We start from the raw sequence: 57671 nt of genomic DNA on the forward strand, positions 1-57671 counted from the left end.
TTTTCTAGTCCAATCAGGGTGTTAGGTGTTGCAATATCCTTACTGATTTGGTGGTTCACATCAGCGATAAACCGTCTTTCTCTCCCAGACAGAGCGATTAATCTTCGCTTCGCTGAACGAGTGCCTTTACGCTGAAGAGTCATCCGCGCTTTATGGTAGCGGTTAGCTTTGTGTCTAACATCTGAACCTGAGTAGAATTTAGACTTACTTTGTAAGTCTGTTTCTACTGCTAAGTAGCGCATACCCACGTCAACACCAGAGACTCTGGTTATTTTTAGCGGGTTGATTTCAGGTGTTTCTACTTCAATACTTACCATCAGGTAATATATTTTGGAGGAACGCTGGTAGACAATTTTAGCTGCTCCAATCCTTGCACCATTGGCGATTAAATCTAAATGTTTATTGTAACCCTCATACAAAACTACTATTCGACCTTGAAGAGTGATAATACTCACTCGCCTTTCGGTTTTAAAAGAGTAGTCGCGCTGATAATTTAGGGTGCAAGTTCGAGAGATATATTTGGGGGCTGTGTCTAGCCCTTTATACCTTCTCTTGGTGTAGCATGAAGCGATAGCATCGTTAGATTGTTTTACCTTAGTCCACAAGGTTTTGTAAGTTCCAGACACTTGTCTGGGTACGTTGCAAGCCATTTGGGCTCCAAGTCCAAATCTCACCCGCAATTCGTTGTAGACGGCTTTTTGTAACTTAGCACCATTGCTGGTTTTGCCTGCGTCAAAAGCGACTTGTGAAGTGTAATTCAAGCCATCTCGGTAGGCTAAAGTAGTCTGAGATACCAAAGCTTTTTGCTCGGCAGTCAGGTTGAGTTTTAGCTTGGCGGTGATGAGTTGGGACATTTTCTTCACAAACTATGGTGTTATTGTATCTCGTGAAAACTAATATTTCAACAGGAATCAAAGATTTGCTTGGCAGTCAGGCCTGGCGCGCATTCCTCCGGGCACTCAACGGAGTACAGTTAGAGGGCCCGACTCCTGCTGTCTAGTTGAGAATTTTTTGCCTTCCCAACTATTTTCCTGCTGGTTCTGGTTCAGGATGCGGGCGGCTCGCCAGAGGGCAATTTGGGTGTATTTTTGCCTGGAAGCATTTGTGCTTTCATCGCCGCTAACTCGGCATCGACATCTCCGGCACCTTCGAGGGAGAGAAACTGCTTTTCTAAATCGTTAGTTCCGAGTTCTGCGATTGCTTCGGAGCGAGCTTCTAGCTGCATGACTTTCTCTTCCATTTTTTCAAAGGCGCTCAAAGCGCTGCCGGTACTGAGATTTCCCATCATTTCTTGCAGCCTTTCTGAGGCTTTTGCCGATCGCGCTCGGGCAATATACATATCTTTTTTAGATTTTGCCTCAGAAATTTTACTTTCGAGCGATCGCATATTGTCTTTAAGTTGAGTCACCACAGCGTTTTGCTGTTCGAGACTAGCTTTCATCGCCGTTGCCGTTTCTTGATAGGTTTTTTTTCGCGTCAGAGCTTCCCGCGCCAAATTTTCCTCGCCTTTTTGCAAAGCTAGCTGCGCCCGCTGGTACCATTCTGCCGCTGTAGATTCTGCTTGGGAGCATTGGCGTTCGGTACGTTTTTGAGCAGCAATCGCTCCTGCTACAGCTTGTCTGAGCTGGATTAAATCTTCCTGCATATCCATTACAGCTTGTTCCAGAATTTTTTCTGGATCTTCAGCAGCCCCTATCAAACTGTTAATGTTGGCTCGAATCACTCGCCAAAGGCGATCGAATAATCCCATGAGCTCCGTCTCCCGATTTTATTAAATTTTAGATTTAGGGGATGGGGATTGACAATTAAAAAAACAATTTTGTGTTAGACAAAACATCGATCGCTGTCGGGCTTTGTCTAACAATTTAGTTGAATTTTTTTACTTTTTGCCTAGTTTACGGCTGATAGTATTGCGCCTTCACCCCTTTGGCTTGGAGTTCTTTTACCAAACGTTCTGCTGATGCCGCATCATTCAAAGCCCCCATTTGGATCTTGACACCCTTTGAGAAATTCCGCACGTAGGCATCGGGAACTGCGGTTCTGGCTTGCTGGAGAGATTTTGGGTTGGTGTAATCGGTGACAACATAATAGAATCCGTCGGCTGCCCGTCTCGGAGTTCCGGCGGGGGCGGAGGCCTGTGGGGCGGAGGCCTGCGGGACTGCAGTCGGTGTGGGAGGCAGTTTTGGCAGTGTCGGGACTGGTTCGGCCGCGCTGGGGCTGGGACTGGGCAGCAAAGCTGTGCTGAGATTGTTTAGTCCTTGTTGGGCACCTCTAGGAGGGTTGCCATCTTCTGTAGGAATTGGGACAGCGCCGACGGGGGCTGGAGGTGCTGGTGGAGTTGGCGGGATCGATGCTTTTGGCGATGGGGAAGCAATCGGGCTGGCTGTGGGCTTGACATTGCTGAGAGTGCTCAAATCTAGATCGACAAATTCCTTGGATACCAGATTTGGAGCTTTTGGCAGTTCTTTGGCGCTGCTATTTGAGGGGGCGCTAGCGGTGGGATTTTGGTTTGTTCCGGGCGCGGAGCGATCGAGCAAACGGTTCAAACCAGTCATTTTAACAACACTTGACGGGTGCATGACTGCGTAGCCCAAAGCTGTGCAAGACAGCAGAAACAGCAGCATCGAACTCAGTCCCAAGGGAGTTAACAGACTAGCGGCCAAACTGCGTTCTGCAGGCTCGGTTTTTGCTTCGTCCAAACTTTCTATCAGTTTTTCGCTGGATTCGAGATAGTTTTGGGGTGCAAAGCCACTGCTAGATAATTTCGTGCCACCTCTGGTAGTTGCTAGCGGGGCATCGCCCTGAACGCCCGCCAGGGATAGGGGTAGCGATAGCGGCTGCTGAGTTTCCTCGGCAGCTTCCAGCCGTAGGTTTTGGGTATTCTGTTGCTCGGTTGTGGCTGTTTGCTTGCCGGTACGAACTGATGGCGACACCCACTGTTCGGCGCGCCGCCTGTGCCTTCTGTATGTTGTCAGTTCTGCTTCTAGATTTACATCCAAACATCCCAGGGCTGCTTGCAAGGCAGGCTGGATTGGGGTTGATGAGGATTGATTTGGGGATTCAACCGAAGAACGCTTACTCATTAGCAAAACTCCTATCGTGTCTGAATTGATTTTAATGTTTTGAGAATCAAAAAATAAACAAGCAGCTTTAAAACTTGCCTATTCTAGAATTAGTGGCTTTTGCCGTCAAGGTAACTGCTGCCCGATCGCCTGATTGCGATCGCCCTTTGCTATTTTTTCATTTTTATTTATATTCAAACTTCAATTGCTGTATCCCAGAGGCTGCTTACCCTAATCTGCGCCGCTTTTTGTGTTCACGATCACAGTTTCTTTGTAACATCTCATACTTGTTTTACACTTGCGGTTTTTCTTGATCCCTGACCCTTTATAAACTTTTAACCTGTATTTTTACCTACCTACTGAGTAAGAACTGAGCTAATTGTTTCTACATATAACGCAATTATAAATTAATTATAAAATTTAATTATGGATCGGGGATCGCTATAACCCATACAGCATAAAGACTGGGATGCTCTAAAACCTCCTAGCTCTACAGAGGAGAATTATATATGAAACTGATTTGTCTAAACACTTTTATGAAAACACCCTTAACTTCCGTTTGCCGTCACTGCCACCACTACACTCCTGAAGGAAGACGCGGGGGGGTTTGCGCTCTGCTGAGCGTGCCGGTGCAAAGTCAGTGGAAAGCTTGTACTTTAGCGGTTCCGTCTTTTGGAGAACCTTGGGAAAATATAGCAGAAATTGGACTGTGGCAAGAACAGACTGTGACTGTGCAAGAGGCTGTTACTGTTTCTGAGCGCAATGCCTGCCAGTTGACAGGCACAACTTTAATCGAGCAATCAGCAGCACTGTCGGTTTAGTCGAACTGCAGCAGGAATCATATCATTTTGGATAGGAGCATTGGACATTTCCGATTCGGGAATTACTGATGGCGATCGCAGTCTGGATTTAACAAAGCAGTTTCATTTTTTTGTGCTAGTAATATAAATACTTACACTTTTCGACGATCGCCTCAATTCGACTTTTGCAACTGACACAAATCAATAGCATCTGTAACTGGAATGAGGGAATCAAAAAACTTATTTGTCGATCGAGCTATGGCAGCCACGGATATTGACTAAAATCCGGTTCCCGTTTGTCCAAAAATGCTTGTTTGCCTTCCGCGCCTTCCTGGGTCATATAGTACAGCAAAGTGGCGTTGCCAGCCAGCTCTTGCAGACCGGCTTGACCGTCGCAGTCGGCATTAAAAGCCGATTTTAAACAGCGAATCGCGATCGGACTTTTTTCGAGAATTTCTCCAGCCCATTGCATCCCTTCGAGTTCGAGTTGTTCCACGGGTACGACACAGTTGACTAAACCCATTTCTAGGGCTTGCTGCGCGCTGTACTGGCGACACAAAAACCAAATTTCCCTGGCTTTTTTCTGGCCGACTACTCTGGCGAGATAGCTGGCACCGAATCCACCGTCGAAACTGCCTACTTTTGGGCCAGTTTGTCCGAAAATGGCATTGTCTGCTGCGATCGTCAAGTCGCAGATCAAGTGTAAAACATGACCGCCGCCGATCGCGTATCCGGCCACTAAAGCAATCACAACTTTGGGCATCGATCGAATCAACTTCTGCAAGTCGAGCACGTTCAGCCGAGGTATGCCACCTTCGTCTACATACCCCGCAGCACCGCGCACGCTTTGGTCGCCACCGGCACAAAAGGCATATTTGCCGTCAGTATGAGGCCCCGCACCGGTAAAGAGGACAACGCCGATTTTTGTGTCTTCGCGGGCATCAGTAAAGGCATCGCACAGTTCTTGCACGGTTTTGGGACGGAAAGCGTTCCGTTTGTGAGGTCGATTGATGGTAATTTTGGCGGTGCCGCCGCTTTTGTGATAAAGAATGTCTTCGTAGGTTTTAGCAGTTTGCCATTCAATTTGCATGATCTATCGGTCGATTTTAGATTTTAGATTTTAGATTCTTCGGCTTCGCGAGCGAACAAGTTTTAGATTTTAGATTTACTTGCTGCATTGCATTTGGGAGCAAGAACAAGCGTCTAAAATTTGGGAAGCATCCCCTCAACAGCTTCGGGGCGCTATACCCGTTGATTCGCGGTCAAGCTGAGATTTAAAACGCCCGCTGGGGCGATCGATCCAGCGATAAGTCGCTTTTAGATTTTAGAGGGCATTGGACGCATCAAGGCAAAAGAAATCGGGTTTTTTACCGTTTTGGCTGGCTGCAACCTATGTATTTATCTGAAAAAACCCGGTTTCCGACCGCTCCAAATGAGCGAACTAATAGAAAAAGCATCCAATTCTTTTCCCGGTGTCTGATTTTTGCACGGCAAAAAAACTTTAAGGCGCTGGATTACTGACGCATTAAAAGAGTCAGCAGGTGCTTTCCTGCTTTGGCAAATACTGGATCGCGGGAGGAGAATTCGCTTGGTGCGAGTAATGCTTGAACTTCGGCAAAAGCTTCTGAGTCGAGGGTTCCTTCTTTTGTAAATAAGGTGTCTATGACTGCAATGTGTCTGGAGTCGAGGCCGAGCCGGTTGGCGATCGACTGTAGGTACATTTGCTCCCGCAGGTCGATGTGTCCGTCTACGGCTGACATTTCGTAGCCGGAACCGATGAGCAACAGCTTTTCTGATTCTGAGAAGAAAGCTGTCAGGGTTAGCAATTCCGTGGGGTTGAAGTAAACTTGCTGTTTGGATACTCCTTTGACAAGGCGCTGAATTAGTTCTATTCGACTTGGATCGCCACTGGAAAAGGCTTTGAGAGTCTTTTGCAGCCGTTCTTCTTCTTCAATGGCGATCGTCCTGTCGATAATCATTACTCCGCGCAGGATGGAAATTAGAGCAGTCAGAAATACTACCAAGGGAGTGATATCTTGTTGGCGGAGTTTTTGCCGGCTAATCCGGGACAACAGCTCAACAACTTCAGTGCTAATCGTGGTGGTGTCCATAATTTAAAATTACCCTGGATGGGACTGTGATGTAACTTTATTTTTCGATCTTAAGTGTTTTCAACTAGGTAAGTATGCCATAATTTGCCATGAAAACTGGTTTTACTAGCGATCGCACTTATTCGCTCCGCAGCAAGTGTATAAGTAAGACAATGTTAAACGTTTTTAGTTACATAGGTATACCGTGAATTTGCAAACAGAGCAGTTGTTTATTGGTGATTTTAATTATGCTATTCACAAGGGCTGGATGACTAGGGCTGTGGAACTAGCACGAGCTGCCGGCGATGCGGGTGAAGTGCCGGTGGGTGCTGTCATGGTTGACGGTACTGGTAAGTTGATTGCCGAAGCGCAAAATCGGCGAGAGCGAGACTGCGATCCGACTGCTCACGCTGAAATCTTGGCTCTGCAGGCGGCGGGCAAAGTTTTGCAAGACTGGCATCTCAACCAATGCACGCTCTATGTGACTCTGGAGCCTTGCCCGATGTGCGCTGGTGCGATCGTACAAGCTCGGATCGGTTTGCTGGTATACGGAGCTGATGACCCGAAAACTGGCACGATTCGGACTGCTGCTAATATTCCAGATAGCGCGCCTTCGTGTCACCGCTTGGAGGTACTTGGCGGTATTATGGAGTCTGTTTGTCGAGATCAGTTGCTTTCTTGGTTTGAAGCCCGCCGGAAAATTTAACCTGTTAAATTTTTTACTTTCGATCGACAATGTTTAATCTAACTTGGCTATATTCACTGAAATAATAAGTAATTGCCCGATCGATCTGGCTCCTGATTGCGGTCGGGTTGACTTCGGTGAAAGCCTCTAACAGATTAAGTTTTGGGGCGCTTTCCGCCGGCGAAAAGCAAAAGGCCACTAGCAAAAGTGTCCCCATCGAAAGATTAAAAGTTTGCTCAACAACATATCCTTAAACTCGATCAGAAAACAGGGTTTAAAACCCCGTCCCTTGAGCGAGCTCATGGCAAGCCTTTTAGGACGGCTTTTAATACTGGAAAACTTTTTCAGGCTTGACAGTATTTTCCCTAAGTCTAGTACACTAGAGTATAGATACAGGTAGAATAACCGCGAGCATCGAATGGGTGAGAATCCAAAACGACTGGCTAGAAAACAATAATATCTCGTGGGTAGCGAACACCACAAAAACATAGCTAGGGTAGCCACCGCGCACTCATACCAGAAAACTCAAAAACTTAGTAGTTAGATGTACAAGGGCATAGGGGAACTTGCGAAGTGATTCCTGAACGCTTGGGGAGACAAGCCCTCTGGGGCTATTCAAATTAGACTCGCAACTTCGTTCAATCGGACGGGTTTTGGGTTTAAATATTGCCGAAAGGATGGATAGTTTAAAGGTGTGTCAGTGAACCAAGAATCCCCGCGCGTTCACGCGCCCGGAGTGTCAAATATCGAGAAAGCAAGTTAACTGCTATGCGCCATAATGCCGCGATCGCCGTTGAGTCCAGTAAATCATCTCTAGTGAAGCCCATGCTTGCCAAGGTAGCACCTAATACCTCTCGCGTTTCTCCTTGGTTAACCTCCTTGCTCTATCCGCTAGGTCACTATGTTGTCCTGCCGTTTTATTTTAGCAAGATTGAAATAACCGGACAGGAGCACTTGCCGAAGGACGGGCCTGTCATCTTGGCCCCTACGCATCGCTCCCGGTGGGATGCGTTGATGATGCCCTATTCAACGGGACAGAAGGTGACTGGACGCGATTTGCGGTTTATGGTAACTGCCGATGAGGTGCAAGGCTTGCAAGGTTGGTTCATCAGACATTTGGGAGGTTTTGCTGTCGATATCAAGCATCCAGCAATTAGTAGCCTGCGTTATGGCGTGGAATTGCTCCTCGACAAGCAAATGTTGGTGATTTTTCCCGAAGGTGGCATTTTTCAGGATGGTGAAGTTCACCCTCCCAAGCCTGGATTGGCTCGTTTGGCAATGCAGGCAGAGTTGAGCCAACCTGGTTTGGGGGTGAAAATTGTACCGATGAGTATCCGCTACCGCCCGCGCATTCCTCGACGGGGTACTCGTGTCAAAATTGCGATCGGCGAGCCGCTTTCGGTGGCAGATTATGCTAAAGGCGGCAGTAGCAAAAAAGAAGCGCGATTGTTGACTGCCGATCTTGAAATGGCTCTGAAAACTCTTGATGAATGTTGACAGTTGGCAATGGGCAGTTGGCAGTTGGCAGTTGGCAGTTGACCGAAGGAATAAGTAATTGTGATATAATGTTTTTTGGTGCTCTTGAGAGTTGCGGCACTTACTTTGCTTGGTTATTGTCTGTATTAAGAGTGAGCATTAATGGATTGTGCTTTGAACTTTAAACCGGGTCAAATTGTTAGTTTAGAATGTGGAAATGCGTGCCTGCATTCAGAGGTGATTGAAGTGGTTGAGGCACGTCAAATTTGCTGGGTGCGCCCTCTAATGTTGGTGAGATTGGTATCGGGGAAGGATTTGCCCCAAAAGTGGCCGGAAGAATACACTTTATCGGATTTGCGAGATGGTGCTGATTTGCTTTGGCCGTTGAGTTTGTTTCGGGCGGCGCTGGATACCGAGGTGATTTCGCTGTTGACTCAGTTGCAGTCTCTGGACTCCGATCGCAAGGATAGCGCGATCGCGTCTCGGCAACTTAGAGATTTTGTCGATCGAGTTTGGGCCGCTTTTCCGAGTGCTTTTCAATAGTCAGTAGTCAGTAGTCAGTAGTCAGTAGTCAGTAGTCATTAGTCATTAGTCAGTAGTCAGTAGTCAGTAGTCAGTAGTCAGTAGTCATTAGTCATTAGTCATTAGTCAGCAGTCAGTAGTCAGCAGTCAGTAGTCAGTATTCAGTAGTCAGTAGTTAACAGGTTTCCTTTCTATGCTCTAGGCTGGTAACAAGTAGAGAGCATCTGTAGGGAAGGAAACGGCACGGCGGCCTGTCTGGCGCGGGAAACTGCGACTTTTAATAATTGCTATCAGATTAAAGATTGTAGCAAAACTTTTGAAATTGGCATTAAAATACCGCGTGAGAAAGCTCTGCCGGATCGAGATTGTTATGAATAACTTGACCGTCTCGGAACCAGACAACGCGGCGAGTTTGGCGCGCTACTTCCGGTTCGTGCGTTACCATCACCACAGTCATGCCGCTTTCATTGAATTCTGTAAAAATATCCATTACTTCTTGAGTGGTTTTTGTATCCAATGCACCAGTCGGTTCATCTGCAAGCAGCAACACCGGACGGTTGACAATAGCACGGGCGATGGCTACCCGCTGCTGCTGTCCTCCTGATAGTTGATTCGGTCTATTTTGCAACCGACTTTGCAAGCCTACTTTTGTTAAAGCGTCTACACCCCGTTCGCGTCTTTCGGCTGCGGGAATGCCTGCATAAACCATCGGTAACATGACGTTTTCTAAGGCTGTTAATTGAGGTAGCAGGTGAAATTGTTGGAAGACAAAACCTAATTTTAAATTACGAATTCCGGCTAATTCTGCTTCGGGCATTTGGGCGACATTTACGCCATCTAGGTAGTAACTGCCGGTCGTAGGTCGATCGAGACAGCCGATAATATTCATGGCTGTAGATTTGCCGGATCCCGATGCGCCCATAATCGAGCAATATTCTCCTTGGGTTACTGTCAAGCTGACACCGTTTAGGGCGCGCACTTCCAAGTCGCCGATGCCGTAAACTTTTGTTACGTCTTGCAGGCCGACGATGACGGGTTTTGAGGTGTCTTGCAGGTGGAGGTCTGAGTTGGTCTGGGTTTGTAGTTCAGGCATTTGTTTTTATGTGCGATCGACACAACTAATTACTAAGTTAACACTTCTGAGAGGTTTTGGCGGGTGGAAGGGCGATGTTTGGACGCTTATAGCACTTACGCAGGGGCGGGCAAGAAACCGGGTTTTTTCACGAAAATAATTGGTTATAGCCCGCAAAAACGCTAAAAACCCGGTTTCTTTGGTCTTAATGAATAAGTCCTAAGTTAAATAATTTGTGGCTTAAATGCGATCGGGATCGATGTTCAATTCGCGCAGTTTTGCCGCTAAACGTTCGGCTCTTTGAGATTCTTGTTCGGCTCTTTGAGATTCCTGCTCGGCTCTTTGAGACGCCTGCTCGGCTCTTTGAGATGCCTGCTCGGCTCTTTGAGATTCGTGTTCAGCTCTTTGAACTGCTTGTTCTGCACGCTGGCGGTTTAATTCACCCTGTTCCTCCAATTCCGCATAAGAAAGAAACCTTTGTCCATCTGGTCGATAAATTTCCAACCCATCTTCGCCCAACTCAAATCGTACTCCCAATCTAGGACTGATCCAGCCCTCCATCGGCTCAATTATTTCTAAGTTTCCTTCAATTCTTTGCCAACCGCTCAAATCGTTGTTTTCTGGATCGTAAAGATAATATTCCTCGACTCCATAGCGATTGTAAAACGCAAGCTTTTTGTACATTTTTGCTTGTCTATCGTTATGAGAGCGAATCTCAAATGTGACTTGGGGAGCAATATTATCTTCTTGAAATTGCATATAGGAACGTCGCTCGCCCTTTGGTCTACCAAATATTACCATCGTATCCGGTGCTTGAGAAATGTCTGGTCTACCTTGAACTGGATACCAGAGTAAATCGGCTGCTATAAAGACGTTTGGGTCATTTTTGAACAACGATTCGCAACCTTCTTTGATTGTGACAATTAATTTATATTGAATTGTGCTATCTGCCATTGGTTGACCGTCGCTGGATGGATAAATAATTTGTTCGTTCGTGACTTGCATAGTGGTTGTCTCCGAGAACTATCCGATCTTAATTATACTATAGCCGAGTCTCAGTTAGCTGAGGCAAACTCCCGTAATGGGTAATCGGTAATGGGCCAGAAATCATCGCTAGTAGCTAACCCAATTCCCAATCCCCAATCCCCAATTCCCAATTCCCAATTCCCAATTCCCAATGACTGCTAACTGATGACTAATGACTAATGACTAATGACTAATGACTAATGACTAATGACTAATGACTGATGACTAATGACTAATGACTACTGACTAATGACTAATGACTAATGACTACTGACTACTGACTACTGACTACTGACTGCTCTTTGAGCGTACTTCATGTTACTGAGAACCGCTATAGTTCCGATCGCCAATCAGCAATAATTTCCTCATTGGCTGCCGCCCCAAAATAGTTACATTTATATATATTTTTTGCGATTTGCTTGTGCTATACTTTAATAATGGGAGTGGTGGCAATTTTTAAATTAATGCACAGATTTCTATTATTTAATAATACCATGTCAAGGGCAAGAAGTAAAGTAGTTGACCCAAAAAAAATGAAAAATTTTTGAGATATCATGAAAAAAAGTAAAGCGCAAAAATCGTCAAATAAAGATAGGAAACTAGCGACAATTATGACATACGACTACGACTTGTTTGTGATCGGTGCGGGTTCTGGCGGATTGGCTAGTTCCAAGCGCGCGGCATCCTACGGGGCGAAGGTGGCGATCGCCGAAAACGACTTAGTAGGTGGCACCTGCGTAATTCGCGGCTGCGTCCCCAAAAAATTGATGGTTTACGCCTCTACATTTTCGCACCTTTACGAAGATGCAGTCGGCTACGGTTGGAGTCCAGTAGAAAGCAGTTTCGATTGGGAAAAACTCGTCACCAGCGTAGACACAGAAGTGCGGCGGCTGAGCAAACTGCACATCAGCTTCCTCGAAAAAGCCGGAGTGGAATTAATCTCAGGATACGCCAAATTTATCGACGCCCACACCGTCGAAGTTGGCGATAAAAAATACACCGCTGCTAAAATCTTAATTGCAGTCGGCGGCGAAGCTCACAGAGTGGACATTCCTGGTATCGAACACGCCATTACTTCCCGCGAAATCTTCTTGATCAAAGAGCAGCCGAAACGGTTGGCAATTTGGGGAGGAGGTTACATCGGCGTTGAATTTGCCTGCATTATGAACGGTTTGGGAAGTCAAGTAACTCAAATCATCCGGCGCGATTTAATTTTGAATGACTTTGATGGAGAAATTCGCACTAACGTGCAGGAAGGAATGGTTAAGCATGGGATCAATTTTGTGACTGGAAGCTCGATCGCGCAAATTGAAAAAACCCCGGAAGGCTTAAAATTAACTTTGTCGGGAGAATCGGAAGAAACCTTGACAGTTGATGCGCTTTTGTGTGCTACTGGACGATCGCCCAACTTGGAAAAATTGGGTTTGGAGAATGCGGGAGTAGAAACCGATAAAGGTGCGATCGCAGTTACCAAAGACAGCCGCACCAGTCAACCGCACATTTTTGCCGTCGGAGATTGCACCAACCGGATTAATTTAACGCCAATTGCGATCGCCGAAGGACGCGCTTTTGCCGATACTGAATTTGGCAACAATCCGAGAGCAATCAGTTACGAAAATGTGCCGTCAGCGGTATTTTCCCAGCCGGAAGCGGCTACAGTCGGCTTAAATGAAGAGCAGGCTAGAGCAAAGTTTCCCGAATCAATTAAGTGCTACACAGCCAAGTTTCGACCGATGTTTCACTCTTTGACAGGTGCAGATGAGAAGACTTTTGTCAAGTTAGTTGTTGAGACTAATACTGACAAAGTTTTGGGCGTACACATGGTGGGGAAAGACGCGGGCGAGATTATTCAAGGTATGGCGATCGCGGTTAATATGGGCGCGACAAAGAAAGATTTCGATGTGACTATTGGCATTCACCCATCGACTGCAGAAGAGTTTGTGACTCTGCGGTAAATCTTAAATCGGGACTGCCCACAAATTACTCGTATTACTCCTTACCAGGCTCTTCCTGGTAACGCCGCTCCGTCGGCTCTGCCTCCTCTTTCCCCAGCGAGGCAGAGCCTCTAGATATAGGTTCCCCGGCAGAGCCAGGGAAACAGTCAAATCAGTTAAACCCATGCGGTAGTTGGTTTTCCCTTCTTCCGACGGACTTACATCCGTTACATCCGTTAGATCCGTTACATCCGCTACAAAATCCGCTGCCGAACTTCCTTCTTCAATAATTTGAACCTTTTTCACACCTCTCCTGTCTAAACACTTCAGATAACGAACTGGTGGGGGAGACTTCACAGGTGTTAGGTGTGTCAGCCAATGTTTTAAACGATGACTGTTCCGACTCGGACTTAGTTGCTGAGTGTCTAAAGGGCGATCGTACTTGCTTTCGCTACCTTTACAAACGCTACCAACACAAAGTCAGGTCAACCCTTTACCAACTCTGCGGCCCGTCACTTCTTGACGATCTAGCACAAGAAGTATTCCTGCGAGTCTGGAAAGGATTGCCAAAACTCAAACAACAAGACAATTTTTCTACTTGGCTTTATCGAATCACTTGGAATGTGGCTTCCGACCAAAGACAAGCATTTGCTAAACAGCATTCTTTTGACTCCAAGCTCAAAAATCAAGAAACAAAGGATCGAGTTATTGTCAACAATCACACATCCGACTTGATGCAGTTACACTATCAAGATTTAGTGCAGCGCGGCCTGGATCAATTGAGCTTTGAACACCGCAGCGTTTTGGTGTTGCACGACCTAGAAGATATCCCGCAAAAAGAAGTATCCCAAATTTTGGGACTGCCCTCAGGGACTGTCAAATCTCGCGTGTTTTATGCCAGAAATGCTATGCGGCAATTTTTGCAAAAACAGGGAGTTCACGAACTATGAAGGACGGAAAGAGTGACGAAAAATTAGTTAATTTTTTAAAGCAACATCGCCCAAATGTTCCGGAATCTGCCCCAGATTTTGAGCTAAAACTTTTAGCAGCAATAGATAGGAATGAGGCGACGGTAGAGTTGAATCACCTAGGAGAAGCGCGATCGATCCAGGCTACTAAAAAGTCAAAAATCCTCCGTTTTCCCAAAGGGGCTTTTCCTACTGCGATCGCTGCAAGTCTGCTAGTTTTTGGGTCAGGTTATCGCGTCCTAGTTACCGCCCAACATCAGAAGGATGAGGCGGCACACCTAGAAGCATTTCTGGTCAATAACTGGGAGGCTGTATTGAAGGAGCCTTCAGCGGACAACTTGCTGGAACGCTCGCCAACTGACTTGTTTAATTACGCTGTTACTCCTGACAGCGAACAACCAAAAAATAACTAATCTCAAAGAGGTAATTTTCATGTCTATTCGCCGCATTTCTGCCCTAGCAGTTTTAATGTTAACCCTCGGTACTACAGCCGCTGCGACAGCCGTTTCTGCCCCCGCCCAAGCAGAAACAATTGCCCAAAACCAGCCTTCCAATCGACCCGGTGGTCAGAAAGGCGGGCTGTTCGAGCAACTCAATTTAAGCGCCGATCAAAAGCAGAAAATGCAGGCTGTGCGCGATCGCTACAAAGACCAAGTTTCTCAGCGAATGCAAGCCGTCCGCCAAGCCAGACAAGAATTGGAAACAATGATGTCTAGTGCGACAACAAATGCCAGCCAAATGCGCGATAAAAACCGCCAAATCATGGGATTGAGACAGCAGTTAGAAGAAGCGCAATTTGAAAGTATGCTAGGAATGCGAGAAGTGCTCACGCCGGAACAGCGCACCCAACTATCTCAACTGATGCAGCAGCGCAGGGAAGCTGCTAAAAACCGGAGGCAAAACAGCCAAAAACCGCAGTAATATACAAGTAGTTTTGAGTCGATATTCTAGTATTTCAGGTGCGGGCTACTCAAGAATCAATTTGTAGCCTGCGCCTGAAGCACAGGAAAATCAACTGTCAGCCAGTACAACTCAGTCAAACTGCAAAAAGTAATTTGACCCGCTAGTTATATTGGCAAGGTGTGCAGTGTTTACCCTACAATCAAGTTGTAAGGTATGCACTGCACACCTTACTGATTAAAGTTACAATAATTACAGTTCGCGATCGCATTAATACCACATAAATCAGATTTTGATCGGGATTATATCATGTCCGATCGACTACCATAACAAAAACGGTTCGTAGTGCGTCCTGGTTTCCGCTCCGGGATTGCGGTAAAGTCCGCACGCGCGATCCTTACTTATTGCGGTCAATCTATCGGATATTATATTAAAGGTTTAGATGCAGTTTTTTTGGTGAAACGAAACGATTTTTAATCAAATAGTGCGTCCGGGACTAAATTAGTTAGTAAATCTCATCAAAATTTCGGAATGAATATACAGAATAATTCAACTTACATTTATTTACACGGATTTGCTTCAAGCCCAGATTCCGCTAAGGCTAAATATTTCCAAAATCGCTTTTCTTCCCTAGGGATTGATCTAAAAACTCCCGATCTCAATCAAAACGATTTTTCCCGTCTCACCCTCACCCGCCAATTAAACCAAATAGAAACAGAATTTTTGCCAACCCAATCTTCTCCATCTCCGGCAGAAAATGTAAACAATCTAGGGGGAGTTACAATCATTGGGTCAAGTTTTGGCGGCTTGACGGCGGCTTGGTTGGCCCAGCGACAATTATCGGTAAAACGAATAGTTTTGTTAGCGCCCGCTTTTCAATTTCTCTCTCACTGGCTGCCGCTGTTGGGACAGCAACAGTTAGAAAAGTGGCACTCCGAGGAGTATTTACCAGTTTATCATTATGGCGAACAGCGCTATCTGCCACTGAATTATCAGTTTGTGGCAGAAATGTCTCAATACCCTGACGAAAAATTAATGCGGCCAGTCCCTACGTTAATTGTTCACGGGAAGCATGATACAATCATACCGATTCAAGCTAGCAGAAATTTTTCCGAGCACCGTCCCTGGGTGCAATTAATCGAATTAGAAGACGATCATTCTTTGGGAAATGTCCTAACGGAAATTTGGGAAGCGATTCAAAAGTTTTGCCAATTTCCCCATGAAACTTAGACTTCACCAAAAAATTGGTACAAGTTTCCGACACTCCCAAAGTATCGAACATACAATTTTAGACTTTTGTTCAAACTCTCAGATTTAATGGGAGAGTTAATATAAAATCTAAAATTATTCAATCTCAAATCGACTTACCAACTTGCAAGTGTCAACAATCAAATGACTGAACAAGATTCATCGACTCGCACCTTAGCCGTTGACATTGGCGGAAGCGGCATCAAAGTTATGGTTTTGAACGCTGAAGGTGAACCTCAGACGGAACGCAGCCGTTTAGAAACGCCTCAACCACCGAAACCGGAACCGGTATTAGAGGCGATCGCCTCTTTAGCAAGCGCACAAGGAGAATTTGACCGAGTATCCGTCGGTTTTCCCGGCGTGGTTTGTCGCGGAATCACCAAAACCGCAGTAAATTTAGATCCGTCTTGGGTCGATTTTGACCTAGCAACTACCCTCAAAGACCGTTTGGGAAAACCTGTGCGAGTGGCGAATGATGCCGACATTCAAGGATTGGGATCGATCGCTGGGACGGGCGTAGAATTAGTAATTACCCTCGGCACCGGTTTCGGTTCTTCCTTATTTGTCGATGGTATTTTGGTGCCAAATCTAGAGTTAGGACATCACCCGTTTCGCAAAGGGGAAACTTACGAACAGCAATTAGGGCGATCGGCATTAGATGCAGTCGGCACCAAAAGATGGAATCGCCGTCTGGAAAAAGCGCTGGTATGTCTGCAAAATCTGTTTAACTGCGATCGGCTTTACATCGGCGGAGGCAATGCTAAAAAAATTGTTTTTGATTTACCGCCGCAGGTTAAAATAGTGCCAAATGTCAGCGGTTTGTTGGGCGGGATCGCTTTGTGGCGCGATTTAAATAATCATTAGTCATTAGTCATTAGTCATTAGTCATTAGTCATTAGTCATTAGTCATTAGTCATTGGTTATTGGTTATTGGTTATTGGTTATTGGTTATTGGTTATTGGTTATTGGTTATTGGTTATTGGTTACTGGCTACGAATTCCCAATCCCTCCGCTTCGCTCCGCCCAATTCTCAATCCCCAATAACAACTAACAAATAACAACTAACAGCTAACAGCTAACAGTCAACATTCATTAGTCATTAGTCATTAGTCATTAGTTATTGATTTGTGATAATGAAGAATTTACCAACTAGATATTAGAGACTAATAACCCTAATAGTGTAAAACTAAATCGTAATTAGACCATCTACAATCTCAGACCTGAAATCATACTATGCTGCCTTTTATCCGCCAAGACTTAGCCGAACTTACCGCCTACACTCCCCATCCGGGTGGCGCGTCAGGAGAATCAGCGTACTCGGAAAGTGCGATCGATCGCCTAGACACCAACGAATGCCCCTACGACTTACCAGAAGAATTAAAACAAAAGCTAGCTTGGACTTACCAGCAGTTAATTGAAACAAATCGCTATCCCGACGGAGGCCACGCAGCACTCAAAGAGGCGATCGCCCAATACGTCAACGAATCCCTAAATCCCCCCCCCCTTAACCAGGGTGCTCTCCTAAATGCCCCCCCCCTTAACAAGGGGGGGCTAGGGGGGGTTACATCTCCAAAAACTGCCATTACAGCCGACAATATCTCTGTCGGAAACGGTTCCGACGAACTAATTAGATCGCTTTTAATTGCAACCTGTCTGGGTGGCCAAGGCTCAATTTTAGTCGCCAATCCCACCTTTTCGATGTATGGCATTATCGCGCAAACCCTCGGTATTCCCGCTGTCAGTGTGGCGCGAAAAGAGGATAATTTTGAAATAGATATCGAGGCGGCTAAAAGAGCGATCCTCTCCGAGGGCTGCGCTAACGCCCAAAATCAAAATCCCCCCGTGCGCGCCGTCTTTGTCGTCCATCCCAATTCCCCCACAGCTAATGCTTTGACACCAGATGAGGTGGATTGGTTAGAAACATTACCGCCCAATATTTTAGTAGTAATTGACGAAGCTTATTTTGAATTCAGCCACAATACCTTAGCAGACAGATTGCACCAACACCCGAACTGGGTAATTTTGCGAACATTTTCCAAAGCATTTCGACTAGCATCAATGAGAGTCGGATATGCGATCGCCCATCCAGAGTTCACAGCCGCCTTAGAAAAAATCCGCCTCCCCTACAACCTCCCCAGTTTATCGCAAACCGCAGCCGAATTCGCCCTAGCCCAGCGACAGCTACTGCTAGCAGTAGTTCCCGAAATTATAGCCGAAAGAGCCAAATTAATTGCAGCGCTAACTCAGCAGCCAAAATTGCAAGTTTGGCCCAGTGCGGCAAACTTTGTTTACCTGCGGGTGAAAGCCAGCGACAGCGAAGCAGCGGAACAGGAACACCAAAAAATCATGCAGCAGCTAAAAATTCGAGGAACGTTAATTCGTCACACAGGCGGAGGTTTGCGAATTACGGTTGGTAGCCCGGAGGAAAATCAGCGGACAGTCGATCGAATCGCTGCGATTTTGATTTGACAACAACCCTTAAAAATGGTATGAATTGAAGCAAATTACCATGCCATTTTTAATTATCAATCTGTCGCGCCGCCCGAATAGTTTGGGGAAATACGCCTACTAAAAGTGCCAAAGCTTCATCGGGAATTTGTGCCACTGTTTCCCCATCAAAATATTGTTCAAACTGAGTTAAAATCATTTGTGCGCGTTCCAAAGCTGTCGGCTTTGCAGTTAACTGTTCCGTTAATCGCACCCAATGCCGCCGAATTCCAAAAGCTTTCTGTCTTTCTTCGGGAGATTGAGGACAAACTAAACCAAAATCTCCCACGGGAATCGCCCGCCCAGAGTCAACGTCAAAAGCACCGCCAACCGCAGCCCCCGGCCCGGCAAACTCTGCGTGGAAGCGCTTAATCAAAATTAGACCGTTCCGGCGACGGCTATCTACCATCAACAGTTGGCCGTTGTTGATTTCTGCGAGAATTTCAGAGGGGTTGGTGTACTCAGTCAAATCTGTGCCAAGGTTTCGATGTCGCAAGTCCGGGTCTGCACAAAGGCAGATGCGGACAATAGCGTTAAAGTTAAAATCAGAGCTGGATGAAATCTCAAATCTGCGATCGTCCAGCGATCGAGATTATTCATTTAAACTTATAAATCAATACTGTCACAAGGTGGTAGCTTGAGCGCGATCGAATATCAAATGCAGGTTGAACAAGTAGTAGACACCCTGAAAGCGGAGCTCCCGACGCTGTTTGAGAAAGACATCTCCTACGACATATACACAAAAGCCATCTATTTTCAAGATCCCGTCAACAAATTTAAAGGAAAAATCAACTACCGCATTATCTTTTGGACTTTGCGATTTCACGGGCAGCTATTTTTTAACGAGATTTACTTCGACCTCCACGACGTAAGTCAGACAGCCCCTGATACTATTGTGGCAAATTGGACTGTGCGCGGGACGCTGCGCGTACCCTGGAAAGCTCAAATTTTCTTTAACGGCTACTCTACCTACAAAATGGATGAGGACGGCTTGATTTACCAACATATCGACACTTGGGACAGAAAACCCGGAGAAATTTTAAAGCAGTTTTTGGGCAAGGGAACATTTTTACTCAAATAGTAGCAGGGGACTGCACGTAAACCGTAGGATTTTCCATCGTAAACACAATACCGTGGACTGCAAGAGATTTAGCAATTTGAACGCTTGCTAACTCTAGTAGGCGTTTACGCACCTCAACCGCATTATCCTGAGAGCCTAAAATTGCCAAACTAACCCTTAATCTTTTTCCCGAACCATCGGCGAGAGCAATATTTGTGCTGTTAGGATCGATTCCTGATAGGAAAACAATTTTTTCCATGATAGCTTGCTGCACTAGAGCATATTCTCGTTCTCCTAAAGCACTTGCAAAGTCCATATACAGTAACACCATAATTTTTTTGGCAAGAGTAACGTTTTCAATTTCTACACTGACTAAGATAGAATTGGGCATCACAATAATTGTACCCGTACCGAGGGAACGAATTTTTGTCGATCGCAATCCAATACTTTCTACTTTCCCCAACTCTCCAGCGGGTAGACGGATATAGTCACCAGTGACAAAAGGGCGATCTAAATACAATACTAGAGTAGCAATCAGTTGTTCGAGAATTTTTTGGGCTGCAAAGGCGACGGCTAAACCAACCAACCCCAAACTAGCAACCAAACCAATCAAGTCAAAGTTTACGCTGCGGGCAAATGTCACCAGTGCTACAATAAAGATAAAGACATTCAACACAGTTTCAAATACTAAAATTGCATCATCGCTACTGGGATTAAATTTTCCCCCAAACTTGAATCCATAGGTACGCAGGTAGCGGCTAGTAACTTTTGTAGATAACCAATAGAGACAGCCAACTACAAATAAATTAGCAATCGGTTTTAGCAGCTCATACACAACTGGTGCTAATGTTTCTAGCAAGCTCAGAGACCAACTGACACAAATAGAGAGAACTGAAAATTGCACGAGGATTTCGCTTGGTTGAATAAGTGCCAGGTAAACATTTTCTGTTGAATGAATATCTAGCTTTTTGATGGCAAATCTCAATAAGCCTGGAGCGTAGTGGCTAAATACAAAAGAGCTTCCTAATGCTCCCAAAAATATCAGCCACTGGGGCTGAGAAAATGGGGAAAAAATCTGATAGCGAATACTTCGCAATACCGGGAACCATTCCGCACACACTAGGGCGATCGCTAACCAGGCAAAACTAAAAAAAACCTTGGTAAAACTACCAGTTTCCCACTGAGCTATTTTGGCGACAATTACCAATAAAAACCGCAATAGTATAATAATTCCTATACCAATTAAAACCCACAAACTTCTCTCCACAATGTATTGTGAAGTTCGTTCTTTTTTTGCCTTGGCGACCGCCCTTTCTAGAATATCTTCCCATTGTTTAGCTTGTTGAGATAAAGAAAAGTTTGGTAAAACATCGTTAGCGGTAACTGTCAACAAGTAATTCTTGTTTAAAGAAATTGAAGTAGCGCTTGTATTAGGATCGTTACGCACATCAAAACTTATGAGTTTCTCCTTTGAAATCGCATCAGCCAGTAATTTATTGGCAAATTCGGTACGATCTAATGCTGAAGATCGATCTACAGGTTGTAAATAAAACAGCGGAATGCCATCAACTACTACAGGAGAATGAGGGCCGTCAACACTTAGAGCAAAACTCATCGGAAAAGTCGCTAAAAACAAAGCCATTACAAATAAGAATATCAGCTTCATTGGTCGTTTAAATAGGAATTGGAGCATCCACATAAATCGTTGGTTGGTTAATGGTGAAAGAAATATTATGTTTTGGGAGTTGTTTGGTGATTTGTTGGGTAGCTAGATCCAGCAATTGCCGCCTCAAGTCCATAGATAATTCATTAGAACCCAAAATGAAAAAAGAAATTTGGGCTTGGTTGTTACTGAAGGAAACCTCCGTGCTGCGCCAGTCTAAACCAAAAATGTCCATCGTGCTTTCCATCACAGTTTGACGGATTAGTGCTTCATCCTGAGCAGATACCTGTTCGGGAAACTCTAGCATCATAATCGACATGACTTTCTTAGCGCTGGTATAGTTCTCTATGGTAACTTCTGTCAGCGAATTATTAGGAATAACTGTGAGAGTACCTTTACCAGAGGTGCGAATTTTTGTTGACCTTAAACCAATACTTTCGACTCGTCCGAAAGTGCCTTGTTTTCCCAGAGGGCCGTCGGATAAACCAATATAGTCTCCAACTTGAAAAGGGCGATCGAGAGTTAATACAATTCCTCCTAAAAATTGTTCTAACGTCTTCTGAGCAGCAAAGGCAATAGCAACACCTCCAATCCCCAAGCTAGCAAGTATGCCTCCCACATTGAGATTATGGCTAATGCAAAAGACTAAAATGACTATTACAGCGATCGCAAAGTCTCCCAGATAGCGAATTAAAAAGATAGACTCGCCTCTTACTTTCGGGTTGGAGTCAAAGGTTGCGCCTAAAATTGTGCTATTAAAAACTTCTCGAAATAAACTTGACACTAGCCAACCGGCAGAGCAAGTGATGCCCGCACTCAAACCAAACTCCATCAATTTTAGCCATTTAGTGTGAGGGATTAAAACTAACATGACTTCCATCGCTGACAGAGTTAATAAAATTAAAATTAGATTTTTAGAGGCAAGCAATACACCAATATATTTTTTTTTCAAGAAGCTTGGGGCAAATAAAGCTAATATCAATCTCAAGGTTGGGAACGCTACCAGTCCAGCTAATCCCCCAATTCCTCCAGCTAGAAAAATCAGGATAACTTGCAAAAAGCGATCGCCATAATTTAAAGGCAGTTGTGTGAACATAAATAGCAAATTAATTGTTGTTGTCATGGTCAAACTAACTGTATTATAATAAATAGTTGACAGTTGACAATTGACAGTCGTCATTAGTGCGAGCTTAAAAACTCGCGAACCTAGTCATTAGTCATTAGTCATTAGTCATTAGTTGTTAGTCATTAGTCATTAGTCATTAGTCATTAGTCATTAGTTGTTAGTTGTTAGGAAGAAAAAAGAAGCAAGCAGGAAGAATTTAGTTTAAGTTATTTAGGGGTAACTGAGTTATTTTCCGATTTGAGTAAAGTTTGGCGTAATGTTGCCTCTAGTTCCGGTGACAAAGCCAAAGGAATGCTCCCAGATCGCACGTGCAAATCTCGTTGAGGAAACGGAATTTGGATTTCATGCTCTCGAAAAAGTTCTTCAATACGGAAAAATAAATCACTCTTGACGCGATACTGTGCGATGGGTTCAACAATCCAAACCCGCAGCTCAAAATTCAAGGAACTATCACCAAAACCCAAGAAAAAAACAATCGGTTCTGGAGTCTTCAAGACATCAGAATGTCCCCTACCAGCTTTTAGCAATGCCTCCTTAACTTGATTGATATCACAGCCGTAGGCAACACCAACTGGAATTCTGATTCGCGACACAGAATTCTCATAGTTCCAGTTAGTTACATCATCCTCTAAGAAACGGGAATTGGGTAAAATAATCGAAACTTGATCTAGGTTGCGAAGCACTGTACTGCGAGCGCCAATACGGATCACAGTGCCTTCAATTTTACCGACATTCACAAAGTCGCCTACCCGAATCGGACGTTCAAAGAGCAAAATCAGACCGCTACCAAAGTTTTTAGCGATATCCTGAAATCCAAAACCGATACCAACTCCTAATGCACTAAAGATAATTGTTAGAGAACTCAGGTCAATTCCCCATATTTGCATCAGAACGATGGTTCCTATAACAACCAGCAAATATTTGGCAATCACGGCAACGGCTTCTTGACTGCCTCGACTGATACGGGTGACTTCCAAAATTCGCAGTTTAAATATTTTAGAAATAACGCCGCTAAGGACAACCCATCCCAGGATTAGAGCAGCTAGAATTAGCAGATCGGTGACTGAGTAATTGTTGCGTCCTACAGACAGGGCTTTAGATGTGAAAGTGCTGACTAAACTGCTGGTTAGGGTGTAACTCCAAATCCGAGTTACCGGAAACAGATTGGTAATGTAAAGGGCGGTGACAATCCAAAGCGCAACCCTTGCAAAAAACAGAGTTAAGTTAAATAATAAGTTCAGAGCTTTGGGCGAATCATTAACTCCAACTTCTTCGTTTGATGGTTCGACAAATCGCTGGATTGCAGCTTGTCTGGCCGATCGCCACAGCCATCCTAATGCTTTGTTGAGGGCGATCGCCAGCCCGACAGTCGCCGCTGCCAGCATCAGCATATTTTTCATGAATCCGGCGCTTCTTTCATTTTGAGCTTGCTGCAAAGCTTGACTGAGTTGTTGGGCCCAAAGATTAGCTTGTTCGGCGGGCGTGCGATTTTCTTGCACATCGGATTGAGTGACTGTCAGCAGGTATTTGCCATTAACCACAATGGTGGGATACCGATCGCGAATTTCAGTTGTGACTCGAACGGTTTCTTGAGATTGCTCAATTTGTTTGAGTCGCAAATTGAGCAAATCGGCTCGTTCGGTGCCCGTCAATGAGTCAGCATCGCTGACGCTAAAAATTGGACGACCATCTACCACAACAGATGTCGCCGTCCTCGCTGCTTGAACGGGTAAAGCCTGCAAAACTAAGCTTAGCGCTAAGGCTGTGATGATTCCCAGTATTTGGTAACGAACAAATGAAGATTTCCGGCGATTTAACATATTTTACCAATTTCAATGCACTCCTCATATTTCGCGATCGCTATGCCTCTAATAAACCTCCATCGCAAAGCAAGTTTTTGAACAAGCAGGATGCCCGTTCTACAAGAATCGTTGGAGAGGTTTCAGGGAATTGCAAACTGGATATTGATGACAAAGCCCAATAAGTGCAACCATCAGAAGGATTAACGGTGCGGCAGTGCTTGAGGAATACTTTGCCAGCGCACTTTGGTACTTGATACTCAGATTACTTTTGCATTATAACGGCTTAAACTGATTGAGTTACCCGTTCAGTTCCCTTAACACTGTTAGACAATGCTCGAAAGGACTGAAGTCCGAACGATCGAACTTGATGGAAAGGACTGAAGTCCTCATTACGAACTTGCTCGAAATGTTTAAGTATTAGTTTGAATCTATTCTGCGGCGGCATTTGGGAAGTCTCCAAGATATAGAAAAAACCGTCGCACTCTATAATTACTCCCCTATGTTCTCAACTCCCAAAAAGAGAGACAGTTCTTGATTTAAGCGACCCGATCGCACAAACTCAGCATAGGTGTCAGCCTCGATCGCCAGCAACTCACCTCGAATTTGCTCAGCAATAAACGTGCTGAGATCGGGATATTCATCTTGAAGCCGATCGACCTCCGCCTCAATCCTCATTAACTCCCCCTTAACCAGCGATTCTTGATACTCATAAAACTCCCGATCCACCCCCGGCTGGTCCTCCATCTCAGCCAACCGTTGCAACACCCGAAACAAAGCCGCCCGACGGGCGATCGCCTCCAAATACTCCCCGCGCATCGGCCCATCCCCCAGCAGATCCAGTTTTTGCAGAACAGGCTGAATAGTCAGTCCCTGCACCAATAAAGTAAACAACACCGTCCCAAAAACCGTCGCAATCACCACCTCCCGGCCCGGTAAACCTTCAGGTACACTCAAAGCCAAAGCCACCGACACCGCACCCCGCAGCCCTCCCCACCACAGCACCGTTTGCTCCGGCAGCGGAATGGACGACCCAGCAAAACGGTTGCTGAGACTTCCCAGTCCGTAAATGGCGATCGCCCGCGTTACAATCACCGCCACAATCGTCACCGCGATCGCATCCAAATTTTCGCCCAAACTCCCAAACCGAATCTGATCGCCTATCAGCAAAAACACAATCGAATTCACAAAAAAAGCTAAAAATTCCCAAAACTCACTCACAATAATCCGAGTGCGAGGATTCATCCCGATGCGAGAACCAAAATTGCCCAAAATTAGCCCCGTCGCGACCACCCCAATCACCCCCGACCCCCCCAAATCCTCCGCAATCAAATAAGTACCGTAGGCCGAAACCAACGTCAGAGACTGCTCCACCAGAGGCAAATCGAACCGCTGCGTCAGATAAGAAATCGCAAAGCCGATTAACCCGCCAACCCCCAGCCCAATCCCCACCACCGTTATCAACTCCAGCAAAATCGGCCCCGGCGATAAATTAGCAGTTCCCTGAGCAAAAGCAGCCAGAAATCCAAACGCCACAACCGCCATTCCGTCATTAAACAAACTTTCGCCTTCCACCAAGGTGCTCAGACGCTTCTCAACCCCCAACTCCCGAAACAAAGCCGTCACCGAAACCGGATCGGTAGCTGAAAGGGTAGCCCCAATCATCAGCGCAGTTCCCAAAGAAAGACCGGCAAATTGATTCAAACCAATTGCCACACCCGCAATGGAAATCAGCACACCGAAAACAGCATAAAGACAAATAGGAATTAAATTCTGTTTTAAACTCGACCACTTCAAATTCCAAGCAGCTTCAAACAGCAGCGGCGGCAGAAAAATCAACAGAATCAATTCAGGCGAAAGATTCACCAACCGCACATCTATTAAAGCCAGTCCTGCTCCTACAATTACTAGCAGCAGCGTATAGGGAATTCGGCGCAACCAACTAACAATTTGTGGCAGAGTTGCCACACTCAAAGAAACTGAAAGCACCAGTAAAAATTGCTTCAGATTGTCTTCAATCGCCACTTCTTGTATACTTTCTATCATTTTAAAAATTTCCTATTTGTAATTATCGGATTGCATATAGCAATCCTAAATGATTTTCTGTAGGGACACGGCAGTGCCGTGTCCCTACAGATGGGTTTTGGGGAAATCACATTCCGTCTTTTCGACACTGGTGTTAAAAACAGTCAGCGTGTCACTCCTCCTTCAACTGCATCCTGCTGAACAGAAGGTGAGGAATTTTGGGGCGGTTTTTTGAGAACTGTTTTTAACTGGACAATTGGTTGAGTTGCAGTTGCAGTTTTAGTAATATAGCGATCGGGCCCAAGTTGCCATTTTGTTTGTAGGTAATTGCGGATTGCTTGCGATCGCTTTTGGGCGGGCGATCCAACTTCAGATGGCGCTTGACCGGAACTCATTTCAATCTGCAATTTAGGATTTTGCTGTACCGTCTTACCCAGTCGATCGAGCAATTGAACTTGATTTGCCGCAATTTGAGCTTGATTTAACGCAAAAGTAACCGTTCCAGCAACCGGCGCAATCCGATTGAAATTGACCTGCGCTGTAGGGTAATTTAATTGACTGCGGATATCCTCCACCAGCAGCGCTTGTCCGTCGCGATCGAGATCCCGCGGACTAAAGTAAGCAATCTGAATCCTTAACGGCGTCAGCGGGCTAGTAATCGCCTGATAACTCATCAATTGAGCCGGTAGGGGCAAAATCAGGGAGTCGAGGGCAGACTCCACAGCCGTCAAAAAACTCGATTGCAATTCCGCAACCGTCGGAGGAGGCTCCGGCTTGATTGTTTCTGAAACCTTTGTTGGTAACAGCTCGTTAGAAGCTATGGGAATTTGAATCAAATTCAGAGCAATTGACTCCAACGGCCTCCCGAGTTTCGCTGACAGCAATTGCTTGTATTGCTCTCGTTCCGCTTCCGTGTAAACCTTGCTAGTAACTACCTGAAGTTGAGCAACTAATTTACGCTTTTGTTCTCGAAATGAAAGTTGACTGATGTACGATCGCACCTTACCATCAGGAAAGTTACCAAAGTTTTTTTGCCAGATTTCTGTAGCGTTATTACGCAGTTCATTTTCTTGCTGCTTGCGAGAGATTTCGTCACTAAGTTGATTGTAAGATTGATACAGAGGAATCGAAGTCAATAAAATAGTCATCAAAATCAGCAGCAGGCGACTTGGCAAACTACCGATGCGCTTCAATCGTTCCGACGCCGGAATTCGCTCGACCAAAGACTGCATCCAAATACTTTCTCCATTGCTTTCCCGCCACAAACGCACTCGCTCGCGCACGGGAAAACTATCAATATGCAGAACCAAAAACACCAGCATCGCCATAAACGTAATAGCGACTAAGTTGGTAAAAAACAGCAGCCCTCCCCCCCGCGCCACCGCCAAACCGCTTCCGGGACTCAGACTCACCGCCATCCCAATCCCGTAACCCACCACACACAGCGGCGGCATCAACGCCACCGCGATAGAAACCCCCGGAATAGAGGTAACAACCCCCTTAGCCTCCTTGCAAATAGCCACCGCCCCCACAGCTCCAGAAAACAGCGCAATCACTAAATCCAGCAAATTTGGCTGAGTTCTGGCCAGAATTTCGCTGGTCATTTCCTTAAACGGCAAAATCAATACCAACACCACCGCAAAGGAAATAGCCAGCGTGCAGCTCAAAATTAAATTAACGAGGGCCCGCAGCGCCAAAATCGCATCCCCAGCAGCTAAAGCCAGCCCGTTTGCCAAAATACTCCCCATTAAAGGTGAAATCAGCATCGCGCCAATGATTACGGCCGGACTATTCAACACCAATCCCAGGGTAGCTATCCCAGCAGAAAATAAAACTTGAATCCAATAGCTCGCATCGGTCAGCGTTACGGATTGAGCAATGTCCAAGTAGACTTGTTCTTTGCGAAGGTTGCTCACCCCCAAATTTTGAGCAAACCAGCGGCTCAACCGAGAGAACTGCGCTAATATCTTTAGGCGCTGCATTACATATCCTGAGAAACAATAAATATTTTTTACCAACCTAGTGTAGTGCATTGATGCCTATCTTTGTGGTGGCAGCATCAATAAGAGGCAGTTTGTGTAGCTTGGGTTGAGAGAAACTGAGATATTGCACTATTTTCTCTAAGCTGATAAAAACCGGAAATAAAACCAAAAATATAAGTTTTTATCCTAGATTTTTAATCCTATAGCAATCCTAAATCATTATCACGTGCGGCGAACATAAATGTGATTTCCCCAAAATCCATCTGTAGGGACACGGCAGTGCCGTGTCCGGGAGACGGCAATGCCGTGTCCCTACAGACAATCATTTAGGATTGCTATATTCCCGGTTTTTGCTGGTTGTGCAATATGTCAGGAAGCACGAATCCTACATTTCACTTCGCCCAACAATATCATCAGTTCAGAAATCGAGTTTTCGACTTCAATATTTAGTTTTCACTCACAGATTAGGTCAAAAATCCAGTTGCTTTGGTTTCAAAGGTCTAAAGGACTAATTAGCAGTACCGATAATTAAACCCGATCGCGCGGGCAGATTCAACACTAACTTCCTAGTTTCTCCCTCACCTTCCCAAACAAACTCACCCTTGCCAAACAGCAATTTATCGTGAGGAAATTTCAAACTGGGAGTCTCAAAATTTACCTTTACCTCTTGAGTTGCCACATTCACCGCCACAATTATTTCTTCATCCTCCAAAATTCGCGCAAAGACGTAGACCGTGCCTTCAGCAAACAGGATTTTGTAAGTCCCTGTGCGGAGGGCGGCGTATTTGTGGCGCAAAGCTATCAACTGTTTGTGGTAATCTAAAACATCTAGTTCCCAGTGATCTTTTAAGGGAAAACTGCGGCGAGAATCTGGATCTAGAGCGCCCGGTAAACCAACTTCATCACCGTAATAAATGCTGGGAGCTCCGGCATAAGTTAACAGCAGCAAAGTCGCAATTTCGACACTAGAGCGATCGTCTCCAGCAATTGACAGCAACCTCGCAGTATCGTGACTGGCTAACAAATTTAGTTGAGTTAGCTGTATTTCCCACGGATATAATTCCAAAACTTTCTGAATCTTCTCGCCGTACTGCTTGGCAAACAGCGCCGGATAGGGGTAATAAGAACGACCTTCTAATTGGTTCATATCTACCCGATCGCCCGCAGCAAAAGCAATAGTCGGTGCCGCAAACAGATAATTCATCACGCCGTCAAATTGACTGCCATCGAGCCATTCTCTCGCATCTTCCCAGACTTCGCCGACAATGTAAGCTTCTGGATTAACAGCTTTCACTCTGTCTCGAAATTCCTGCCAAAATCCTTCTGTTTTAATTTCAAAAGGAACGTCCAGCCGCCAGCCGTCAATGCCGAATTTAATCCAATATTCGGCGACTTCCATAATATACTCTCGCACTTCAGGATTGTCGTGATTGAACACGGGCAGCGCTCGATTGCCGTCCCAACCGAGATAATTAGCTGGGAAATTGCCGTCGTAGGGGGATAGCGGCCAGCCTTCAACTTGAAACCAATCTAGCCAAGGAGAATGGGGGCCATTTTCCAGGATGTCATGGAAGAAGAAAAAGCCGCGGCTGGCGTGGTTGAATACGCCGTCTAGGACAATTTTGATATTGCGATCGTGGGCTGCGTCTAGAAGTTCTTTAAACGCTGGATTGCCGCCCAACATCGGATCTACTTGGTAGTAGTCGTGGGTGTGGTAGCGGTGGTTACTGGCCGACTGAAAAATGGGGGTAAAGTAAATGGCATTAATGCCTAAATCTTGCAAGTAATCTAGCTGTTCCATAACGCCCCACAAGTCGCCTCCTTTGTAGCTTTGGAGGGTAGGGATTTTGTGCCATTCTTCCCACATGAAGTTTTGCAGGAGGCGCTTGCGGGGTTGTTTGCTTTTGGCAAAGCGATCGGGGAATATTTGGTAGAATACGGCGTGTTTAACCCAGTCGGGGGTTTGAATTTGCATACAATTTTCCTAGCTTGCTATGGCTTAGGCTACAGTAGCAGAGGTTTCTAGGGAATCTAGCTTTTGGTAGAGAATATACACTCGATCGAGTTTTGTCGATCGACCGATCGTAAAATATCACACAAATTTGCCGTCCATCGGAGATTTCTCACTGATTTTATCTCAGATATCGATCGTCCCGACTCAGGTGTGTCATTGGTCATCAGTCATCAGTGGTGTGTCGCTGGCTGTGGGTGCAACGTCATCAGTCAAAGGCTGGAACCATACCAAAGGGCGATCGATCCTGGATGGATAAATTGCCACAAAGCCAGAATTAACAACAGAAAAATTGTAATTAACAGCCAAAACCCCGAACCTTATTCTGTCGTTAAACTTCCCTTATTTATCGATGGGTATTTTAACTCAAACCTCAAAATTTTTTTAAATATCCATGATTGATGGATGAGTATTTTAACTCACAACTCAACACTCATATAGCAATTCGAGCAACAGATGAGGTATCGATCCCTCAAGCCCTCAATCTCTCAATCCCCCAATCTAAAACTTGTACGCTCGCGACTTGTGAGCCAGCGTAGCCGAAGGGAGTCGAAGTATCTAAAATCTCAACTTCTCACCTTTTTGAAAAAGGCTACAACTATAGTCCCGCAGGCACTCCAACTCTCATAAACCTCGTTTTTTTCACTCCTATAGAACCTACGTAAAAAAATCGGTTTCTTGGAAAATAGTTGCTAATCCGAGAGATGCTCGATCGATAAACCTGGTATTTTTGCCTAGCCTGCGTCCTGGACTGTCTTATCGAGCGTAGGAACAAAGTATTTTGATTAAAAATCCCTGTTTCACCACCAGTGACTGAACTCAAAACTCAAAACTTCCTTGCTCCCCCCCCTTGTCAAGAAGCCCTCACCATTAGACACTGAACTTGGAGAGTTAATCGACCCTAGGGAGAAAGTTCCTTGAAAAAAGTCTTAGCCATCATCCTCGGTGGCGGTGTCGGCACCCGCCTTTACCCCCTAACAAAACTGCGAGCCAAACCCGCAGTTCCCCTGGCCGGCAAATATCGCCTCATCGATATTCCTGTCAGCAATTGCATCAATTCCGAAATACTCAAAATCTACGTTCTCACCCAATTCAATTCGGCATCCCTCAACCGCCACATCTCTCGTACCTACCAGTTTTCTGGCTTCAGCGAGGGATTTGTCGAGGTGCTCGCCGCCCAGCAAACCCAGGAAAATGCCAACTGGTTCCAAGGGACAGCAGACGCAGTTCGCCAATATCTCTCGCTACTAGAACAGTGGGACGTTGACGAATTCTTGATTCTCTCAGGCGACCACCTCTACCGCATGGACTACCAGAAGTTTGTGGAGAGACACCGCGAAACCAAGGCCGATATCACCCTCTCGGTTTTGCCGATGGACGAGAAGCGGGCGTCGGATTTTGGTTTGATGAAAATCGACGGAAGCGGCCGCGTTGTTTCTTTCAGCGAAAAGCCAAAAGGCGATGCGCTCAAACAAATGCAGGTGGATACTACTAAACTGGGACTGACAGCGCAGCAGGCTCAGGAAAGTCCTTACATTGCTTCGATGGGGATTTATCTGTTTAAAAAAGAAGTTTTGATTAAACTTCTGAAAGAATCTCCAAACCAAACTGATTTTGGCAAAGAAATTATTCCGAATTCTTCAAAAAACCATAACGTTCAAGCTTATTTGTTTGACGATTACTGGGAAGATATCGGAACGATTGAGGCTTTTTATGATGCTAACTTGGCTCTTACTAAACAGCCTAAGCCTCCTTTCAGTTTCTACGATGAAAATGCGCCGATTTACACTCGCCCGCGTTTCTTGCCGCCGACTAAGCTTTTAGATACTCACATCACTGAATCGATTATTGCTGAAGGCTGCATTCTCAAAAGTTGCCGGATCGATCATTCTGTGCTGGGAGTTCGATCGCGCATTGAAGCTGGATGTACGATTCAAGATACCCTGGTTATGGGTGCTGACTTCTACGAACCCGACGCCGAACGGCATTCGAGTTTAGACAATGGCGGTGTCGCCCTCGGTATCGGTGCGGATACTACAATTCGCCGCGCGATTGTGGATAAAAATACCCGCATCGGCCGCAACGTTCAAATAATTAATAAAGACCGAGTGGAAGAATCCAACCGCGAAAACCAAGGTTTTTACATCCGCAGCGGCATTGTCGTAGTCCTGAAAAACGCCACGATTCCTGATGGAACTATCATTTAGTTATTAGTCATTAGTCATTAGTGGTCAGCGCTCAATTTTTTGATTTAAAATCAGCCACCTGAAAGTCAGGTGACTGATGATAAATAACTAAATTAGTGACCGATTACCAATGACCGATGACTGATAACTGATAACTGATGACTCAAGGGATTTTTTTTTTTAGTTCATTATTAATTGCAACTGCTGATACCAGGTGGTCGCAATACTTGGCTTGATTTAAAGCACCGGGTTTTAATATGGTACTGTCTCTGTTACAGCCTTTCTCAAAAGAGTGAAAAATCAGTCGATTTTAGATTGGGATGGAGGGATTAAGAGATTGAGGAATCGATATTGCCTATGAGAACTCGAACTGTTATACAGGGCGTTGTGAGACTGATATGTTCGATCGCCTGCGTCTGGCGGATGGCTTCTGATTCTTATATTTGCGATCGTAGCACGACTGACAAACGCGCTGCCCGTTTCTGAGCAACACACAAATCTCCGAACGATCTTTCCAGTCGTCGCAGCAGCCACAAGGCCAACTTAGCAAATAATTCATCATGTCAATACCCTAGTAGCGTCAAAAGCTTATTGATATATACTATCCTATCTTAATTTTTTTGAAAGTGTGTACTCTAGTTAACAAATGAGGAAAAGATTATCTTATATTTTTGTGATTTAAGTCAATGAAGAAAGTGTCAAAATAAGATATAGCGTTTCTCAAAAAGGTGATAAGTTAGTCGCTTTTAGATACTTCGGCTCCCTTCGGCTACGCGAGCGTACAAGTTTTAGATTTTAGATGGAATAGTTTGTGATTGTCGATTTTCGATTGGGGAATTGAGGAATTGAGGGATTTTAGATTTTAGATACTTCGGCTTCGCTTAGCACAAGTTTTAGATTTTAGATTGAGGAATTGGGGATTGAGGGATTGGGGGATTGGGGAATCTATGGATTTTAGATGAAGCGATTGAGGGATTGAGGGATTTTTTATGGGGGGATTGAGGACTCGATCGCTCAATACTTCATATTTCGCTCAAACTGCTATAGTATAGCATCGGTACGGTTAGGGAAAAATGTCTCGCAAGGTTGTTGAATTTGGGCGCGCTTTAGGGTAAAGTACACTCACAATTTACGCTGCAAATTCTCCGAAACTTCCCGATCGGAACCTATTAGGATTGGGATTGCTTGAAAAGCTAGAGAAACAAAAGTGCGATCGCACCCTGCACCGCAAAAAACAGCAAAAAGAGCGATCGCCCGCGCCAATCTACCCTCATACAGAACTCGCACCAACTAGCCAGCAGCAGCTATCCGAGGCTCGCATCAAGGGCGGCGGGACTATCGGGCGCGCGGGCTACACCAAAATCAAGGGAGGCGCACAACGGCTAAAAACCTTAAATAGCAGCCAGGTGCGGAAATTGCGATGTCCCGTAAGCAACAACCGAACTCGATCGAGTCCCAACCTTTGATAACCTATAATTTAAATCAGATGCAGCAGGCAGTTTTTACCCTAAGCATCAAACTAACTTGCCATCTTGCTAATTAGGGATTTATTTTTTCTAACAACTAACAACTAACAACTAATAAAGAGAGGATTGCTTAATGGCTGCAACAGATTTTAAAGACTATTACGCTATTTTGGGACTCAACAAAACCGCCACTTCAGACGAAATGAAAAAAACTTTTCGCAAACTAGCGCGAAAATATCACCCGGACATGAACCCCGGAAACAAAGAAGCCGAAGCTCGTTTTAAAGAAGTAAACGAAGCTTACGAAGTGCTCTCAGACCCAGAAAAACGCAAAAAATACGACCAATACGGTCAATACTGGAAACAAGCGGCTACAACTGGCGGCGGATGGCCCGGCGGAAACAGTACAAATGTAGACTTTGGCGGCGTTGACTTCAGCCAGTACGGCAGTTTTGACGAATTTATCAATGCCTTGCTCGGCCGCGCGGCTGGTGGCAGTGCTGGTGCTGGTCGCAACGGTCAGTGGAATTACAGCACCTACCGCGGCGGCACCGGCGGGCCGGGCGGTTTTGGGGGATTTGAAGATTTCGCGGGGTACGAAAACCGCAGCGCAGGAAGCTCTCTCGATACCGAGGTGACGATTTCCCTAACTTTGGGGGAAGCGTTTCGCGGCACTTCTAAGCGAGTCGCCACGGGCGAAGTTTCGATTCCTGCGGGTGTGAAAACCGGCAGCAAAATTAGGGTGAAAGGCAAAGGTCAAGTTGACCCGTACACGAAGCAGCAGGGAGATTTGTACCTCAAATTAGAAGTTTTGCCTCACGCTTTTTTCCAGTTTGAGGGAGAGAATTTAATTTGCGAAGTGCCGATAACTCCCGATGAAGCGGTGTTGGGAGCTTCGATTGAAGTGCCTGCGCCTGAAGGTACGATAGTGGTAAAATTTCCAGCCGGGATGCGTTCTGGCCAGTCTTTGCGGTTGCGAGGTAAAGGATGGCCGAAACCGAAGAAGGATGAACGCACTGATTTGTTGGTCAAAATTGCGATCGTTCCGCCCAAGGAACTCAGCGCCCTAGAGCGCGAATGCTATGAAAAAATCCAGGCCAATCGCACTTTTAATCCCCGAAGCAATTTAAGCCAAGCGCTACTTTGAAACAACCTGCATTGCGCGTACCAGACAACGCCAAGAAGGAAAGCGAGTCATCTGTGGGGTTGAGGGGGGTTTGCAAATATCGTGGATCTGAAGTTATCGATATTGGTGAACCCGTTGTGCATTGGATGCAAGCTCGATCTATTCATACTCGATCGTTCCACTTTCTCAAGACTCATCGCTAGCTGTTAGCTGACTGGGTTGGCTACCTTCTTGGATTTTAATGCTAATGTTTTTAGCTCCTTTTTTCTCCAAATCTTTGATGTAGCCGTTGGTGTTATGAGAAGCTTCATCTTTGCTTTCGTAGGGGCCAAAATAATAGGTGCGCTTGGGCAAATCTGTGTCAACTTCCACCCACCACTGGCGACTTCTAGCACCCATCGGTTGAGTTAGTATCCAGAAAGCAGCAACGTACATACCTAATAGATAAAGTCCGAACATAGTAGCTATCCCTGAAGTTAAGTAGTTTGTAATGTTCTTAAGCTACCAGGAAAAATAGATTGATCGGATCGTCCTATATGCTGATTTAGCTCTGGTAATTGTTGAGGGTAAATGCTGGTTAATATCTGCATTTTGGTGGAGAATAGTTTGAGGTTTCGGCGATGTAAGTCGTTGCAACACGTACAAATTCTACTCCCAGCGGACTAGGAGAAGATAATGTTTATATTATTGTTGAGGTTTCAGTTAACTCAACATTCAAAAGTTTTAAGCTGCGATACTCTCTGAAAATTCATCTTCGTCAATGGTGAGAGCTGAAGGCTGACACCGTTTGATGCGGATGCTTACTCTTTTGGCTCCTTCGCTTTCCAAATCTTCGAGATAGCCCGGAGTATGACTGGAGGCTTCTTGGTCGGTGTCGAAGGGGCCAAAATAATAGGTACAGCGAGGCAAATCTGTGACGATTTCTACCCACCATTTTTCGGGTCTGCGGGAGTTGGGCGCAGCAAGCACGGACAAGACTACGATGTAGATACAAAATAAATAAAATCCGAGCATTTTTCCTCTTTTGGGGTTATTTATTTTCTATTGGGCTTATGCTGATGAACTGGGTTTTTAGGATACGTTAGAGGTTGCAGAGTATCTCTCAAGAAACGGGGTTTCTCTTGTCCTGCGCGCAAGTCTTGTTATAAATTTACCAAGGCAATTTGTGCGATCGCCTCGATCTAAGTGCTGATTTTGAGGTGAGATATAAAATCCTAGGGAATAAGCTATTTTGTATTTAATTTTAAGCTCGATCGCGCTATAAATTGTCACGAGAGTTTAAATATCGAGTAGCTGGCAATTTAGATGCGCGACAGATGGGTTCGGGAAATATGCCGAAATGTAGAGTGACTTTACGCTAGCACCGCCACAGCTTGAAAAACTGTGGCTAAAATAGCAAAACCCGCCGCGGCGGGTTGTTTTGTTAAGCTATAAAATTATTCCAACAAATCTGATTTGTCGGCCCGCATCAGGAGGCTGAGGTTTAACGCTTGCCTTTGGGGAACTGTTCGATGCCAGCCCAACCGTAAAAAACTAGCTCGTCGTTTTGAACTCGGCAGCGGTCTACTCGTAATTGAGTGCCTTCTAAGGCAAATTTGTCTAAATCTAGCAAGTTATTTACGTGGGCAATTATAGCTTGACCCAAGTCTACTGCTTGCTGGTCGCCTCCGTATGTAACGCTGACAAATTGGATTTTGCGTCGGTCTTCTACTTGCAATTGAGCTGTAATATCTATGTTGACTGGTTCGCTGGAATTGCCGATCGCAATTTCGGACTGCAGCCTAATTGATTTGTCTGTTCCGAAGCTGACTTCTGTGTTTTGAAAGTGCAGAGATTGCTCTTGATATTTCAGCTTCTGGAGTTTTTCAACTACAAAAGGTGTGTTGAATGAGGTGGTTAAATCCGATCGACTTAAGACTACTCGCATATTTGCCTGGGTAGGCTGCCGCAATTTCACGCTTCCTGCAAAAATCGCCCCAAAATCAATGGAGAGTGCTTGCAGGTAGAGTTCCATCACTTCTATGCGAAGGCCGTTGTACATCAACATACCTTTGCCAATGAAGTCGAAACCATCGATGCTTCCCTGCAATAGTTTGGCTACTGGTTCGACTCGGATGTTGGCATCGGCCTTTTCCGAACTTTTGAATAAGGCCGCGATCGCAGCTCCTGCTACTTTGCTGACAAGGCGATCGCCACTTTGACCTTGAAAGGATGTACCGCTAAACAAAGCTGCTACCATTTATGCGTTTGCTGATCTAATGTCGCTATTATAACCTCCCATTAAGAAATGTTAAAATAGCTTGTGCTTATTCACTTTATAAGTTGATCTTGTTTTTGATCTGCCTAGAAAGGAATATATTTGAAATTTAAGGACTCAGCGGGGTGCCTTGGAGACAGGCGCGATCGAGCAAAGCTCCATCCCATATGGTTTGTTCGATCGCAGCACAGAGCAAATTAGCCCCCGTCAGGTTAGCCCCGCGGAGTACGGCTCCATTCAAGATGGCTTCTTCCAAATCAGCACCGGACAAATCAGCACCGGACAAATTAGCATGGCTCAAATCGGCAGATTGCAAAATTGCCCGAACCAAAGCTGCGCCGCGCAAATCGGCACCACGCAAATCGACACCGCTCAAATCCAAATTGCCGATCGCAGCGCCTGTCAAAAAAGCACCCCCAAAACTTGCCTCGCGCACTAAAGCATTAGCAAAGGAAGCTCCGCGCAAATCGGCATTCCGAAAATCTGCGCCCCGCAAATCTGCGCCACTCAAGTCAGCGCCGCGGAGGTTTGCTCGCAATACGGCCCGCTGCAAGTTAGCGCCGGCGAGATTAGCTCCTGCTAAGTTGGCTTGAGACAAGTCGGCACCAGCGAGAGCGGCCCCTCCTAAGTCTGTGCCGGCTAAATCTCTGCCGGCCAACATATAAACTTTGCCTTTGCGTATAGCTTCGAGGTCGTTAGTCATTAGTTTTTGGTCAGTTGTCAGTTGTCAGTTGGCAGTTGGCAGTTGGCAGTTGTCAGTTGGCAGTTGGCAGTTGTCAGTTGGCAGTTGGCAGTTGGCAGTTGTCTGTTGTTACCAATAACAAATAACAAATAACCAATAACAAATAACCAATAACCAATAACCAATAACAAATAACCAATAACTACTAACTAAAAACTAATTCCCGCCATCATTTTATAACACCGGAGCGGCTGCGGTGGTTCGATCGCCCAAATCTTCCAACCAGACATTCGGCAGTTGGCTGGGGCGATTCGGCAACTGCATCAAACCCATTTCGGCTAACCTGACGACGTTGCTGAGAGTTTCCACCAAAGCCGGATCGAAGCGAAGGCCGCACAGTTGTCGGCACTCTTCCAAAGCTTCCGCCAAACTCAAAGCCGGACGATCGCCCCGTGGTTGAGTCAATTCTTGAAAATAAGCGACCAACCCCAAAATCCGCGCAGCAATCGGTATCTCTTCGCCTCGCAAACCCTCTGGCCTGCCGCTGCCGTCCCAATATTCGAGTTTGTGCTTGACAATTTCTGCTACAGGTGCTAGTTCCGGCATGGCTTGCAGCAATTGGGAACCGATAAAACTGCGATCGCGCCAAAATGAGAAAGTTGATTGGTCAAAAGCATCGGGAGTGCGATCGAACACCTCATTTGGCGCGGAAACCAAGCCGATTCTAAACAGCAATCCGGCCAGCCGCAGCCTCCGCAACTGCAAAGCCGGCAAATCCAGCAGTTGACCCAAAGTTTCCGACAAAGCCGCCACCTGCAAAGAAGCTGTGGGATTTGAAGTATCGCGTTCGTCCACGCGCTGCGCCATCCGCAGAAAAGCTTGAAGTTTGTTGGCGTTCAAATTGCGGCTGACGCGCAAAGCTTGACCTTCCAATTCCCACAAATCGCGGGTTTGGCGGTTAATTGCTACCATTTGTTGCTGAGAACTTTGCAGGTAAGTGACGATCCGCGATACTACGCCGCTAATATCTGCCAAGGGCGGGCCTTTGGTGGCAAGAATCGATCGGTAAATTTCCTGCAAACTGTCGGCTAGGGGAGAATTATAATGTCGTGTCTGTTCTATAAAAATTTCTGCAGAGGCTGACACTAAGGACTGGTCAAAGGACCACAAACCGTAGAACTTTCGTTCTGTATCAACTTCTGGCTTGCCCTCTGGCAAATATTCTTCGCTGGAAAGTTCGCGGCAAAGCACCATTGCTTTGTATGTCGGGGCGAGGATGATCAGATTCCATTCTTCGATGATGGGGTCGTTTTCATCGAGATTTATTAAAGATACATTTTCTAATTGCCCGGTTTTGTGTGTAGCGAAACCGCTGTCGGCTACTGCACCGATGACAACGCGCCGAGAGGCGTTAGCAATATCCAGGTAGCGATCGGCTTCCTGTAAATACCATTTACCCTGCTGAAACGTCACCAAAACTAGGGGTTTGAGTTCGAGTTCGTCCCCGCTGCTGGTTTGCAAGATGTGGTCTTCTAGGGCGTGACACAGGGCTACTAGGGTGTTTTTGAAGTAAACCCCGTAGCTAGAAGGCAGTTTTCCGTCGGGAAGTGTAGCTTGTAGTCTGGCGAGAGTTGATTCTGGATTCATTGCAAAAGGCGGTGCCGGCTCTTATTTATTGTAGCGGGCGATCGAGTTTTTTTAGCATTTTTTCTCATTCCCAGGCTCTCAACTGCGGCGCATCTAATTGTAACAATCTTATTTTTCTAAACTTTTGTGGGTGGGATTTGAGTAGCGCCCAAAAAGTTAAATTTAAACTGGCAATTTCAGGAACCCGGTTTCTTGCGTGATTTATCGTCAGTCAACGCAAAACTCGTAGAAACCGGGTTTTTAGCGACATATCGATCGGCAATGAAACTGTCGCTACGTCTTGTCTGAATAAACTTTGTTTTACTTATCTTTTGTCCCCGAAACCTCCGCAATTAAATTATCTTTATCAACTTTCGGAACAAAATCAGGGCGTTCTTTGGATTCCCAGCCGGGGGGACGCTTGGAGTTGTACCACGCAATGGAGCCGATACTAACCGCGGCCACAAATCCAACACCAAGAACTGAGATGGGAATAATTAGGTTGCTTTCTACCATTAGGTTAAAATCCTTATTTACTTTACTTCTTTATCATTTTATGTGCTTTGGGCGATCGCGCAATATATCTGAAGGCTGAAAAAGTGAGTGCATTGCAGCCATAATACTTAGATATGGGAATTTGGGGGCTGATTTTATGTCGCTGTTGACAATGGCATTGCTGTTAGCTGCCAGTTTTGCCCTCGGTGCTTTGCCGCTTACTAGCTGGGTGGTGCGACTGGTGGGCGGCGGTGATTTGAGGCGGTTGGGCACGGGAAATGTTGGTGTTTCGGCTGCTTTCATTCACGGCGGGAAATTGGCGGGGATTGCTGCGGTGTTCGCGGAAGTTGGCCGGGGTATTTTACCGGTTTTGGCGGGCAGATTTTACTTCCCGGATGCACCGGAAATTGCGATCGCCCTGTTGATTTCTCTAGTCGCGGGCAGATATGCGATCGCCGGAGGTGGAGGTGTCACTAATGCCGTTTGGGGTCTTTTGGTATTTTCGCCGCCGGTGGCTGTCTCGTCGGGTATCTGGGGGCTGCTGGTGTGGGGTTTGGCACAGCGGTGGTGGGCGAAGGGCGATCGGGCGAGACTCTTTGCTTCCCGCTGCGGCTGTCTGTGCACTCCTCTCTGGGTTTGGGTGTGGCGGCAATCTTTGCCCGAATTTTTAGCAGCAGCAGGATTAGCTTTGTTGTTAGTGGCGATTAATATCCGTCAGGGTGATGATATGGCTTTATCTAAATCGGAACAATTGTTTTCTCTAGATGACTCGCTGGATGCTGCAATCTGCGGCGATAAAGCTGCTAAGTTGTCTCAGCTAAAACGCGCTGGTTTTAATGTTCCTAATGGCTGGATTTTGCCATCGAAGGAAGAAGGCAGTTCGGCAGCGGATTTTGTAGCGGATGTAGCGGATGTAAGAAAGAGGGAAGAGGGCAGTTCGGCAGCGGATTTTGTAGCGGATGTAACGGATGTTAAGAATAGGAAAATAGGCCGAGGAAATAATCGGAAGTGCGATCGCCCTTCAATCAGTAATTCTGTCATCCAAAACCTCAAAGCGAAAATCCCAAACCGCATAATTGTGCGCTCTTCGGCTGCGGGAGAAGATGGTGATTTTAGTTCCGCCGCCGGACAATATCAAACCATCGGCCCTGTTTTGACTGAAGCAGAATTGCTCGACGGCATTAATTGCTGCCGCCAGTCTTATTGGACTTCCGAAGCTGTGGCTTACCGCCGCCAGCGACAACTCCCCGACACTCAAATGGCTGTCTTGATTCAGCCTTATATTGAAAGCCAAATTGCCGGAGTTATGTTCAGTCGCAATCCTTTAGATGGCGGTTCCCAAATCATTATTGAAGCTTTGCCAGCAGGTGCTGCATCTGTTGTCGGCGGGCAAGTTACTCCGGTTCATTTGGAAGTTGATTTTAGCCAAGTTGAAACTTTAGAAGAAAATTTAAGCGCCCTAGAATTTAGTTCAATTCTTGATAAATCTATTGTATCAGAATTAGTCAAACAAGCGCAAGCCATCGAAGCTTTTTTTCACGGCATCCCGCAGGATATTGAGTGGAGTTGGGACGGGGAAAAAGTTTGGATTTTGCAAAGCCGCCCGATTACCAATTTGCAGCCGTTTTGGACGCGGACTATTGCGGCAGAAGTGATTCCCGGTGCAATTCGCCCGCTAACTTGGTCGATTAATCGGCCGCTGACTTGTGGGGTTTGGGGAGAGATTTTTCAGGTGGTTTTGGGCGATCGCGCTGCTAATCTAAATTTTAATGAAACAGCAACTTTGCTTGGTTCCCACGCCTATTTTAATGCGACTTTGTTGGGCGAAATTTTTCGGATGATGGGATTGCCGGAACAGGGTTTGGAATTTTTGCTCAGAGGGCAGAAGATCGGTAAACCGCCTTTGGGGAAGATTTTGCCTTCTTTGCCCGGTTTGTGGCGTTTGGTGCAGCGGGAGAGGTCGCTAAATGCAGATTTTGAGGGCGATCGTACTTCTATTTTTATCCCCGCGCTGCAAAGTCTGGAGAAGTCAGTTGGCAGTTGGCAGTTGGCAGTTGGCAATAGTAACAATGCCCAATGCCCAATGCCCAATGCCCGATGCCCGATTCCCAATTATCAATATTTGTCGGAGTTGTTAGAGAGAGCAGAGCAAATTCAGGAGTGGCTGAAACCGATTACTTATTACAATATATTAGGGCCGATCGGGCTGGCTATTCGCAAGGCAATTTTTCGCGTTCCCGATGAATGGTTGGACAATGGTAATGCACCGGAAATTGCTTCGGTGCGGGCTTTGCAGCAGTTAGCAAAAAAGTTGCGGGAAGCTGCGAGTTCGCAGTCAAACGAGACTATTTCAACGGCACAACTAACGCAGATATTTGCTGAAAGTTCGGCGCTGCAAGCAGAATTTGCAGAGTGGCTTGATACTTACGGATATTTGAGCGAAGTGGGGACGGATATTGCTGTTGCTACTTGGCGCGAACAACCGGAAATTTACCAAAAGTTAATCGTAACTATGGCTCAAAAATCTGCTGTAACTAATTTAGATGAAAGTCGAAAGTTGGGTTTGAGTTTTTGGCAGAAATGGCGATTGGATAAATGTCAGGAAAGAACTACAGTCAAAAATGAAATTAGCCAAGTTTACGCCCGGTTGTTGGCTGATTTGCGCTGGACTTTTTTGGAGATTGAGGCTTGCGGATTGGTAATGGAAGTATTTGCGGAAGCTGGGGATATTTTTTATCTGGAATTTGGGGAGATTCAGCAGTGGATTCGCAGTGGCGCGAGTGTTGGTTTTCAGGATACCATTAGCCAAAGGCGCGATCGCCTGTTAGCCGATCGCGATCGCCCGATTCCTGCTGTAGTCTACGGCAATTTGCTGCCAAATTCTCGGCAAAGGTCGATCGACTCAGCAACATCCGCAACTGGCATTATGCAGGGAATCCCCGCAAGTATCGGCTGCGTCGAAGGTTTTATCAAGATTTGCCGCACCGCCACCACAGATTTAGGCGAAAGTGCGATCGTTGTCGTACCCTACACCGATGCAGGTTGGGCACCCCTGCTGTTAGGAGCAACAGCAATTATATCTGAAGTGGGTGGCCAATTGTCTCACGGAGCAATCATCGCTCGCGAGTACAAAATTCCCGCAGTTATGAATATTGCAGAAGCTACAACTCGCCTGCGAGACGGTCAAAAAGTGCGGGTAGACGGATATCTCGGCACTGTAGAATTGCTGGAATAAACGAAACGAAAAATGTAAAAACTTATGCCTGCGGTACGGGCAGGTTTTGCCAAAAATAATTGCCTAAAACCCATAATCTAGTAAATGCGCCCCGCCACATAAAAAAGCCGTTTATTCACTATCATGCAAGATATCCGCCCTACAAACCGCTCTCAAATTGCCTCTTTCCTAAAGTAAGAAATTCTGGACAACATAATTCCCCAAACTTCTACCAGAACTCAAACCATCTAGGTTAGCACTCATGAAATGGATGCCTCCGTAAAGGCGGCTCATCCCCGATTCGTCAGCAGCTTCGGCAAAGTTTTCAAAAGTTCGCAAACTGTTGACAGATTTATCTCCCTTGTCCGCAAAGCCGTAATCCGAACCGAATACAGCATTCAGAACAGGCTCTGCCGCACCGCTAAAGGTACTGTGGCCCGACGTGTACTCAGGGAACGGCGGAGTTACCAGCAGCGGAGTCCACAGGGGGTCGGCTGTCGTGTTGGGGTTGTTGTCTCTGTCAGCTTCGCGGATAGCTGTCACCGGCCGCCACAAATTGTACTTGTACTTGGTATCCCAAGAGACAACAGCAGCATCGGCGAGGGCAAAATTTAGCAGGGCGAACAACCGGGCGTTATCTTCCAGAGAGTTACCCGCCAGGGCGGCTGCATCTTCGGCGATTTGGTTCCAGTGGCCCGGAGGCGTAAAAGTACCTGCACCGTTGGCCCAGAAGTTGGCGATCGCAGTTTGATCTGGGGTGCGCGTGAGACTGTCACTTTTGCCGATTTCTTTGACGAAGTTAACTTCCTCTGCGTACTTGGCGCTGTCAAGGGCGGGGGGGCCCTCTGTGCGAAACTGAGAACCGCTAGTCATAGCAAAGGGAGTAACGCCGGGCCACTGCGGCGCCAGCCCTACAGCAAAAGCGGGGGGAGTCGGCGTCCAGAGACCGGGCTCGGTTGAGGGGGTGTACGGCACTTCTGTCTTTGTGCCGTCTGTACTCCGCAAAGTGATAATTTGGTCGGCCACCTGTTGTCCGAGGGCGATGCCGTCTTCTTTAGATTTACCGTCAGGAATTTTGGCTAAAGACGATGCGTATGCTTCGTTGAATGTGGCTGCTTGGGCTGGGTAGAGGCTGACTAAGACGCGGAGGGCAGCGGCTGCTGTGGCTGCTTCTGGTGATGTGCCTGCTGGTGCATCGATGCTGATCCGGTAAGGGCTGTATTTTTTGGTGATGGAGTTAACAGAGTCGTAAACGGCTGCCTGAACCATTGCCATGTTGCGGGAGGCCAAAGGAGGCGGGCTGTTGCCTGTCCGCACTGCATTCAGCATGACTCCGTTCCAATCGAGGATGGGGTTTCCCGATAATTGAGTTGTGAAGTTGGATCGGTCGATCGTGCTGCTGTTGACTCCTGGCAATACTGCTAAATATTCGCCCGTGAGTTTGTCTTGAATTACCGTGCTGTTGCTGTTAGCGTCTGTGCCTTGCTTGATGTCTAAGTCGTCAAATGTGAGGCCGTCTAGCAATCGAATTTTGTCGCTGCCACTGCCGAAGTCTGTGATGTAGTCGGCTGTTGCTACCGTTGGGCCGCCGCTGCCTTTAGCAATAGCAAATATATCATCGCCTGTGCCACCGGTCATTGTATCGCTACCCGCACCGCCGTAAATGATATCGTTGCCGGAGTCGCCCAAAATTAGGTCGCTGCCTTTGCCTCCCCAGAGAATGTCATCGTCTGCACCGCCGGAAATCGTATCGTTGCCTCGATCGCCGCAGATTTTGTCTTTGCCTGCATCGCCTTGGAGATAGTCGTCTCCGCTGTTGGCATAAATTATGTCGTTGCCATCCAAGGCGTTAATTCTGTCTGGTTCTGAAGTTCCTTCGAGATAGTCGAATTTAGCAGTACCGGTAAGAGAAACCATTGGTATTTATGGGATATTGTTGGTTAAGTAATAGCAAAGACTCACAGTACAGATAAATGATCGCATCTGTTCGCTTCTGATTTATCTTATGATATTTTGCGCTTACTACGTAAATACCCTGACTTCAACTTTATGAAATCTTTAATGTTTAACTTATTTTTATAAATTTTGGGAATTCTTTGTAAGTAAGTCGGTGGGGAAAAACACAACTGTGTTAAGAAAGATAAATGAGGCTAAAACCCCCATCCCTCCTGCATTCTGTCTCCTGACTCCTGCCTCATCCCAACTACAAATATTTACGCCTTTCTACTTACACAAAAGTACCTAATTTGTTCTAATTATTTACAATCTTACTGGCGTTTTTAATATTTTTTTAAGTTATCTACATGGTGAGAATCAAAGTATAAAATAACCGTAATTAATCCGGTATTTACTTAAGCACAATATATATATGCGATTATTTTTTAAGCACTTCTCAATGCTGCGATCGGGTCGAGTTTTGATGCCTGACGCGCCGGGACAACGCCGAAAAACAGACCTACAGTGCCGGATACGCTGACAGCAAGGGCGATCGCCACGGGTGAAATGCCAGCTTGCAGGGGCGTGAAATTACCTACAAGCAAAATACCGCCCACACCTACGCAAGTACCTACTATCCCTCCGGCAGCGGATAAAATTATAGCTTCGACGATAAATTGAAACAGGATATCTTGTTGCGAAGCCCCGATCGCCTTTCTCAGCCCGATTTCTTGAGTCCGCTCGCTCACAGATACTAGCATAATGTTCATAATCCCAATTCCGCCTACTAACAAAGAAATACTAGCAACAGCAGTTAGCATCAGTGTCAGAGCCCCGGAAATCGCACCCATTGTCGCCATTAAATCTTTCTGATTTCTGACAGTAAAGTCATCTTCTGTGGTAATCTTGTGCCGCAGTCTCAGCAAGTTTTCTACCTGAAATTGAGCCGCGTCCATTTTCGACTCATCTTGAATAGAAATAAACAGCGAGGTGACAGCTAAACCGTAGGGAGATTTCCGCCCGACAATGCGGTTGGCCATTGTGGCGATCGGCACAACAGCCGAGTTATCATAATTCGTACCAAAAGATGTGCCTTTGGATGCCAATACTCCAATCACTTTCATGCTGACATCTTTGACTCGTACTTGTTCGCCGAGGGGGTTAGCATTGTCAAACAATTTCTCGGCCAATTCTGAACCTAACACTACAACTTGATTGTTTTGCTTAACATCGAGTTCCGTCAAAAATCGCCCTTTAGCCATTTCAAAATTTCTGACAGTGAGAAATTCTGGAATTGTGCCAAAAATTAGAGACGAAACATTTTTGTTGCTGTAGCGAACAATCTCCGAACTGTTGAGTTCTGCTGAAACACCTTGCACCGACGAGACTTGAGTGGCGATCGCCTTAGCATCCTCTACTATCAATGTTTGAGGCGCGCTGGCGATCGAACTTCGCCTAGCATTGGGCACTCCCGGCCTCACTATCAATACATTTGTACCCAGGGATTGAACTTGTCCTGCTACAAATTTTTGTGCTCCCTCTCCAATTCCAATCATCGCAATTACCGAAGCATTTCCGACAATCATCCCAATCATCGTTAAACTGCTGCGAGTTTTGTTTGCTACCAATGTTTGACCCGCCATTTTAACGCTTTCAATAAAATTCATACTTTGTTATTTGTTATTTGTTATTTGTTATTTGTTATTGGTTATTTGTTGTTTGTTGTTTGTTATTGGTTATTGGTTATTGGTTATTGGTTATTTGTTGTTTGTTGTTTGTTGTTTGTCATTTGTCATTTGTTATTGGGCATCGGGCATCGGGCATCGGGCATCGGGCATTGTAATTGAAACCCACAAATAACCAATGACTAATGACTAATGACTAATGACTACTGACTAATGACTAATGACTAATGACTAATGACTACTGACTAATGACTAATGACTAATGACTACTGACTAATGACTAATGACTAATGACTAATGACTAATGACTACTGACTACTGACTAATGACTACTGACTACTGACTAATGACTACTGACTAATGACTAATTAAGCACTTCTCAATGCGACAATCGGGTCTAATTTAGCAGCTTGTTTTGCAGGTACGATGCCGAAAAATAAGCCGATACTGCCAGAAACACCGACTGCAAGGGCGATCGCCACTGGAGACACGCTAGCTTGCAAAGGAGTGAAAGCAGACACCAAAAGCACACCGCCGATACCGAATCCAGTGCCGATCGCACCACCAGCAGCCGACAAAATCACAGCCTCAATCATAAACTGAATCAAGATATCCTGTCCTGAAGCACCGATCGCCTTTCTCAGTCCAATTTCCTTCGTGCGTTCCGTCACAGAAACCAGCATAATATTCATAATCCCGATGCCGCCCACAAACAGCGAAATTGCCGCCACAAAAGCCAACATCAGAGTCAAAGCACCAGTAATGCTGCCCAAAGTCTTCATTAAATCTTTCTGATTTCGGACAGTAAAATCATCCTCTTTAGTAATTTTATGACGCAATCTGAGCAGATTCTCTATTTGAAATTGAGCCGCCTGCATCATAGCTTCATCTTTGATTGAAACCGAAATAAATGTTACTTTAGTACCGTAAGGAGACGATCTACCTACGATCAAATTTGCCATTGTTGTCAGCGGCAAATAAACATTCATATCTTGATTGTCGCCAAAACTTGAACCCTTGGACTGCATCACACCAATCACTTGAAAAGTCGAATTTTTGATGCGGATGTATTGACCGATCGGCTGTGTATTGCCAAATAATTGTTCTGCTGCTTCCGATCCTAAAGCAACCACATTTTCTTGTCTTTCTAAATCTAATTTGCTTAAAAATCTACCTTTGGCAACATCAAAGCTTCTGACTGTCAGAAATTCTGGGTTGGTTCCGACAATGGAAGATGAGACGTTTTTATTGCGGTAAGTAACGAGTTGACTATCATTGAGAGTTGGTGAAACTTCTTGGACGGAAGGAACTTGAGATGCGATCGCCTCTGCATCTTCCAACACCAAAGTCTGAGGCGGAATCACCGGACGACTTTGGGCTTCAGGACTTCCGGGAATGATAAATAGCAAATTTGAACCCAGAGAGTTAACTTGTCCCGCAATAAACGTCTGAGCTCCTTCGCCGATACCAATCATCGAAATTACAGAGGCATTACCAATAATAATTCCTAACATCGTCAAGCTGCTGCGGAGTTTGTTTGCCGTCAAAGTTGTGACAGCCATTTTGACACTTTCAAGAATATCCATAAGTCGATTTTGGATTTTAGATTTTAGGTTTTAGATTGGCTGTTGACTGTTGACTGTTGACTGTTGACTACTAACCACTGCCAACTGCCAACTGCCAACTATCAACTGACTACTTCTGATTCTTGATAATATCCTCCAACTTTTTACCAGCAGGAAGTTCAGTAAACACCCGATCGCCCGCCTTAGCACCCTCCAAAATCTGAATCTTGTTACCAATAGTCGATCCAACAGTCACAGGCTTAAACTTCGGCTGCTGCTTCTCATCGGGAACTAGCACACCTGTTTGACCTTTATTGGTCACAATTGCCACCGTCGGGACAACCAAAGCATTGCTGAGCTTTTGACCGACAAATCTCAAATCTACGTTCATACCCGACTGCAAGAAATCCTTGCCAGAGTCAATGGCAACTCGCACTTGAAACAAAGTTACATCTCGTTCCTTAACAGCTTCCGGCGCAATTAACTTAACGCGGCCTTTAAACACTTTATCGGGATAAGCATCAGCCACTATTTCAACTATTTGACCCGGTTTAATTTGACTGATATCTGCCTCCGGCACTTTCGCCAAAACCTCCACATCTCTAGCCAAAGCGACAATCGATGTCGAAGTTGCCGAAGTAGCTTCCGATGCCGAAGTTGCCGGAGTTACAAAAGCTCCTTGAATCGCGTATCTTTGGGTAATAATTCCCGCAAAAGGAGCGCGAACTTTCGTATCTTCTAACTGCACTTCTTGAAAGCGGACTTGAGCCTGAGCTTCGGCTAAATCAGCTTTAGCGGCAGCTATTTCTTCCGGGCGAGCACCGTTTTCTTGGGCGGCCAATTGGCTTTTTGCTTCAGCAACTCCTGCTTCGGCTTTAGCGATTTCTTCTGGACGGTTGCCGTTTTCTAGTTGCGTTAATTTGCTTTTTGCTTCGGCAACTTCTGCTTCGCCTTTGGCAATTCCTTCCGATCGCGTGCCGTTTTGTAACTGTTTTAATGCTTGCTGCTCAACGTCCACAGCAGCTTGCAGTTGCTTAATTTGCGACTGCCGACTTTCTTGCAGTTGTTGCAGGCGTTTTTGAGATTCTGTTAATTTAGCTTGAGCAGTGCGATCTTCTTTGATTAATTCATCCAGTTTATCTTTAGCAAGAGCGCCTTCTTGCACTAACGGGCGGTTACGTTCCACCCGCTTAGCTGTTAGTTCGGCTTGGGCTTTACTCGATTCAATTTGCGTTTGTGCTTGGGCAATTTCTTGTTTTGAACTGCCGGTTTGAGCATCTGCTAAGCGAGCTTGAGCTTGGGCTAAACGAGCTCGCCCTTGGCCTACTTCTTCGATGCGGCTACCTGCTCGCAGTTGCTGCAAATTAGCTTGAGCTTGGGCTAAACGAGCTCGCCCTTGGTTTACTTCTTCGACGCGGCTGCCGGCTTGGAGTTGAGCCAGAGTCGCCTCGGCTTGATCTAAGCGCGCTCGGGCGCTGGCGATGTCTTCCGATCGATTCCCGGCTTCAATTTTGGCGAGTTTGGCTTGCACGCTGGCCTCGCGGGCTTTAGCTTGAGCCAGTTGAGCTTCTACATCGCGGCTTTCCATGCGGGCCACGATCTGTCCTGCTTCGACTTTATCGCCCTGTTCGACAAATAATTCTGCGATCCGCCCGGAGCCTTTGGGGCTGAGATTCACGCGCTGTACGGGCTGCACCGTGCCGCTGGACGTGATCCGCACCGTGAGGTTTTGGGCTTCCACCGGCACTGTCATTGTGGCGATCGCATCTACTTTCGGCTGCGATCGACTTTTTGCTATGTATAAGGTAGTCGGTACAGCTAGCAACCCGGCTGCAACCAAACCGATCGCCCACCGCTTCGGCTTTCGTGCGGGTTTCTTTGGAGACTGCTTTTGGGCGGTTTTATTATCTGCAATTTTCGTCTCTGGGGCCTTGGTGTCTGCAATCTGAGAATCTTCCACCTTGACCTGAGCAGTTTCCTCTTTAGGACTAACTATCATACCGACTTACCAGCTAATTTAATCTCAGGATTACCTTAAAGGTAAAATTTTTACGGATGCTTGGCATCGTCTTTGAGACTCATCCGATCGGGTGATTTAAAAAAAGTTCCCCAACCAGCACCTATAAACAATTATAGCTAATTATTGCAGCTTATTAAAAAATGTTAAGCTTTTTCAGTCTCAAGATGCGGGCCCAAACTTCCCTCGCGCCAAACTCAGTCTATGGGAAGGCTTTCTTCGGGGTGCGATCGACCGCGCGCTTGGTTGCGCCACAGCAATCCCAGGGCGATCGGGCAGTTTTAAGCTCGTAACGGCACAATATGAAGACTCTTCTCATAAACCCGGTTTCGCGATCGCCAAGCTTAAATCCTCAATACATCTGCCCCGTGCCCGCAACAGGTTAAAATATTTTGCAAATCCCTTAAAAATGGAAAACACCAAAAATGAATCGTCCTCAAAGCGTTACAATTCTGGCAATTTTGCAGCTAATTAGCGGAATATTCAGTATCCTTGACGGCTTGTTTATCTTACTATTTGCTGGCATTTTTGGCGGTCTCGGTGCGGCTGTCGGTGGCGCAAAAGTTGGCACAGTAATCGGCGGATTCATTGCAATTTTTGCTGCGATCGCTTTAATTATCGGCATTATTTCCTTAGTCTTAACTTGGGGTTTGTTTCAACTCAAAAGTTGGGCTTGGACGGGAACATTAATTATCCATGTCATCGCCATTTTGTCGCAAATTGCTAAACTGTTTGGCAGCGCAGGTGCAGCAGTCAATTTTTTAACTTTGGGTTTTGCAGCAGCTAGTATTTACTACCTGCTGCGTCCCGATGTCAAACAAGCGTTTTCTATTGGATCTATTAATCGTCTCTGATTTGTGAATAAGATTTTTTTTATGAACCGCAGAGGCGCAGAGAACGCAGAGAAATAGAGGCAATAGAGAGGTTTAAAAATAGTTTCAAGATTGTTATTGGCTCTAATTAACGGTAGCGAATTCTTGGGTCGAAAAAAACATAGGAAATATCAACCGCCAGATTAATCAATACAAAAGTCACAGACACAAAAATTACTCCTCCTTGGACAATGGGGTAATCCCGCGTTAGAATTCCGCTGTAAATCCAAGAACCAATTCCCGGCCAGGAGAAAATCGTTTCAGTCAGAATCGCGCCACCTAAAAGCGTGCCAAACTGCAAACCAATAGTTGTGACGATCGGCAAAAACGCATTTTTCAAAGCGTGTCTCAAAATTACCCAAAATTCTGGCAAACCCTTCGCCCGCGCCGTGCGGATGTAATCTTGCTGCATCACTTCCAGCATAGCAGCACGGGTGATGCGAGCGATAATTGCTAGGGGGATAGTTCCTAAAGTCAAGGCGGGAAGGATGAGATGGGCGATCGCATCCCGGAAAGCAACGAAATCCCATCTCAGCAAAGAATCCAAAACATAAACACCCGTAATCGACTTAAAACCAAACCCCAAATCTACACTAATCCGCCCGCTAGGAGGCAGCCATTTCAGATAAACTGCAAACAAATAAATCGACATCAATCCCAACCAATAGACTGGCAAAGATACGCCTATTAAGGAACCGCTCATAGTTAGATTATCGAGCCAGCTATTTTTGCGAACAGCAGCCAAAATCCCCGCCGGAATTCCGATAATAACTGCCACCAACATCGCCGCCACCGAAAGTTCTAAAGTAGCAGGCCAGCGAATTTTAATTTCATCAATTATCGGAATCCCGCTAATAATGCTATTTCCTAAATCCAGGCGAAGCAAACTCCCTAAAAAAGCCCAATATTGCAAAGGTAAAGGCTGATTCAGACCCAATCTCGCTCTCAAGATTTCCACTTGTTCGGGAGTTCCCCGTTCTCCCAAAAGCACTGTCGCCGGGTCTCCCGGTATCAAATGCAAAAACATAAATACTAGCAGAGTGATTCCGAAAAGGACTGGCAATATTCCCAGCAAACGTTTAACAATATATTGAAACATCAGTTGAGCTCATTCACCTTGCAAATTTGCCAAAATTCGATCGACCGTTTCTTCTACCGTTAGATTGGTTGAATCCAGCCAGTAGCCAAGGCGAGGAGTTTCGGTACGGAGAATGCGATCGAAGGCATAAACCATTGTTTCGTTGGCATATCCGGTCTTCGATCTTGCTGCATCCCGTGCGGCTACAACTTCTGCCTTCGGACACAGAACGATCGCGGACAACGGCACATCGTGGAAAGTGGCAAGTACCTCAGCCAGTGCCGAACCAATGATGATGTCTTGATAAACGACCGTAAAACCAGCCTGGAGATAGTGTCGCGCTGCCATTGCTGCCAGGTGATACCGCAGTTGAAGCTGCTGATATGCTTCTGCTGACAAATTTAACGCCATTTCCGCCTGTCCGTTCACAATCATGCGACGAAAGATATCGCCGCGAAGGTGGACACTTTTGGGCAACCGTTCGGCAAGTGATTGCGCCACACTTGATTTTCCGGCGGCCATGTTCCCGGTAATCAAAATAATTTGTGGCTGATGATTTGCAGGTTGCTGATTGCTCTCCATACTGTTTGTTAAGGTAAATTCATGTAAAGTATGATAACCCCGGAGAGGTGTCTCGATCTAAACTCTCAATTTTTGCTCACTTCCTCAAAAGACTCCGATCCCAAAGGACTCGGAATCCAACCTTGAATATTCTTGCGTTTCCCTAAAAGCGGCTGGGAATGTACGATCGGCAAACGTACAGCTTCCCCATGCAAAATCTCGCTAACTTCCGCATAAATTTTCGCCCTAACTGCTTTATCCCCACTCGCCCTTCCCCGATCCAAAAGTTCCAGAACTTGCGGATTTTTCCAATTCCCCAAATCCGCCGTGGAACCAGGCCCGAAGTGAGGATAATAAAAATTGTCCGGATCGCCATAATCTCCAGTCCAACCCATCATAAAAGCTTGAAATCCGGGAGGTTTTAGCCGATCGGCCAAATAAGCAGACCAATCCTTTGTCAGCAACTTTACCCGAATCCCGATCGCGCTCAAATCCGCCGCCAAAGCTTCAGCAATCGGCTTCGGCGTGGGAAAATAGGGACGGCTGACCGGCATATACCACAAATCCAAATCAAAACCGTTCGGATAACCGGCCTTCGCCAGCATTGCTTTAGCTTGCTGCGGGTTAAATTCGTAATCTTTAACTTTGTCTGACTGCGCCAAATTCACCGCAGGCGGAACAAATTGCGAGTCATATTTGCCAAGTTCTCCCCAGAAAGCTTTGACTATGGCTTCCTTGTTGATTGTTTGGGCGATCGCCCGCCGCACCTCCGGTTTCGACAAAGGCGCGTAACTCGGATTTAACGCTAAATAACCCACATTAAAAGAAGGACGCAAAACAGTTTCTAAATTAGTATCCGCTTGCACCTCTTTCAATTGATCCGGCGTTAAATCCACAGTAAAATCAAGTTGACCGGCCCTCAATTGAGCCAGTCTCGCCGCCGGATCGTCAACAAACCGAATTACCAACTGATTGACTTTCGGCGTTCCAGTTTTCCAATAATTAGGATTTTTCTCTAAAACAATGCGATCGCCCGATATCCATTCCTTAAACACAAAAGGCCCCGTACCCACCGCCAGCGACCCCGGAGTGCCGTATTTAGCCCCCGCTTTTTTCACCGCCGCCGGACTCGCGATCCCGAAATAACCCGACCCAATCGCCGCAGGAAAGGCAGCAAAAGGTCGATTTAAAACAAACTTAATCGTAGATTTATCAACAACCGTTACATCCTTTACTAGGGAATCTTTATCACCCTTAAATCCTGCAAAAAAGTCTTTCCAAATTTGATAAGTTTTCCCCGAATCTCGATAACCGTCAGGATTTTTGGCATCCCACCAGCGATCGACATTAAACTTAACAGCTTCCGCATCAAAATCCGTCCCGTCGTGAAACTTTACTCCCGATCGCAATTTAAAAGTCCAAGTTTTGACATCCGTGGAACTCGACCATTCCGTAGCAAGACTCGGTTCGAGTTCCACAGTTCCCGGTTTAAAATCAGTCAAGCGATTGTAAATTTGGTCGATCGCAATCACCGAATTGCCATCCGTAATATTTCCCGGTTCCAGATTGACAGGCGGCCCGCCCGCACCGTAAACTAAAGCACCCGGTAGAACGGCGGCGGGAGTTGTCCCAGTTGGAGAATTATTGCTAACCGTGTTTGAAGTAGTGCTGCAATTTGATAGAATTACAGCCATCCCAAAAAATAAACCTAATAAAACTAAACGCCAGGATTTTAACAATCTCATCTCAATAACTTCCGTTTAATAGCAAATTATACTCATATAAATAAAATTCTAAACTGCTCTTTCTCTCCCCTCTGCGCTCTCTGCGTTCTCTGCGGTTCATTTCTCTTTCTCGGTACCAAGAGTGCGATCGGCGGTTTGTTGAAAAAAAATCTATAGCGGTTCTCAAAAAAGTGAAGTACGCACCAGCCTCCCGTACCCGCGAGGCCCATTCCCGCGATCCGGCGTACCTCACAGCCAGGAAAAACGCTATAGTTTACTTCATAAAATAGGATTGCTATAGGCGATCGCACCACAAGCCTACAACTCATAACTCTCTTCACCCAGAGTCCCCGATTCTGCGATACCGAGAAACTCTTCATCCTCTACTTCCTCAACAGCCAAATCAAAACTTTCAACTACAAACGGCAAACCCGCCGCCATCAAACCGCGCTGAATGCGATCGGGCGTTTCCTCAAACAACACAAATAGCGGATGAACAGCCTCAGCTTCATCACTAAAAATGTGTCTGTAGCGGTGCGGCATCACCCATTCGTAACCATTATCCAGCCAAACCTGAGACTGCCGCCAGCGACCCAACAAAGCAGAAAAATCCTCGCCCGGACGATGAATGAAAATCAAAATTTCTACTCCAATTTTCACTTTCCATTCGGGATCGCACATCAAAATCGCCAAATCGCAGGGCAAACAAACCGCCTGTCCGGGCGATATGCTAGTCCCCCCGCTTCCCGCATAGGAAACCCCGTCCCGCAAGCGCGCAATGGGCAAAGGAATGCTAATTAAACTTTCGTTAGGCCGGCGCATACTCGGAATCATTTCCATGTACAGCCGATATTTTTTCAGCAGGGCGATCGCGGCAGAAGATTCGCTGTACTCTGCTAGCAAGGCCTCGTAATATGATTGTTTGACAGACATTTTAAATCAATTAATTAGTCAGTAGTCATTAGTCAGCAGTCATTAGTCAGCAGTCATTAGTCAGCAGTCATTAGTCAGCAGTCATTAGTTGGCGGTAATTGGTAATTGGTAGTTAAAAATTTAGCCAATACCAGACAACTGACCGAACAGTATTAAAAACTAAGGAATGAAAATTTAATAACTTAAACAATTGCTCGTATTGCTCGTTACCAGGCTCTTCCTGGTAATGCAGATAGGCGAGGCTCTGCCTCCTTCTATCTCGCTGCTTCTGGAGAGAGGACTGTAGGAGGTGCTTAAGTTATTAAGTTTTCGATCCTAAAACAAAACCAATGACTAATGACTACTGACTAATGACTACTGACTATTTTTTACAGCTTCTGAAACACTGCGAACATCGGCAAATACATCGACAGCAAAATCGAACCTACGATACCACCGACGACAACAATCATCAGAGGTTCTAGCATACTGGTAAGTCCTTTTACTGCTTCTTCAACTTCCGTTTCGTAGAAAGCGCCAACTTTCATCAGCATCTTGTCAAGTTCCCCAGTTTCCTCACCAATTGCCATCATTTGAATAGCCAAAGACGGGAAAACTTGCTGTTCTTGCAAAGCAATACTGATCATGCCGCCGCTTTGAATTTCCTGTCTCGCATATTCGATCGCATTTGATATCGCCTGATTCCCGGCCACGTCTCGCACAATTTCCAACGAATTGAGAATCGGCACGCCCGATCGCGTCAGCGACCCAAATATCACGCAAAACCGAGCCACAGCAGATTTTTCGATCAAATCTCCAAAAATCGGTAACTTCATCGCAATCCGATCGATTTGCAGGTGGCCTATTGGAGTTTTGTAGTACATATCGAAGGCAAATTTTAGCGCTATAATCACCCCAATAACTGTTATCTGTTGGATCGGAGGCCAAGCCGTACAAAATGCACTAATTGCCAACATAAATACCGTAAAAGCAGGCAAATCTGCACCAATATCCTTAAAAATTTTCGCAAAAGTTGGTAGCAGAAATATGGTCATTGCGAAAAAAATCACGATCGCGATAGAGAACACAGTCTTCGGATAAGACATCGCCGAATTGATTTCCGCCTCCGTTTTGTGATTTTTTTCCATCATCAGCGCCAGACGGTCTAGGGTTTCATCCAGCACACCACCGACCTCTCCCGCCGCCACCATACTGATAAACAGTTGGTCAAAAACATCAGGAAACTTAGCCATCGCCTCTGCCAAGTTGATCCCCTCCTGTACGTCAGCATTCATGCTCCTGAGCGCCCGCTTCAACTTCGCATTAGAACACTGCTCGTGCAGCACGGAAAGGCATCTCACGATCGCCACCCCGGCATTAAACATAGCGGCAAACTGACGAGCAAAAATAGCCATATCCTTAACAGTAAGACTGGTAAAGTTATACTCAATTTGCTCCTGAATCGCACTGAAATCAAAACTACCTTTCGGTTTTTCGCGGACAACGTTGGTAGCCACAGCTCACCTCTGAAAATTTATTAAAAATTAGTTGTCAGTTGTCAGTTGTTAGTTGTTAGTTGTTAGTTGTTAGTTGTTAGTTGTTAGTTGTTAGTTGTTAGTTGTTACCCATAATTAATAACAAGGGCCAACAGCAAACTGACTAATGACTAATGACTAATGACTAATGACTAATGACAACTGACTACTGACGGAATTAATGAGCTCCTACCTTGGCTCCACCAACAGGTGCCGGGCCAATCAAGCGTTGGAGTTCGTCAGCCTTAGAAGCCTTCGCCATTGCCGATTCCCAAGTGATTTTCCCGGTTTTGTAAAGTTCAGCCAAGGCCATTTCCATCGTCCTCATACCCAACTTCGCTCCCATTTGGATTTGGGAGTAAATCATTGGAGTTTTACCCTCCCGGATCAAGTTAGACATAGCTGGAGTATTCACCATGATTTCCATAGCGCAACAACGGCCGCCCCCAATTTTCACTACCAAATTTTGGCTAGCAATTCCGACTAAAGAGTTAGACACCTGGGCGCGAACCTGGGGCTGTTGAATCGGTGGAAACACGTCCAAAATCCGATCGACCGTTGCACCGGCAGAGTTAGTGTGCAGCGTTCCCATCACCATGTGACCAGTTTCTGCCGCCGAAATTGCCAGACCGATCGTTTCCAAGTCGCGCATTTCCCCCACCAGAATTACATCAGGATCTTCCCGCAGGGCTGCTTTGAGCGCATTAGAAAAGCTCTTAGTATCTTCGCCCTTTTGACGCTGGTGAAACAAACTCTTGACATTCGGAAACACGTATTCGATCGGATCTTCAACTGTGAG

General features: G+C 45.9%; 51 protein-coding genes (1 of these 51 running past the window's edge). 18 read left to right on the forward strand and 33 right to left on the reverse strand.

Annotation, left to right across the window (positions count from 1 at the left end):
* From QUA97_RS11140 to QUA97_RS11150, 3 genes are all read right to left on the reverse strand, one after another.
* A partial coding sequence (locus tag QUA97_RS11140) for a transposase (protein ID WP_333194663.1) occupies positions 1-854 on the reverse strand: 854 nt, incomplete at its 3' end.
* Between the two features lie 191 nt (positions 855-1045).
* Positions 1046-1750, reverse strand: a complete 705-nt coding sequence (locus tag QUA97_RS11145) for a PspA/IM30 family protein (RefSeq protein ID WP_194010978.1) — start codon at positions 1748-1750, stop codon at positions 1046-1048.
* A 145-nt stretch (positions 1751-1895) separates the two neighbouring features.
* A complete protein-coding gene (locus QUA97_RS11150) occupies positions 1896-3083 on the reverse strand; it encodes an SPOR domain-containing protein (protein WP_194070407.1) in 1188 nt (395 codons plus the stop codon).
* 488 nt (positions 3084-3571) lie between these two features.
* Here QUA97_RS11150 and QUA97_RS11155 point away from each other — a divergent pair, with 488 nt between their 5' ends.
* Entirely contained in the window at positions 3572-3883 is a 312-nt protein-coding gene (locus QUA97_RS11155) for a hypothetical protein (RefSeq protein WP_333194625.1), read from the forward strand.
* Positions 3884-4118: 235 nt separating this feature from the next.
* On the opposite strand, the gene menB is transcribed toward QUA97_RS11155, so the two are convergent.
* Both menB and QUA97_RS11165 read right to left on the reverse strand, forming a co-directional pair.
* On the reverse strand, positions 4119-4952 hold the full coding sequence (gene menB, locus QUA97_RS11160) for a 1,4-dihydroxy-2-naphthoyl-CoA synthase (RefSeq protein ID WP_333194626.1): 834 nt from the start codon (positions 4950-4952) through the stop codon (positions 4119-4121).
* A 424-nt stretch (positions 4953-5376) separates the two neighbouring features.
* Entirely contained in the window at positions 5377-5973 is a 597-nt protein-coding gene (locus tag QUA97_RS11165) for a TerB family tellurite resistance protein (RefSeq protein ID WP_194010982.1), read from the reverse strand.
* A 247-nt stretch (positions 5974-6220) separates the two neighbouring features.
* On the opposite strand from QUA97_RS11165, the gene QUA97_RS11170 reads away from it, so the two are divergent.
* The 3 genes from QUA97_RS11170 (at position 6221) to QUA97_RS11180 (ending at position 8656) form a co-directional block, all read left to right on the forward strand.
* Positions 6221-6658 (forward strand): nucleoside deaminase, encoded by a 438-nt coding sequence (locus tag QUA97_RS11170; RefSeq protein ID WP_228042006.1) that lies wholly within the window; start codon positions 6221-6223, stop codon positions 6656-6658.
* 747 nt (positions 6659-7405) lie between these two features.
* Positions 7406-8134 carry a lysophospholipid acyltransferase family protein gene (locus QUA97_RS11175; protein ID WP_333194627.1) on the forward strand — a complete coding sequence of 243 codons (729 nt, stop codon included), beginning with the start codon at positions 7406-7408 and terminating at the stop codon, positions 8132-8134.
* A gap of 141 nt (positions 8135-8275) precedes the next feature.
* Positions 8276-8656, forward strand: coding sequence for a hypothetical protein (locus QUA97_RS11180; RefSeq protein ID WP_333194628.1), 381 nt, complete (start codon positions 8276-8278; stop codon positions 8654-8656).
* Positions 8657-8963: 307 nt separating this feature from the next.
* Here QUA97_RS11180 and QUA97_RS11185 read toward each other — a convergent pair whose 3' ends face one another.
* Together QUA97_RS11185 and QUA97_RS11190 are read right to left on the reverse strand one after the other, a co-directional pair.
* Positions 8964-9728, reverse strand: coding sequence for an ABC transporter ATP-binding protein (locus tag QUA97_RS11185; protein WP_333194629.1), 765 nt, complete (start codon positions 9726-9728; stop codon positions 8964-8966).
* A gap of 219 nt (positions 9729-9947) precedes the next feature.
* Positions 9948-10712, reverse strand: a complete 765-nt coding sequence (locus QUA97_RS11190) for a Uma2 family endonuclease (RefSeq protein ID WP_194070414.1) — start codon at positions 10710-10712, stop codon at positions 9948-9950.
* Between the two features lie 632 nt (positions 10713-11344).
* Here QUA97_RS11190 and gor point away from each other — a divergent pair.
* Positions 11345-12688, forward strand: a complete 1344-nt coding sequence (gene gor, locus QUA97_RS11195) for a glutathione-disulfide reductase (RefSeq protein ID WP_333194664.1) — start codon at positions 11345-11347, stop codon at positions 12686-12688.
* A gap of 3 nt (positions 12689-12691) precedes the next feature.
* Here gor and QUA97_RS11200 read toward each other — a convergent pair whose 3' ends face one another.
* Positions 12692-12973: a hypothetical protein gene (locus tag QUA97_RS11200; protein ID WP_333194630.1), complete on the reverse strand. Its 282-nt coding sequence runs from the start codon at positions 12971-12973 to the stop codon at positions 12692-12694.
* Between the two features lie 53 nt (positions 12974-13026).
* On the opposite strand from QUA97_RS11200, the gene QUA97_RS11205 reads away from it, so the two are divergent.
* The 6 genes from QUA97_RS11205 to QUA97_RS11230 all read left to right on the forward strand — a co-directional run bounded on the left by QUA97_RS11205 (position 13027) and on the right by QUA97_RS11230 (position 18252).
* Positions 13027-13617, forward strand: a complete 591-nt coding sequence (locus tag QUA97_RS11205; protein WP_194070422.1) for a sigma-70 family RNA polymerase sigma factor — start codon at positions 13027-13029, stop codon at positions 13615-13617.
* Positions 13614-14048: a hypothetical protein gene (locus QUA97_RS11210; RefSeq protein WP_333194631.1), complete on the forward strand. Its 435-nt coding sequence runs from the start codon at positions 13614-13616 to the stop codon at positions 14046-14048. Before QUA97_RS11205 ends, QUA97_RS11210 begins: the two co-directional genes overlap by 4 nt.
* A gap of 19 nt (positions 14049-14067) precedes the next feature.
* Positions 14068-14556, forward strand: a complete 489-nt coding sequence (locus tag QUA97_RS11215; RefSeq protein WP_194070417.1) for a Spy/CpxP family protein refolding chaperone — start codon at positions 14068-14070, stop codon at positions 14554-14556.
* Positions 14557-15066: 510 nt separating this feature from the next.
* The gene (locus QUA97_RS11220) at positions 15067-15765 is read left to right on the forward strand and encodes a YqiA/YcfP family alpha/beta fold hydrolase (protein WP_333194632.1); all 699 of its coding nucleotides are present in this window, start codon (positions 15067-15069) and stop codon (positions 15763-15765) included.
* A 162-nt stretch (positions 15766-15927) separates the two neighbouring features.
* Positions 15928-16647, forward strand: a complete 720-nt coding sequence (locus tag QUA97_RS11225; protein ID WP_194070419.1) for an ROK family protein — start codon at positions 15928-15930, stop codon at positions 16645-16647.
* 369 nt (positions 16648-17016) lie between these two features.
* A complete protein-coding gene (locus QUA97_RS11230) occupies positions 17017-18252 on the forward strand; it encodes a histidinol-phosphate transaminase (protein ID WP_333194633.1) in 1236 nt (411 codons plus the stop codon).
* A 49-nt stretch (positions 18253-18301) separates the two neighbouring features.
* Here the strand turns inward: QUA97_RS11230 and QUA97_RS11235 are convergent, their stop codons facing one another.
* Positions 18302-18739: a hypothetical protein gene (locus QUA97_RS11235; RefSeq protein ID WP_228050423.1), complete on the reverse strand. Its 438-nt coding sequence runs from the start codon at positions 18737-18739 to the stop codon at positions 18302-18304.
* Positions 18736-18870 carry a hypothetical protein gene (locus tag QUA97_RS11240; RefSeq protein ID WP_255515938.1) on the reverse strand — a complete coding sequence of 45 codons (135 nt, stop codon included), beginning with the start codon at positions 18868-18870 and terminating at the stop codon, positions 18736-18738. The genes QUA97_RS11235 and QUA97_RS11240 overlap by 4 nt, the downstream gene beginning before the upstream one ends.
* A gap of 58 nt (positions 18871-18928) precedes the next feature.
* Between QUA97_RS11240 and QUA97_RS11245 the strand changes: the two genes are divergently transcribed.
* Complete coding sequence (locus QUA97_RS11245) at positions 18929-19351, forward strand: DUF2358 domain-containing protein (protein ID WP_194071231.1); 423 nt, start codon at positions 18929-18931, stop codon at positions 19349-19351.
* Here the strand turns inward: QUA97_RS11245 and QUA97_RS11250 are convergent.
* From QUA97_RS11250 to QUA97_RS11280, 7 genes are all read right to left on the reverse strand, one after another.
* The gene (locus QUA97_RS11250; protein ID WP_333194635.1) at positions 19344-20996 is read right to left on the reverse strand and encodes a mechanosensitive ion channel family protein; all 1653 of its coding nucleotides are present in this window, start codon (positions 20994-20996) and stop codon (positions 19344-19346) included. The genes QUA97_RS11245 and QUA97_RS11250 overlap by 8 nt on opposite strands.
* Before the next feature lie 7 nt (positions 20997-21003).
* A complete protein-coding gene (locus QUA97_RS11255) occupies positions 21004-22116 on the reverse strand; it encodes a mechanosensitive ion channel family protein (RefSeq protein WP_194071227.1) in 1113 nt (370 codons plus the stop codon).
* 209 nt (positions 22117-22325) lie between these two features.
* Positions 22326-23939 (reverse strand): mechanosensitive ion channel family protein, encoded by a 1614-nt coding sequence (locus QUA97_RS11260; RefSeq protein WP_333194636.1) that lies wholly within the window; start codon positions 23937-23939, stop codon positions 22326-22328.
* 471 nt (positions 23940-24410) lie between these two features.
* The gene (locus QUA97_RS11265) at positions 24411-25964 is read right to left on the reverse strand and encodes a cation:proton antiporter (protein WP_333194637.1); all 1554 of its coding nucleotides are present in this window, start codon (positions 25962-25964) and stop codon (positions 24411-24413) included.
* A gap of 143 nt (positions 25965-26107) precedes the next feature.
* Positions 26108-27925 carry a DUF389 domain-containing protein gene (locus QUA97_RS11270; RefSeq protein ID WP_333194638.1) on the reverse strand — a complete coding sequence of 606 codons (1818 nt, stop codon included), beginning with the start codon at positions 27923-27925 and terminating at the stop codon, positions 26108-26110.
* Between the two features lie 508 nt (positions 27926-28433).
* Positions 28434-29900, reverse strand: a complete 1467-nt coding sequence (locus tag QUA97_RS11275; protein WP_194070482.1) for a glycoside hydrolase family 13 protein — start codon at positions 29898-29900, stop codon at positions 28434-28436.
* A gap of 192 nt (positions 29901-30092) precedes the next feature.
* A complete protein-coding gene (locus QUA97_RS11280; RefSeq protein ID WP_194070483.1) occupies positions 30093-30245 on the reverse strand; it encodes a hypothetical protein in 153 nt (50 codons plus the stop codon).
* 608 nt (positions 30246-30853) lie between these two features.
* On the opposite strand from QUA97_RS11280, the gene QUA97_RS11285 reads away from it, so the two are divergent.
* From QUA97_RS11285 to QUA97_RS11295, 3 genes are all read left to right on the forward strand, one after another.
* Positions 30854-32143, forward strand: a complete 1290-nt coding sequence (locus tag QUA97_RS11285; RefSeq protein WP_194070484.1) for a glucose-1-phosphate adenylyltransferase — start codon at positions 30854-30856, stop codon at positions 32141-32143.
* A 1160-nt stretch (positions 32144-33303) separates the two neighbouring features.
* Positions 33304-33588: a hypothetical protein gene (locus tag QUA97_RS11290; protein WP_333194639.1), complete on the forward strand. Its 285-nt coding sequence runs from the start codon at positions 33304-33306 to the stop codon at positions 33586-33588.
* Between the two features lie 133 nt (positions 33589-33721).
* Positions 33722-34735, forward strand: a complete 1014-nt coding sequence (locus QUA97_RS11295; protein ID WP_194070486.1) for a DnaJ C-terminal domain-containing protein — start codon at positions 33722-33724, stop codon at positions 34733-34735.
* Positions 34736-34900: 165 nt separating this feature from the next.
* Here the strand turns inward: QUA97_RS11295 and QUA97_RS11300 are convergent, their stop codons facing one another.
* The 6 genes from QUA97_RS11300 to psb35 all read right to left on the reverse strand — a co-directional run bounded on the left by QUA97_RS11300 (position 34901) and on the right by psb35 (position 39795).
* Positions 34901-35173: a DUF1816 domain-containing protein gene (locus QUA97_RS11300; protein ID WP_194070487.1), complete on the reverse strand. Its 273-nt coding sequence runs from the start codon at positions 35171-35173 to the stop codon at positions 34901-34903.
* 264 nt (positions 35174-35437) lie between these two features.
* Entirely contained in the window at positions 35438-35728 is a 291-nt protein-coding gene (locus tag QUA97_RS11305) for a DUF1816 domain-containing protein (protein WP_333194640.1), read from the reverse strand.
* A gap of 469 nt (positions 35729-36197) precedes the next feature.
* Positions 36198-36953, reverse strand: coding sequence for an LmeA family phospholipid-binding protein (locus QUA97_RS11310; RefSeq protein WP_333194641.1), 756 nt, complete (start codon positions 36951-36953; stop codon positions 36198-36200).
* A gap of 127 nt (positions 36954-37080) precedes the next feature.
* Positions 37081-37674 carry a pentapeptide repeat-containing protein gene (locus tag QUA97_RS11315; RefSeq protein WP_194070490.1) on the reverse strand — a complete coding sequence of 198 codons (594 nt, stop codon included), beginning with the start codon at positions 37672-37674 and terminating at the stop codon, positions 37081-37083.
* A gap of 213 nt (positions 37675-37887) precedes the next feature.
* Positions 37888-39300 (reverse strand): HD domain-containing phosphohydrolase, encoded by a 1413-nt coding sequence (locus tag QUA97_RS11320; protein ID WP_194070491.1) that lies wholly within the window; start codon positions 39298-39300, stop codon positions 37888-37890.
* Between the two features lie 300 nt (positions 39301-39600).
* Entirely contained in the window at positions 39601-39795 is a 195-nt protein-coding gene (gene psb35, locus QUA97_RS11325; RefSeq protein ID WP_194070492.1) for a photosystem II assembly protein Psb35, read from the reverse strand.
* A 136-nt stretch (positions 39796-39931) separates the two neighbouring features.
* Between psb35 and QUA97_RS11330 the strand changes: the two genes are divergently transcribed.
* Positions 39932-43009, forward strand: coding sequence for a glycerol-3-phosphate acyltransferase (locus QUA97_RS11330; RefSeq protein WP_333194642.1), 3078 nt, complete (start codon positions 39932-39934; stop codon positions 43007-43009).
* A 168-nt stretch (positions 43010-43177) separates the two neighbouring features.
* Here the strand turns inward: QUA97_RS11330 and QUA97_RS11335 are convergent, their stop codons facing one another.
* The 4 genes from QUA97_RS11335 to QUA97_RS11350 all read right to left on the reverse strand — a co-directional run bounded on the left by QUA97_RS11335 (position 43178) and on the right by QUA97_RS11350 (position 50172).
* Positions 43178-44905 (reverse strand): chemotaxis protein CheB, encoded by a 1728-nt coding sequence (locus tag QUA97_RS11335; RefSeq protein WP_333194643.1) that lies wholly within the window; start codon positions 44903-44905, stop codon positions 43178-43180.
* Between the two features lie 464 nt (positions 44906-45369).
* Positions 45370-46590: an ABC transporter permease gene (locus tag QUA97_RS11340; protein WP_194070495.1), complete on the reverse strand. Its 1221-nt coding sequence runs from the start codon at positions 46588-46590 to the stop codon at positions 45370-45372.
* Between the two features lie 386 nt (positions 46591-46976).
* Entirely contained in the window at positions 46977-48194 is a 1218-nt protein-coding gene (locus QUA97_RS11345; protein ID WP_194070155.1) for an ABC transporter permease, read from the reverse strand.
* Positions 48195-48303: 109 nt separating this feature from the next.
* On the reverse strand, positions 48304-50172 hold the full coding sequence (locus QUA97_RS11350; protein ID WP_194070156.1) for an efflux RND transporter periplasmic adaptor subunit: 1869 nt from the start codon (positions 50170-50172) through the stop codon (positions 48304-48306).
* A 161-nt stretch (positions 50173-50333) separates the two neighbouring features.
* Between QUA97_RS11350 and QUA97_RS11355 the strand changes: the two genes are divergently transcribed.
* Both QUA97_RS11355 and QUA97_RS11360 read left to right on the forward strand, forming a co-directional pair.
* Positions 50334-50483: a hypothetical protein gene (locus QUA97_RS11355; protein ID WP_194070157.1), complete on the forward strand. Its 150-nt coding sequence runs from the start codon at positions 50334-50336 to the stop codon at positions 50481-50483.
* Between the two features lie 132 nt (positions 50484-50615).
* A complete protein-coding gene (locus tag QUA97_RS11360) occupies positions 50616-51044 on the forward strand; it encodes a hypothetical protein (protein WP_194070158.1) in 429 nt (142 codons plus the stop codon).
* 106 nt (positions 51045-51150) lie between these two features.
* Here the strand turns inward: QUA97_RS11360 and QUA97_RS11365 are convergent, their stop codons facing one another.
* From QUA97_RS11365 to QUA97_RS11390, 6 genes are all read right to left on the reverse strand, one after another.
* The gene (locus QUA97_RS11365) at positions 51151-52161 is read right to left on the reverse strand and encodes an ABC transporter permease (RefSeq protein ID WP_333194644.1); all 1011 of its coding nucleotides are present in this window, start codon (positions 52159-52161) and stop codon (positions 51151-51153) included.
* A 9-nt stretch (positions 52162-52170) separates the two neighbouring features.
* Positions 52171-52722: an AAA family ATPase gene (locus tag QUA97_RS11370; protein WP_194070161.1), complete on the reverse strand. Its 552-nt coding sequence runs from the start codon at positions 52720-52722 to the stop codon at positions 52171-52173.
* A gap of 65 nt (positions 52723-52787) precedes the next feature.
* Complete coding sequence (locus QUA97_RS11375) at positions 52788-54446, reverse strand: ABC transporter substrate-binding protein (protein ID WP_333194645.1); 1659 nt, start codon at positions 54444-54446, stop codon at positions 52788-52790.
* A 297-nt stretch (positions 54447-54743) separates the two neighbouring features.
* Positions 54744-55358, reverse strand: coding sequence for a hypothetical protein (locus tag QUA97_RS11380; protein WP_194070165.1), 615 nt, complete (start codon positions 55356-55358; stop codon positions 54744-54746).
* Between the two features lie 368 nt (positions 55359-55726).
* Positions 55727-56854, reverse strand: a complete 1128-nt coding sequence (locus QUA97_RS11385; protein ID WP_194070167.1) for a type II secretion system F family protein — start codon at positions 56852-56854, stop codon at positions 55727-55729.
* 196 nt (positions 56855-57050) lie between these two features.
* Positions 57051-57671, reverse strand: partial view of a type IV pilus twitching motility protein PilT gene (locus QUA97_RS11390; RefSeq protein ID WP_194070169.1) — the 3' portion only. It continues 477 nt past the right edge of the window; the window shows 621 of its 1098 coding nt (coding positions 478-1098); its start codon lies beyond the right edge, outside the window — the gene reads right to left on this strand; it ends in the stop codon at positions 57051-57053.

Origin of the sequence: Microcoleus sp. CZ3-B2 (genome assembly GCF_036705055.1) — a bacterium.
Lineage (GTDB): Bacteria > Cyanobacteriota > Cyanobacteriia > Cyanobacteriales > Microcoleaceae > Microcoleus.

Bases quoted from the DNA above. Each gene is read 5' to 3' on its own strand.
- QUA97_RS11210 (WP_333194631.1), top strand. From the start codon at position 13,614: ATGAAGGACGGAAAGAGTGACGAAAAATTAGTTAATTTTTTAAAGCAA.
- QUA97_RS11335 (WP_333194643.1), bottom strand. From the start codon at position 44,905: ATGGTTTCTCTTACCGGTACTGCTAAATTCGACTATCTCGAAGGAACT.
- QUA97_RS11355 (WP_194070157.1), top strand. From the start codon at position 50,334: ATGTTAAGCTTTTTCAGTCTCAAGATGCGGGCCCAAACTTCCCTCGCG.
- QUA97_RS11350 (WP_194070156.1), bottom strand. From the start codon at position 50,172: ATGATAGTTAGTCCTAAAGAGGAAACTGCTCAGGTCAAGGTGGAAGAT.
- QUA97_RS11185 (WP_333194629.1), bottom strand. From the start codon at position 9,728: ATGCCTGAACTACAAACCCAGACCAACTCAGACCTCCACCTGCAAGAC.
- QUA97_RS11295 (WP_194070486.1), top strand. From the start codon at position 33,722: ATGGCTGCAACAGATTTTAAAGACTATTACGCTATTTTGGGACTCAAC.
- QUA97_RS11245 (WP_194071231.1), top strand. From the start codon at position 18,929: ATGCAGGTTGAACAAGTAGTAGACACCCTGAAAGCGGAGCTCCCGACG.
- QUA97_RS11345 (WP_194070155.1), bottom strand. From the start codon at position 48,194: ATGGATATTCTTGAAAGTGTCAAAATGGCTGTCACAACTTTGACGGCA.
- QUA97_RS11145 (WP_194010978.1), bottom strand. From the start codon at position 1,750: ATGGGATTATTCGATCGCCTTTGGCGAGTGATTCGAGCCAACATTAAC.
- QUA97_RS11370 (WP_194070161.1), bottom strand. From the start codon at position 52,722: ATGGAGAGCAATCAGCAACCTGCAAATCATCAGCCACAAATTATTTTG.
- QUA97_RS11150 (WP_194070407.1), bottom strand. From the start codon at position 3,083: ATGAGTAAGCGTTCTTCGGTTGAATCCCCAAATCAATCCTCATCAACC.
- QUA97_RS11220 (WP_333194632.1), top strand. From the start codon at position 15,067: ATGAATATACAGAATAATTCAACTTACATTTATTTACACGGATTTGCT.
- QUA97_RS11380 (WP_194070165.1), bottom strand. From the start codon at position 55,358: ATGTCTGTCAAACAATCATATTACGAGGCCTTGCTAGCAGAGTACAGC.
- QUA97_RS11240 (WP_255515938.1), bottom strand. From the start codon at position 18,870: ATGAATAATCTCGATCGCTGGACGATCGCAGATTTGAGATTTCATCCA.
- psb35 (WP_194070492.1), bottom strand. From the start codon at position 39,795: ATGGTAGAAAGCAACCTAATTATTCCCATCTCAGTTCTTGGTGTTGGA.
- gor (WP_333194664.1), top strand. From the start codon at position 11,345: ATGACATACGACTACGACTTGTTTGTGATCGGTGCGGGTTCTGGCGGA.
- QUA97_RS11275 (WP_194070482.1), bottom strand. From the start codon at position 29,900: ATGCAAATTCAAACCCCCGACTGGGTTAAACACGCCGTATTCTACCAA.
- QUA97_RS11175 (WP_333194627.1), top strand. From the start codon at position 7,406: ATGCGCCATAATGCCGCGATCGCCGTTGAGTCCAGTAAATCATCTCTA.
- QUA97_RS11155 (WP_333194625.1), top strand. From the start codon at position 3,572: ATGAAACTGATTTGTCTAAACACTTTTATGAAAACACCCTTAACTTCC.
- menB (WP_333194626.1), bottom strand. From the start codon at position 4,952: ATGCAAATTGAATGGCAAACTGCTAAAACCTACGAAGACATTCTTTAT.
- QUA97_RS11215 (WP_194070417.1), top strand. From the start codon at position 14,068: ATGTCTATTCGCCGCATTTCTGCCCTAGCAGTTTTAATGTTAACCCTC.
- QUA97_RS11230 (WP_333194633.1), top strand. From the start codon at position 17,017: ATGCTGCCTTTTATCCGCCAAGACTTAGCCGAACTTACCGCCTACACT.
- QUA97_RS11250 (WP_333194635.1), bottom strand. From the start codon at position 20,996: ATGAAGCTGATATTCTTATTTGTAATGGCTTTGTTTTTAGCGACTTTT.
- QUA97_RS11270 (WP_333194638.1), bottom strand. From the start codon at position 27,925: ATGCAGCGCCTAAAGATATTAGCGCAGTTCTCTCGGTTGAGCCGCTGG.
- QUA97_RS11305 (WP_333194640.1), bottom strand. From the start codon at position 35,728: ATGCTCGGATTTTATTTATTTTGTATCTACATCGTAGTCTTGTCCGTG.
- QUA97_RS11360 (WP_194070158.1), top strand. From the start codon at position 50,616: ATGAATCGTCCTCAAAGCGTTACAATTCTGGCAATTTTGCAGCTAATT.
- QUA97_RS11320 (WP_194070491.1), bottom strand. From the start codon at position 39,300: ATGAATCCAGAATCAACTCTCGCCAGACTACAAGCTACACTTCCCGAC.
- QUA97_RS11315 (WP_194070490.1), bottom strand. From the start codon at position 37,674: ATGACTAACGACCTCGAAGCTATACGCAAAGGCAAAGTTTATATGTTG.
- QUA97_RS11330 (WP_333194642.1), top strand. From the start codon at position 39,932: ATGTCGCTGTTGACAATGGCATTGCTGTTAGCTGCCAGTTTTGCCCTC.
- QUA97_RS11265 (WP_333194637.1), bottom strand. From the start codon at position 25,964: ATGATAGAAAGTATACAAGAAGTGGCGATTGAAGACAATCTGAAGCAA.
- QUA97_RS11180 (WP_333194628.1), top strand. From the start codon at position 8,276: ATGGATTGTGCTTTGAACTTTAAACCGGGTCAAATTGTTAGTTTAGAA.
- QUA97_RS11310 (WP_333194641.1), bottom strand. From the start codon at position 36,953: ATGGTAGCAGCTTTGTTTAGCGGTACATCCTTTCAAGGTCAAAGTGGC.
- QUA97_RS11340 (WP_194070495.1), bottom strand. From the start codon at position 46,590: ATGAATTTTATTGAAAGCGTTAAAATGGCGGGTCAAACATTGGTAGCA.
- QUA97_RS11190 (WP_194070414.1), bottom strand. From the start codon at position 10,712: ATGCAAGTCACGAACGAACAAATTATTTATCCATCCAGCGACGGTCAA.
- QUA97_RS11170 (WP_228042006.1), top strand. From the start codon at position 6,221: ATGACTAGGGCTGTGGAACTAGCACGAGCTGCCGGCGATGCGGGTGAA.
- QUA97_RS11375 (WP_333194645.1), bottom strand. From the start codon at position 54,446: ATGAGATTGTTAAAATCCTGGCGTTTAGTTTTATTAGGTTTATTTTTT.
- QUA97_RS11365 (WP_333194644.1), bottom strand. From the start codon at position 52,161: ATGTTTCAATATATTGTTAAACGTTTGCTGGGAATATTGCCAGTCCTT.
- QUA97_RS11300 (WP_194070487.1), bottom strand. From the start codon at position 35,173: ATGTTCGGACTTTATCTATTAGGTATGTACGTTGCTGCTTTCTGGATA.
- QUA97_RS11260 (WP_333194636.1), bottom strand. From the start codon at position 23,939: ATGTTAAATCGCCGGAAATCTTCATTTGTTCGTTACCAAATACTGGGA.
- QUA97_RS11225 (WP_194070419.1), top strand. From the start codon at position 15,928: ATGACTGAACAAGATTCATCGACTCGCACCTTAGCCGTTGACATTGGC.
- QUA97_RS11165 (WP_194010982.1), bottom strand. From the start codon at position 5,973: ATGGACACCACCACGATTAGCACTGAAGTTGTTGAGCTGTTGTCCCGG.
- QUA97_RS11255 (WP_194071227.1), bottom strand. From the start codon at position 22,116: ATGACAACAACAATTAATTTGCTATTTATGTTCACACAACTGCCTTTA.